At 63.4% G+C, this 54,423-nt stretch carries 58 protein-coding genes and 1 pseudogene (2 of these 59 only partly in view); 22 read left to right on the top strand and 37 right to left on the bottom strand.

Features of this window, described 5'->3' with window-relative positions; genetic code table 11:
- On the bottom strand, positions 1-400 hold the 5' portion of the coding sequence (locus BM279_RS05485; RefSeq protein ID WP_093501720.1) for a cysteine dioxygenase family protein. It extends 203 nt beyond the left edge of the window; the window shows 400 of its 603 coding nt (coding positions 1-400); the start codon lies at positions 398-400; the stop codon falls past the left edge of the window.
- Between the two features lie 390 nt (positions 401-790).
- Between BM279_RS05485 and BM279_RS05480 the strand changes: the two genes are divergently transcribed.
- The 3 genes from BM279_RS05480 (at position 791) to BM279_RS05470 (ending at position 3,839) form a co-directional block, all read left to right on the top strand.
- Positions 791-1,855 (top strand): LLM class flavin-dependent oxidoreductase, encoded by a 1,065-nt coding sequence (locus BM279_RS05480; RefSeq protein WP_093502510.1) that lies wholly within the window; start codon positions 791-793, stop codon positions 1,853-1,855.
- Positions 1,856-1,872: 17 nt separating this feature from the next.
- Positions 1,873-2,817 carry an ABC transporter substrate-binding protein gene (locus tag BM279_RS05475; RefSeq protein ID WP_093501718.1) on the top strand — a complete coding sequence of 315 codons (945 nt, stop codon included), beginning with the start codon at positions 1,873-1,875 and terminating at the stop codon, positions 2,815-2,817.
- A gap of 68 nt (positions 2,818-2,885) precedes the next feature.
- Positions 2,886-3,839 carry an ABC transporter substrate-binding protein gene (locus BM279_RS05470; RefSeq protein WP_093501716.1) on the top strand — a complete coding sequence of 318 codons (954 nt, stop codon included), beginning with the start codon at positions 2,886-2,888 and terminating at the stop codon, positions 3,837-3,839.
- 178 nt (positions 3,840-4,017) lie between these two features.
- Here the strand turns inward: BM279_RS05470 and BM279_RS05465 are convergent, their stop codons facing one another.
- Together BM279_RS05465 and fnr are read right to left on the bottom strand one after the other, a co-directional pair.
- Positions 4,018-4,566: an adenine phosphoribosyltransferase gene (locus BM279_RS05465; RefSeq protein WP_013791969.1), complete on the bottom strand. Its 549-nt coding sequence runs from the start codon at positions 4,564-4,566 to the stop codon at positions 4,018-4,020.
- 26 nt (positions 4,567-4,592) lie between these two features.
- Complete coding sequence (fnr, locus tag BM279_RS05460) at positions 4,593-5,327, bottom strand: fumarate/nitrate reduction transcriptional regulator Fnr (RefSeq protein ID WP_093501714.1); 735 nt, start codon at positions 5,325-5,327, stop codon at positions 4,593-4,595.
- A 143-nt stretch (positions 5,328-5,470) separates the two neighbouring features.
- Between fnr and BM279_RS05455 the strand changes: the two genes are divergently transcribed.
- Entirely contained in the window at positions 5,471-5,950 is a 480-nt protein-coding gene (locus BM279_RS05455; protein ID WP_143103567.1) for a hypothetical protein, read from the top strand.
- 40 nt (positions 5,951-5,990) lie between these two features.
- Here BM279_RS05455 and hemN read toward each other — a convergent pair whose 3' ends face one another.
- The 15 genes and pseudogenes from hemN to ccoN (BM279_RS05380) all read right to left on the bottom strand — a co-directional run bounded on the left by hemN (position 5,991) and on the right by ccoN (BM279_RS05380) (position 20,394).
- The gene (gene hemN / locus BM279_RS05450; protein ID WP_093501709.1) at positions 5,991-7,373 is read right to left on the bottom strand and encodes an oxygen-independent coproporphyrinogen III oxidase; all 1,383 of its coding nucleotides are present in this window, start codon (positions 7,371-7,373) and stop codon (positions 5,991-5,993) included.
- Positions 7,374-7,572: 199 nt separating this feature from the next.
- Positions 7,573-8,256 carry a sulfite exporter TauE/SafE family protein gene (locus BM279_RS05445; RefSeq protein WP_093501707.1) on the bottom strand — a complete coding sequence of 228 codons (684 nt, stop codon included), beginning with the start codon at positions 8,254-8,256 and terminating at the stop codon, positions 7,573-7,575.
- Entirely contained in the window at positions 8,249-8,452 is a 204-nt protein-coding gene (ccoS, locus tag BM279_RS05440) for a cbb3-type cytochrome oxidase assembly protein CcoS (protein ID WP_093501705.1), read from the bottom strand. The genes BM279_RS05445 and ccoS overlap by 8 nt, the downstream gene beginning before the upstream one ends.
- Positions 8,449-10,887 (bottom strand): heavy metal translocating P-type ATPase, encoded by a 2,439-nt coding sequence (locus BM279_RS05435; protein ID WP_093501703.1) that lies wholly within the window; start codon positions 10,885-10,887, stop codon positions 8,449-8,451. The genes ccoS and BM279_RS05435 overlap by 4 nt, the downstream gene beginning before the upstream one ends.
- A complete protein-coding gene (locus tag BM279_RS05430) occupies positions 10,887-11,393 on the bottom strand; it encodes a FixH family protein (RefSeq protein ID WP_093501702.1) in 507 nt (168 codons plus the stop codon). Before BM279_RS05430 ends, BM279_RS05435 begins: the two co-directional genes overlap by 1 nt.
- A gap of 133 nt (positions 11,394-11,526) precedes the next feature.
- A complete protein-coding gene (ccoG, locus tag BM279_RS05425; protein WP_093501699.1) occupies positions 11,527-12,933 on the bottom strand; it encodes a cytochrome c oxidase accessory protein CcoG in 1,407 nt (468 codons plus the stop codon).
- A 181-nt stretch (positions 12,934-13,114) separates the two neighbouring features.
- Positions 13,115-14,062 (bottom strand): cytochrome-c oxidase, cbb3-type subunit III, encoded by a 948-nt coding sequence (gene ccoP, locus BM279_RS05420; RefSeq protein WP_093501697.1) that lies wholly within the window; start codon positions 14,060-14,062, stop codon positions 13,115-13,117.
- A complete protein-coding gene (locus tag BM279_RS05415) occupies positions 14,059-14,262 on the bottom strand; it encodes a cbb3-type cytochrome oxidase subunit 3 (RefSeq protein WP_093501694.1) in 204 nt (67 codons plus the stop codon). Before BM279_RS05415 ends, ccoP (BM279_RS05420) begins: the two co-directional genes overlap by 4 nt.
- A 4-nt stretch (positions 14,263-14,266) precedes the next feature.
- Positions 14,267-14,875, bottom strand: a complete 609-nt coding sequence (gene ccoO, locus BM279_RS05410; protein ID WP_027910389.1) for a cytochrome-c oxidase, cbb3-type subunit II — start codon at positions 14,873-14,875, stop codon at positions 14,267-14,269.
- Complete coding sequence (ccoN, locus tag BM279_RS05405; protein ID WP_093501692.1) at positions 14,872-16,326, bottom strand: cytochrome-c oxidase, cbb3-type subunit I; 1,455 nt, start codon at positions 16,324-16,326, stop codon at positions 14,872-14,874. The genes ccoO (BM279_RS05410) and ccoN (BM279_RS05405) overlap by 4 nt, the downstream gene beginning before the upstream one ends.
- A 291-nt stretch (positions 16,327-16,617) precedes the next feature.
- Positions 16,618-17,066: pseudogene (locus BM279_RS05400) on the bottom strand (REP-associated tyrosine transposase).
- A 164-nt stretch (positions 17,067-17,230) separates the two neighbouring features.
- Positions 17,231-18,160, bottom strand: a complete 930-nt coding sequence (gene ccoP / locus BM279_RS05395; RefSeq protein ID WP_093501690.1) for a cytochrome-c oxidase, cbb3-type subunit III — start codon at positions 18,158-18,160, stop codon at positions 17,231-17,233.
- Positions 18,157-18,342: a CcoQ/FixQ family Cbb3-type cytochrome c oxidase assembly chaperone gene (locus BM279_RS05390; protein WP_013791955.1), complete on the bottom strand. Its 186-nt coding sequence runs from the start codon at positions 18,340-18,342 to the stop codon at positions 18,157-18,159. Before BM279_RS05390 ends, ccoP (BM279_RS05395) begins: the two co-directional genes overlap by 4 nt.
- A 4-nt stretch (positions 18,343-18,346) precedes the next feature.
- The gene (gene ccoO / locus BM279_RS05385) at positions 18,347-18,955 is read right to left on the bottom strand and encodes a cytochrome-c oxidase, cbb3-type subunit II (RefSeq protein WP_093501688.1); all 609 of its coding nucleotides are present in this window, start codon (positions 18,953-18,955) and stop codon (positions 18,347-18,349) included.
- The gene (gene ccoN, locus BM279_RS05380; protein ID WP_093501686.1) at positions 18,955-20,394 is read right to left on the bottom strand and encodes a cytochrome-c oxidase, cbb3-type subunit I; all 1,440 of its coding nucleotides are present in this window, start codon (positions 20,392-20,394) and stop codon (positions 18,955-18,957) included. Before ccoN (BM279_RS05380) ends, ccoO (BM279_RS05385) begins: the two co-directional genes overlap by 1 nt.
- A gap of 98 nt (positions 20,395-20,492) precedes the next feature.
- On the opposite strand from ccoN (BM279_RS05380), the gene BM279_RS05375 reads away from it, so the two are divergent.
- Complete coding sequence (locus BM279_RS05375; RefSeq protein ID WP_093502509.1) at positions 20,493-21,188, top strand: alpha/beta family hydrolase; 696 nt, start codon at positions 20,493-20,495, stop codon at positions 21,186-21,188.
- A 271-nt stretch (positions 21,189-21,459) separates the two neighbouring features.
- Positions 21,460-21,840 (top strand): hypothetical protein, encoded by a 381-nt coding sequence (locus tag BM279_RS05370; RefSeq protein ID WP_093501684.1) that lies wholly within the window; start codon positions 21,460-21,462, stop codon positions 21,838-21,840.
- 28 nt (positions 21,841-21,868) lie between these two features.
- Here BM279_RS05370 and BM279_RS05365 read toward each other — a convergent pair whose 3' ends face one another.
- The 10 genes from BM279_RS05365 to acnA all read right to left on the bottom strand — a co-directional run bounded on the left by BM279_RS05365 (position 21,869) and on the right by acnA (position 30,838).
- On the bottom strand, positions 21,869-22,174 hold the full coding sequence (locus BM279_RS05365; RefSeq protein WP_093501682.1) for a hypothetical protein: 306 nt from the start codon (positions 22,172-22,174) through the stop codon (positions 21,869-21,871).
- A 92-nt stretch (positions 22,175-22,266) separates the two neighbouring features.
- Entirely contained in the window at positions 22,267-22,428 is a 162-nt protein-coding gene (locus BM279_RS05360; RefSeq protein ID WP_075931458.1) for a DUF2986 domain-containing protein, read from the bottom strand.
- A 29-nt stretch (positions 22,429-22,457) separates the two neighbouring features.
- Complete coding sequence (locus BM279_RS05355) at positions 22,458-22,880, bottom strand: GNAT family N-acetyltransferase (RefSeq protein WP_093501680.1); 423 nt, start codon at positions 22,878-22,880, stop codon at positions 22,458-22,460.
- A gap of 86 nt (positions 22,881-22,966) precedes the next feature.
- Positions 22,967-23,299, bottom strand: a complete 333-nt coding sequence (locus BM279_RS05350) for a hypothetical protein (RefSeq protein ID WP_093501678.1) — start codon at positions 23,297-23,299, stop codon at positions 22,967-22,969.
- Positions 23,300-23,336: 37 nt separating this feature from the next.
- Positions 23,337-23,675, bottom strand: a complete 339-nt coding sequence (locus BM279_RS05345) for a DUF6966 domain-containing protein (RefSeq protein WP_093501676.1) — start codon at positions 23,673-23,675, stop codon at positions 23,337-23,339.
- A 42-nt stretch (positions 23,676-23,717) separates the two neighbouring features.
- Positions 23,718-24,212, bottom strand: a complete 495-nt coding sequence (locus tag BM279_RS05340; RefSeq protein WP_093502506.1) for a DinB family protein — start codon at positions 24,210-24,212, stop codon at positions 23,718-23,720.
- A 171-nt stretch (positions 24,213-24,383) separates the two neighbouring features.
- The gene (locus BM279_RS23090) at positions 24,384-24,707 is read right to left on the bottom strand and encodes a hypothetical protein (protein ID WP_143103566.1); all 324 of its coding nucleotides are present in this window, start codon (positions 24,705-24,707) and stop codon (positions 24,384-24,386) included.
- A 96-nt stretch (positions 24,708-24,803) separates the two neighbouring features.
- On the bottom strand, positions 24,804-25,499 hold the full coding sequence (locus tag BM279_RS05335; RefSeq protein WP_244154123.1) for an AbiV family abortive infection protein: 696 nt from the start codon (positions 25,497-25,499) through the stop codon (positions 24,804-24,806).
- Positions 25,500-26,200: 701 nt separating this feature from the next.
- The gene (locus BM279_RS05330; RefSeq protein ID WP_093501672.1) at positions 26,201-27,766 is read right to left on the bottom strand and encodes a methyl-accepting chemotaxis protein; all 1,566 of its coding nucleotides are present in this window, start codon (positions 27,764-27,766) and stop codon (positions 26,201-26,203) included.
- Between the two features lie 333 nt (positions 27,767-28,099).
- A complete protein-coding gene (gene acnA, locus BM279_RS05325; RefSeq protein ID WP_093501670.1) occupies positions 28,100-30,838 on the bottom strand; it encodes an aconitate hydratase AcnA in 2,739 nt (912 codons plus the stop codon).
- Positions 30,839-31,080: 242 nt separating this feature from the next.
- Between acnA and rlmM the strand changes: the two genes are divergently transcribed.
- Both rlmM and tusA read left to right on the top strand, forming a co-directional pair.
- The gene (gene rlmM / locus BM279_RS05320; RefSeq protein ID WP_093501668.1) at positions 31,081-32,136 is read left to right on the top strand and encodes a 23S rRNA (cytidine(2498)-2'-O)-methyltransferase RlmM; all 1,056 of its coding nucleotides are present in this window, start codon (positions 31,081-31,083) and stop codon (positions 32,134-32,136) included.
- 77 nt (positions 32,137-32,213) lie between these two features.
- Positions 32,214-32,456, top strand: coding sequence for a sulfurtransferase TusA (gene tusA / locus BM279_RS05315; RefSeq protein WP_093501666.1), 243 nt, complete (start codon positions 32,214-32,216; stop codon positions 32,454-32,456).
- 248 nt (positions 32,457-32,704) lie between these two features.
- Here the strand turns inward: tusA and BM279_RS05310 are convergent, their stop codons facing one another.
- Positions 32,705-34,162: an MATE family efflux transporter gene (locus tag BM279_RS05310; protein ID WP_425272673.1), complete on the bottom strand. Its 1,458-nt coding sequence runs from the start codon at positions 34,160-34,162 to the stop codon at positions 32,705-32,707.
- A gap of 48 nt (positions 34,163-34,210) precedes the next feature.
- Here BM279_RS05310 and pdxB point away from each other — a divergent pair, with 48 nt between their 5' ends.
- Positions 34,211-35,362 (top strand): 4-phosphoerythronate dehydrogenase PdxB, encoded by a 1,152-nt coding sequence (gene pdxB, locus BM279_RS05305; protein WP_093501662.1) that lies wholly within the window; start codon positions 34,211-34,213, stop codon positions 35,360-35,362.
- Positions 35,363-35,380: 18 nt separating this feature from the next.
- Here pdxB and BM279_RS23330 read toward each other — a convergent pair whose 3' ends face one another.
- Positions 35,381-35,557 carry a PA1571 family protein gene (locus tag BM279_RS23330; protein WP_167363101.1) on the bottom strand — a complete coding sequence of 59 codons (177 nt, stop codon included), beginning with the start codon at positions 35,555-35,557 and terminating at the stop codon, positions 35,381-35,383.
- Between the two features lie 181 nt (positions 35,558-35,738).
- Between BM279_RS23330 and BM279_RS05300 the strand changes: the two genes are divergently transcribed.
- Positions 35,739-36,311, top strand: coding sequence for a DUF1287 domain-containing protein (locus tag BM279_RS05300; protein WP_167363113.1), 573 nt, complete (start codon positions 35,739-35,741; stop codon positions 36,309-36,311).
- A gap of 59 nt (positions 36,312-36,370) precedes the next feature.
- Here BM279_RS05300 and BM279_RS05295 read toward each other — a convergent pair whose 3' ends face one another.
- Both BM279_RS05295 and BM279_RS05290 read right to left on the bottom strand, forming a co-directional pair.
- Positions 36,371-36,658, bottom strand: coding sequence for a DUF3509 domain-containing protein (locus BM279_RS05295; RefSeq protein ID WP_093501658.1), 288 nt, complete (start codon positions 36,656-36,658; stop codon positions 36,371-36,373).
- Between the two features lie 115 nt (positions 36,659-36,773).
- Positions 36,774-36,995 (bottom strand): hypothetical protein, encoded by a 222-nt coding sequence (locus BM279_RS05290; protein ID WP_093501655.1) that lies wholly within the window; start codon positions 36,993-36,995, stop codon positions 36,774-36,776.
- A 585-nt stretch (positions 36,996-37,580) separates the two neighbouring features.
- Here BM279_RS05290 and dnaX point away from each other — a divergent pair.
- From dnaX to BM279_RS05260, 6 genes are all read left to right on the top strand, one after another.
- Positions 37,581-39,728, top strand: coding sequence for a DNA polymerase III subunit gamma/tau (dnaX, locus tag BM279_RS05285; protein ID WP_093501653.1), 2,148 nt, complete (start codon positions 37,581-37,583; stop codon positions 39,726-39,728).
- Between the two features lie 17 nt (positions 39,729-39,745).
- Complete coding sequence (locus BM279_RS05280) at positions 39,746-40,072, top strand: YbaB/EbfC family nucleoid-associated protein (protein WP_042555660.1); 327 nt, start codon at positions 39,746-39,748, stop codon at positions 40,070-40,072.
- Positions 40,073-40,238: 166 nt separating this feature from the next.
- Entirely contained in the window at positions 40,239-40,838 is a 600-nt protein-coding gene (gene recR / locus BM279_RS05275; protein ID WP_027906360.1) for a recombination mediator RecR, read from the top strand.
- 102 nt (positions 40,839-40,940) lie between these two features.
- Complete coding sequence (locus BM279_RS05270; protein ID WP_093501651.1) at positions 40,941-41,447, top strand: sigma-70 family RNA polymerase sigma factor; 507 nt, start codon at positions 40,941-40,943, stop codon at positions 41,445-41,447.
- Between the two features lie 3 nt (positions 41,448-41,450).
- The gene (locus tag BM279_RS05265; RefSeq protein WP_093501649.1) at positions 41,451-42,398 is read left to right on the top strand and encodes a FecR domain-containing protein; all 948 of its coding nucleotides are present in this window, start codon (positions 41,451-41,453) and stop codon (positions 42,396-42,398) included.
- A 115-nt stretch (positions 42,399-42,513) separates the two neighbouring features.
- Positions 42,514-44,976 carry a TonB-dependent siderophore receptor gene (locus tag BM279_RS05260; RefSeq protein ID WP_093501647.1) on the top strand — a complete coding sequence of 821 codons (2,463 nt, stop codon included), beginning with the start codon at positions 42,514-42,516 and terminating at the stop codon, positions 44,974-44,976.
- A gap of 235 nt (positions 44,977-45,211) precedes the next feature.
- On the opposite strand, the gene BM279_RS05255 is transcribed toward BM279_RS05260, so the two are convergent.
- Complete coding sequence (locus BM279_RS05255; protein ID WP_093502504.1) at positions 45,212-46,123, bottom strand: AraC family transcriptional regulator; 912 nt, start codon at positions 46,121-46,123, stop codon at positions 45,212-45,214.
- A gap of 276 nt (positions 46,124-46,399) precedes the next feature.
- Between BM279_RS05255 and BM279_RS05250 the strand changes: the two genes are divergently transcribed.
- Both BM279_RS05250 and BM279_RS05245 read left to right on the top strand, forming a co-directional pair.
- Complete coding sequence (locus BM279_RS05250; protein ID WP_093501645.1) at positions 46,400-47,137, top strand: SDR family oxidoreductase; 738 nt, start codon at positions 46,400-46,402, stop codon at positions 47,135-47,137.
- Between the two features lie 60 nt (positions 47,138-47,197).
- Complete coding sequence (locus tag BM279_RS05245) at positions 47,198-47,473, top strand: putative quinol monooxygenase (RefSeq protein WP_093501643.1); 276 nt, start codon at positions 47,198-47,200, stop codon at positions 47,471-47,473.
- 59 nt (positions 47,474-47,532) lie between these two features.
- Here the strand turns inward: BM279_RS05245 and BM279_RS05240 are convergent, their stop codons facing one another.
- Together BM279_RS05240 and BM279_RS05235 are read right to left on the bottom strand one after the other, a co-directional pair.
- Positions 47,533-47,961, bottom strand: a complete 429-nt coding sequence (locus BM279_RS05240; RefSeq protein ID WP_073264773.1) for an organic hydroperoxide resistance protein — start codon at positions 47,959-47,961, stop codon at positions 47,533-47,535.
- A 189-nt stretch (positions 47,962-48,150) separates the two neighbouring features.
- Complete coding sequence (locus BM279_RS05235) at positions 48,151-48,600, bottom strand: MarR family winged helix-turn-helix transcriptional regulator (RefSeq protein ID WP_093501641.1); 450 nt, start codon at positions 48,598-48,600, stop codon at positions 48,151-48,153.
- Positions 48,601-48,801: 201 nt separating this feature from the next.
- Between BM279_RS05235 and BM279_RS05230 the strand changes: the two genes are divergently transcribed.
- Complete coding sequence (locus BM279_RS05230; RefSeq protein WP_093501639.1) at positions 48,802-49,194, top strand: flagellar basal body L-ring protein FlgH; 393 nt, start codon at positions 48,802-48,804, stop codon at positions 49,192-49,194.
- On the opposite strand, the gene BM279_RS05225 is transcribed toward BM279_RS05230, so the two are convergent.
- Both BM279_RS05225 and BM279_RS05220 read right to left on the bottom strand, forming a co-directional pair.
- Positions 49,191-49,469, bottom strand: a complete 279-nt coding sequence (locus BM279_RS05225) for a YgaP-like transmembrane domain (protein WP_093501637.1) — start codon at positions 49,467-49,469, stop codon at positions 49,191-49,193. The two genes, BM279_RS05230 and BM279_RS05225, sit on opposite strands and share 4 nt — an antisense overlap.
- An 11-nt stretch (positions 49,470-49,480) precedes the next feature.
- Complete coding sequence (locus tag BM279_RS05220; RefSeq protein WP_093501635.1) at positions 49,481-49,858, bottom strand: Rho termination factor N-terminal domain-containing protein; 378 nt, start codon at positions 49,856-49,858, stop codon at positions 49,481-49,483.
- Positions 49,859-50,063: 205 nt separating this feature from the next.
- On the opposite strand from BM279_RS05220, the gene BM279_RS05215 reads away from it, so the two are divergent.
- The 3 genes from BM279_RS05215 to katE form a co-directional block, all read left to right on the top strand.
- Positions 50,064-50,462 (top strand): DUF2513 domain-containing protein, encoded by a 399-nt coding sequence (locus tag BM279_RS05215; RefSeq protein WP_167363100.1) that lies wholly within the window; start codon positions 50,064-50,066, stop codon positions 50,460-50,462.
- A gap of 18 nt (positions 50,463-50,480) precedes the next feature.
- Positions 50,481-52,937 carry a glycogen/starch/alpha-glucan phosphorylase gene (locus BM279_RS05210; protein ID WP_093501631.1) on the top strand — a complete coding sequence of 819 codons (2,457 nt, stop codon included), beginning with the start codon at positions 50,481-50,483 and terminating at the stop codon, positions 52,935-52,937.
- A 247-nt stretch (positions 52,938-53,184) separates the two neighbouring features.
- Positions 53,185-54,423 carry the 5' portion of a catalase HPII gene (gene katE, locus BM279_RS05205; RefSeq protein WP_093501629.1) on the top strand. 900 nt of this gene lie beyond the right edge of the window, so 1,239 of the gene's 2,139 nt are visible here — the first part of the coding sequence; it begins with the start codon at positions 53,185-53,187; its stop codon lies beyond the right edge, outside the window.

The raw sequence follows: 54,423 nt of genomic DNA, 5'->3' as shown, positions 1-54,423 counted from the left end.
ACACGGCTTCCACTTGGCCAGGCTGCAGGTGTACGGCTGGCCCTTCGGGGCGCAGCCCGGCGGCATCGCGAACGAAACCCTGGGACAGCTCCGCGCCACGCAGCATGCCGATCAGGCCCCAGACGCGGTGATCGTGCACCGGCGTGCTCTGGCCAGGCCCCCAGACGAAGCTGACGATGGAAAAGCGCTGGCGCGAATCGGTGTGCAGCAGAAATTGCTGATAGCGCTGCGGGTCGGGCTGTGCGAAGGCGGGCGGTAGCCAGTCGTCATGACGGACCAGCTGTTGCAGCAGCTCGGCGCCGTGCTCGAGTACCACATGTTCTTCGGGTGAGCTGTCGAGCAATTGCGCCAGTGCGTCGATGAACTGGCGCAGGCGTTGCACATTGGGTTGGGCGCTCATGCGGAATATCCGGTGGTTTGCTTAACGCCCTGCTGGGCATCGAGCGCTCACGGTAGCAAACCGGTTGTTCTTATAAAAATTCAATTTATTCATAAGCTAATATGCGAATTAAGAATTTATTGACAGGCTTGATGGCTGCCTCGGCGGCTGGCTAGCGCTCGATAGATACTTTCGCTGAGCGAACCTGCAAGCTAGGATGCGATGAACAATGCCGACTGCTGTTTATGCATATTAGGTTATGCCTAAAATGAATTTCATAACTGAATGCCGCTTGCGTAGCGTTATAAGTATTCGTTAGGCACTGACGCGCTTTTATAAAGAAAATGCTCTGTCGTGCTGGCGCCTGCCCATCTCAATCAGGAGCGCGACATGAGCGTGGAAATCATCGGCATGATTACCGCCACTCCAAGTTCGGAAGTGGACCAACCACTGGGCGACGCGGTGGATGCCGACTTCGTCCGGCGTTTCGCCCAGGCCCATGAGCGCGCGGGCTTCGACCGCGCCCTGGTTGGCTACTTCTCCAATGGTGCTGAAGGTGCGGTGGTCAGCTCGTTCATCGCAGCTGCCACCGAGCGACTGGGTATCCTGCTGGCCTACCGGCCCGGGGTGATCGCGCCGCCGCTCGCGGCCCGCCAGTTGGCGACGCTGGACCAGTTCAGCAACGGCCGCCTGGCGCTCAATGTGATCAGTGGAGGTAGTGATGCCGATCAGCAGCGCGACGGGGACTGGCTCAATCATGACCAGCGTTACGCCCGCACCGACGAATACCTCGATGCCCTCAAGGCAATCTGGACTGCTCAGGGACCGATTGATCATGAAGGGCACTACTACCGCTTCAAGGGGGCGTTGCCCACCGTGCGTACCCGGCAAAAACCGCACATTCCGATCTACTTCAGCGGCTCGTCACCTGCCGCCATTCAGGTAGCGGCGCGGCATGCCGACACTTATATGCTGTGGGGTGAGCCGCTCGCGGATTTCGCCGAGCACGTGCAGCACGTGCGCGCTGCGGCCCAGCGCCAAGGGCGTAGCCCGCGGGTGTCGGTGTCGTTCCGGCCGATCATCGCCGATACCGAGGAGGCCGCCTGGAAACGTGCTGCCGAACTGCTCGAACGCTTTCGCGAGAGCCGCACCCGCCTAGGTCTGCCGATCAATGACCACGCGCCAGCCAATGCCGGTTCGCAGCGCCTGCTGGCGGCGGCGCAGCGCGGTGAGGTGCTTGACGAGCGGCTGTGGACCGGCGTGGCCCGCCTGACTGGCGCACAGTGGAATTCCACCGCGCTGGTCGGCACCGCCGAGCAGGTCGCCGCGTCGCTCGGACGCTACTGGCAGCACGGCGCGTCCACCTTTCTGATTCGCGGTTTCGATCCCCTGGACGACGCCGAACTCTATGGCCGGGGCCTGATCCCGGCGATTCGCGAACATATCGCCACCCTGCAACAGCGCCGGGCTGGCTGACTCTGGAGAGTGCCCCAATGAAACTGCTTTTCCTGTTGCGCCGCAGCTTGGCGGCCATCGCGGTGGCTGCGCCCCTGGCACATGCCGCAGACACTACGGTGCTGCGCGTTGGTGATCAGAACTACTACAACGTGCGCGCCTCGGTGGAAGCGTCCGGCGTGCTGGAGGGCGCACCGTATACCGTGGACTGGAAGCATTTTCAGTCCGCCGCACCGGTCGCCGAGGCGCTCGAAGCTGGCGCCGTCGACCTGGGTTTTCTCGGCGATTCGGGCTTCATCTTCCTGGCGGCCAAAGGCGCGCCGGTCAAGCTGATCGGCGTGTCGCGGCAGAACCCGGACACCATCGCATTGCTGGTGCCCAAGGACTCCTCCGTCAAGACCATCGAAGACCTCAAGGGCAAGAAGGTCGCCTACTGGCCCGGCGCCTGGAGCCAGCAGCTGACCCTGCGTGCGCTGGAAAAAGCCGGTCTGCCGCAGGATTACGTCGAGTTCGTCAAGCTGATGCCCATCGATGCCGCTGCGGCCTTTCCCCAAGGCAGTATCGATGCGTTCCCAGTCTGGGAGCCCTATATCTCCCAGCAAACCCTGTTCTCCGGTGCCAAGCCGATCATCACGGCCAAGGGGCTTATGCCCGGGCTGTCGAGCATTGCTGCCAATGCCGATTCCATCGAGCCCAAACGCGCGGCCATCGCCGACTTCCTCGGCCGCCTGCAGAAAGCCCGCGCCTGGGTCGAAGCCAACAAGGAAGACTACGCCGACCTATGGGCCAAGAAGGCCAACTTGGATCAGGCCGTGTCACGCAACTGGATCGGCCACGCCAACATGACCGTCGGCCCGGTCGACGAGCAGGCTGCGCGCGACTATCAGGAGACCGCCGACTTTCTCGTCGAAACCGGTGCGCTGAAGCAGAAAATCGATACCAGCAGCATCATCGATACCTCCTTCGAAAAAGCCTTCGAATAACCCATTTCAATCGCCATTTCACGAGACCGCGCGCGCGGATCGGTAGCCCACACCACAGGACGCCCCCTATGCGCATCTTTCGCTCTCTGGCGCTGGCCACGGCCACCGCGCTGTTTTCGCTCTCCGCTCTGGCCGAGACCCTGGTCATCGGCGACCAGAGCTACAACACACGTACCGTCATGGAGGCCGCCGGCGTGCTCGATGACGTGCCCTATGAGGTCGACTGGAAGCAGTTCACTGCCGGTTCGCCGGTTGCCGAAGCGCTCAATGTCGGCAGCCTCGACCTGGGTTTTCTCGGCGATGCACCGCCGTTGTTCCTCGGCGCCCTTGGCGCGCCCATCAAGGTGGTGGCGGTAACCAAACAGAATCTGCATGGCGTGGCCATTCTGGTTCGCAAGGACTCGCCGATTCGCAGCCTGGCGGATTTGCGCGGCAAGCGTGCTGCCGTGTGGAAGGGCTCCTGGAGCCAGCAACTGCTATTCACCGCGCTCGACCGTGAAGGCATCGCCCGCGACGATCTGCAGTTGAGCTACCTGAGCGCGCTCGATGCCTCCCATGCACTGGAGGGTGGCTCGGTTGACGTGATCGCCACCTGGGAGCCCTATGTCACCCAGGCCGAGCGCAATGGTGCCCGCGTGCTGGCGACCGCCGAAGGGCTGATCCCCGCGCAGAGTTTTGCTGTGGCGAGCGACAAGGCCCTGGCGAGTAAGCGCGAGATCATCGGCGACTTCCTACAGCGCCTGAAACGCGCCCGTGAATGGGCACTGGCCAACCCGGCCCACACCGACGCCTATGCCAGCGCCTGGGCCAAGCACACCCGCGCCGACGAGTCCGTCGCCCGTGCCTGGTTCGCCCGTGCCCGCACCGACATCGGTCCGATCACGCCAGCCGCTATCGAGCAGGCGCAACAGACCGTCGATTTCTTTGCTGGCCTGGGGCTGGTAAAGGGCTACCCGGCTGAGCGGCTGTTCGATAGTTCTTTCACCTCAACCTTGCAGCCGGCTACTGCCCAGGTGCAATGAGCAAAGGCCCTGACGCTTGATGGGCGCCGGTCGTCTCTGATCCAGACGAGCCTGAGTTGGGTTAGAAGAAACTATTGGCTGAGGGCGCAGAAAAGCGCGTCGGAGGGCAGGGGTGGCAAGCGCCAATCAGCAAAGCGAGCGTTTCGCTTGTCGATGGGCGCATTGCGGGGAACCGGTCTTAACGCTCGTCGAGGGCGAAGGCGGTCAGGGTGAAGGTGGGAATGCCCATGTCCTGCAGTTTGCGTGAGCCGCCGAGCTCCGGCAGGTCGATGATCGCTGCCGCTTCGTACAGCTCGGCGCCCATACGCTTGACCAGTTGCACGGCGGCCAGCAGGGTGCCACCGGTGGCGATCAGGTCATCGACGATCAGCACCTTGTCCCCTTCGCAAAGGCTGTCGGCGTGGGCTTCCAGGAAGGCCTCGCCGTATTCGGTCTGGTAGCCCTGGCTGAGCACGTCGGCTGGCAGTTTGCCCTGCTTGCGAAACAGCACCAGCGGCTTGTTGAGCTCGTAGGAAAGAATCGAACCGATCAGAAAACCCCGTGCATCCATCGCCCCGACGTGAGTGAAGTCCGCTTCGACGTAGCGCTGGATCAGGCTGTCGATGACCATGCGCAGAGCGCGTGGGGACTGGAACAGCGGGGTGATGTCGCGAAATACCACGCCCGGCTTGGGGAAGTCGTTGACCGGGCGGATAAGGGTCTTGATGGTGAATTCATCAAAGATCATGGCAGGGTGAATCCTTAACGGGAGTATCAGCCGTTAAGGTTACCACCTGCCAGAGCGCACAGCTCGATCGGGTCGAGAATATGCACTTCCTTGCCCTCGGCTTCGATCAGGTTGCTCTGCTGGAAGCGCGTGAACACCCGCGATACGGTTTCCACGGCCAGGCCCAGGTGATTGCCGATCTCGTTGCGCGACATCGACAGGCGGAACTGGTTGGCCGAGAAGCCACGGGCGCTGAAACGAGCGGACAGGTTGACCAGAAAGGTGGCGATGCGCTCGTCGGCGGTCTTCTTGGAGAGCAGCAGCATCATCTGCTGGGCGTCACGAATCTCACGGCTCATCACGCGCATCAACTGGCGACGCAACTGGGGCAGACTGACCGACAGCTCGTCGAGGCGCTCGAAGGGGATCTCGCAGACCGAGGTGGTTTCCAGGGCCTGAGCCGATACCGGGTACAGCTCGGTGTCCATGCCGGACAGACCGACCAGTTCGCTGGGCAGGTGGAAGCCGGTGATCTGCTCTTCGCCGGCGTCGCTCAGGCTGAAGGTCTTCAGTGCGCCGGAACGCACGGCGAACACCGAGTTGAACGTGTCGCCCTGGCGGAACAGGAACTCGCCTTTTTTCAGGGGACGGCCGCGTTTGACGATGTCGTCGAGGGCGTCCATGTCCTTCAGATCCAGGGAGAGAGGCAGGCATAGGCTGGCGAGGCTGCAATCCTTGCAGTGTGCCTGATGAGTAGTGCGCAGCTTGATGCTTTCGGACATCGCCCTTATCCCTAGGTAATCACTCAGAAGTTGTAAGGTTAACGCACCAGGGGCATGCGCGGCCACCTGCCGCAGGGTGTTCAAGTGTCGCAGGCACCTGCCGATAGGCTTGTATCGATCAAATGAAGGCAGGGAGCGGTGTGATGCAAGTGGCCACCAGTGGTGCAAGTGAGCGCGGTTACGTTGCGCCGGGTGCTGTGTCTGTAGCAGCGCCTGTCGAGACGGTAGAGCCAAGCGCTACCGCGTCTGCCGAGGAAAAGAGCGCCGAGCCGGGTGTGAAGGTGAGCCTGTCCGCTGTCGGCCTGGCGCGCTCGAAGGAAGCTGAAAACAAGGACGCCGATATCGACGAAAGCAATCTGCCGGACGAGATCAAGCAGTTACTCAAGATGATCCGCGAGCTCAAGGCACAACTGGCCCAGAAGATGGCCGAGCTGCAGGCGCTGATGGCTCAGGGCGATATGGAGGATGACGCGCAACAGGCCAAGGTGCGCGCCTTGCAGACCGAAGTGGGTTCGATCAGCAGTGCCCTGAGCAGCGCCAACGCCCAATTGGTGAAGGTGATGCGCGACCAGAAGCTGACCAGCGAACAGAGTGCCAGCGTGGGCGCGTTGCTGGCCAAGTGATGCAGCCTGGGCTGCAGTGCAGCCCTGCCGGGGGCGCCGCTCAGATCACCCGCGAAAAACGTTGCAGGTTGGTCTCGCCCAGGTAGCGGTCGAATAGCATGCACAGCGAGCGCACCAGCAGCCTTCCCGCCGGCAGCACTTCGATGCTGCCTTCACGCAAATCAATCAGACCGTCGCGGTGCATCTGCTGCAGCGCCGGCCAGGCGTCCGCGAAGTAGCTGGGCATGGTGACGCCGAAACGCTGTTCGATGTCCGCGAACTCCAACTGGAAATGACAGATCAGCTGCTGGATCACAGCGCGGCGAATACGATCGTCGTCGTTGCAGCCCAGGCCGCGCTGGGTCGCCAGCTGGCGATTGTTCAGGCTGCTCTGGTAGGCGGTGATATCCGTGGTGTTCTGGCAATACAGATCACCGATCTGGCTGATCGACGACACGCCCAGGCCGATCAGGTCGCAGTGGCCGTGGGTGGTATAGCCCTGGAAGTTGCGCTGCAGGCTGCCGTCCTCCTGGGCGCTGGCCAGCTCGTCATCGGGCAGGGCGAAATGGTCCATGCCGATATAGCGGTAGCCGGCGCTGGCCAACTGCTCGATGCTGCCCTGCAGCATGGCCAGCTTGGCCGCCGCGCTCGGCAACTGCCCGCTGTCGATGCGCCGCTGCGGCATGAAACGTTCCGGTAGATGGGCGTAGTTGAACAGCGACAGACGATCCGGCTGCAAGGCGATGACCTGCTGCACGGTATGGGCGAAATTCTCCGGCGTCTGCAGCGGCAGGCCGTAGATCAGGTCGATGTTCACCGAGCGAAATTGCAGGGTGCGTGCCGCCTCGATGATGGCGCGGGTCTCTTCCAGGCTCTGCAGGCGGTTGATGGCGCGCTGCACGTTGGGGTCCAGGTCCTGCACGCCGAGGCTGACACGGTTGAAGCCCAGCTCGCGCAGCAGGCCCATGGTCGACCAGTCCGCCTCGCGTGGGTCGATCTCGATGCTGTAGTCGCCGGAATCGTCGTCGAGCAGGGTGAAATGCTCGCGCAGCTTGGCCATCAGCTGGCGCAGTTCGTCATGGCTGAGAAAGGTCGGGGTGCCGCCGCCCAGGTGCAGCTGCTCGATGCGCTGGCGCTTGTTGACATGATGGCCGATCAGCGCCATCTCCCGTTCCAGGGCTTGCAGGTAAGGCTGGGTGCGGCCGCGATCCTTGGTGATGACCTTGTTGCAGGCGCAGTAGTAGCAGATGTTGGCGCAGAACGGCAGGTGCAGGTACAGCGACAGCGGACGCAGGGCGCGGCGACTCTCGCGCAGGGCGTGCAGCAGGTCGAAGGAGCCGACGCCGTCGTGGAACTGCACGGCGGTCGGGTAGGAGGTGTAGCGCGGGCCGGCTTGATCGTAGCGGCGGATCAGGTCGGAATCCCACTGGATGGCGTCGAGCATGGCGAATTCCGCTTCAGCGTTGAATGCTCAGCAGTCTAGGGGGCGTATGGGCGGGGCTTTTTGATCTGAGTCATGGGGTCGCAGCAGTGGTGGGACCGTTGGGCGTGTCAGCTCCGTAGCCTGGGTCGAGCGTAGCGACACCCAGGGCAATCGATTCCCGGGGTTCGCTGCGCTTAACCCGGGCTACCAGAGGCGGTTTTCAATGCCCCATCAGCCAATGCTGATGAGGGCCGGGCAGGGTCCACAGGCCGAACAGGATCACCAGCAGGCCGCCGGCGATGCGCACGCCACGCCGGCGTAGCAGGCTGACCAGGCGCTCGGCCGCGAGCCCGGTGGCCAGCAGCACCGGCAGGGTGCCGAGGCCGAAGGCAAACATCAACGCGGCGCTGCGCAGGGCATCACCCTGGCTCGCCGCCCACAGCAGGGTGCTGTACACCAGGCCGCAGGGCAGCCAGCCCCATAGGCCGCCGAGCACGAGGGCCCGCGGCGCGCTGGTGATCGGCATGCAGCGTCGGGTGATCGGTTGCAGGTGCCGCCAGAGGCCGCGGCCCAGCGCTTCGATACGCGTCAGGCCGCTCCACCAACCGGCCAGGTAGAGGCCCATGGCGATCAGCAGCAGGCCGGCGATGCTGCGCATTACCGTGGCGAGCGGGCTGCTGGCCAGCACCCACCCAGCCAGGCCGAGCAGCAGCCCGGCCGTCGTGTAACTGAGGATGCGCCCGGCGTTGTAGGCGACCAGCAAGCGCAGGCGCTGGTGGCGTCGTTCGGCGGGGATGGCCAGGGTCAACGCCCCCATCAGCCCGCCGCACATGCCCAGGCAATGGCCGCCGCCGAGCAGGCCGAGCATCAGCGCGGAGAGCAGTTGCGGCAGCAGGTCAGTCATGGTTTTTGGCGGCGGGCTCGTGCTTGGCCTGTTTCACCGCCGCCTGGTGGCGCGGGTCATCGTCATCGAAGAGGATGCGGTGCGCCGGGCTGTCGAGGTCGTCGTACTGGCCGCTGTCCACCGCCCAGAAGAACAGCCACACGGCGAAGGCGACCAGCAGCAGGGCGACGGGAATCAGGATGTACAGCGCGGTCATGGTGCTTTCCCCAGGCGCAGTGCGTTGAGTACCACCAGCAACGAGCTGGCCGACATGCCCAGCGCGGCCCAGATCGGCGTGATCCAGCCGAGGGCGGCGAAGGGTAGCACCAGGCCATTGTACAGCCCGGCCCAGGCCAGGTTCTCGATGATGATGATACGGGTGCGGCGCGCCAGGCGGAGGGCATCGACCAGGCTGGTCAGCCGATTGGAGAGCAGCACGGCGTCGGCGCTGGTCTTGGCCAGATCCGAGGCCGAGCCCATAGCCACGCTGATATCGGCGCCGGCGAGCACCGGCACGTCGTTGACGCCATCGCCGAGCATCAGCACGCGGCGGCCTTGCCTCTGCAGATCACGCAGGATGGCCAGTTTGGCGTCCGGGGTCAGCCCGCCGCGGGCCTGGTCGATACCCAACTGGCGGGCCACTTCGCCGACCATGGGCGAGCTGTCGCCGCTGAGCAGCATGATCTGCCAGCCCCGCCCGCGCGCCGCCTCGACCAGGGCCGGTGCATCGTCGCGCAGGCGGTCGTCGAGTACGAACCAGGCCAGCGGCCCCTGTTCGTCACCCAGCAGCAACCATTGGCCCTGTTCGCCGTTGATGGCCGGTGCGGGGCTGGCGCTGAGTTCGCTGACGAACTCGGCCTGGCCGATACGCAGCCGGCGCCCCTCGACCACACCTTCGAGGCCCAGCCCCGGCACGTTCTGCAGCGCTTCCACCGGCGCGGTGGCGTGGCCGAAGGCGCGGGCTATGGGGTGTTCGGACTGGCTTTCCAGCGCCGCGGCCAGGGCCAGGCAGGTGTCGCCATCCAGGTCACCGAGCGGTTGCACGGCGCGCAGGGTCAGGCGGCCTTCGGTGAGGGTGCCGGTCTTGTCAACGATCAGCGTGTCGATCTGCTCCAGGCCTTCGAGCACATGACCGCGGGTCAAGAGCATGCCGAGCCTGTGCAGGGTGCCGGTGGCCGTGGTCAGCGCCGTTGGCGTAGCCAGGGCTAGGGCGCAGGGGCAGGTGGCCACGAGCAGGGCGAGCACCACCCAGAACGCCCGCGACGCATCGAGTTGCCACCAGACAACCCCGACGATGGCCGCCACCACCAGCACGATCAACAGGAACCACTGCGCCACCCGGTCGGCGATCTCGGCCAGACGCGGCTTCTCGCCTTGCGCTCGCTCCAGCAGGCGGACGATGGCCGACAGCCGGGTGGCGTCGCCCAGCGCCTGCACTTCGACGGTCAGCGGGCCCTCGACATTCAGCGTGCCGGCGGTCACGGCATCGCCGACGCTGCGCGATTGCGGCAGATATTCACCGGTGAGCAGGGATTCGTCGACGCTGGACTGCCCGGCCAGCACCTGGCCATCGGCCGGCAGCAGCGCACCCGGCGGCACCAGCACGCGGTCGCCGGGTTGCAGCTCGCTGAGCAGGATGCGCTGGCTGTGGCCCTGCTCATCCAGGCGCAGGCAGGAGGCCGGCAGCAGCTTGACCAGTTGCGCGGTAGCCGCCGCGGTGCGCTCCCGGGCGCGGCGTTCCAGGTAGCGACCGCTGAGCAGGAACAGAGCGAACATGCCCACGGCATCGAAATACAACTCACCATGGCCCATGACCGTGGACCAGATGCCCGCCGCGTAGGCGCCGCCGATGGCCAGCGACACCGAGACGTCCATGCTCAGGTGGCGGGTGCGCAGGTCGCGCAGCGCGCCACGGAAGAATTGACCGCAGCAGTAGAAGACGATGGGCGTGGTGAGAAACAGGCTGACCCAGCGCAGGATGCTGTCCAGCTCGGGGCTCAGGTCGACGTTGAATTCCGGCCAGGTGGCCATGCTGGCCATCATCACCTGCATCCAGAGAAGCCCGGCGACGCCCAGCTGGCGCATCGCGCGGCGATTCTCGCGGGTCAGCTGCTCGGCGGCGGCATCGGCCTGCCAGGGATGGGCTGCGTAGCCGATGCGCCGCACTTCGCCGAGCAGTTCGCTCAAGGGCAGGGCGCTGGCGCTCCAGCGTACCCGCAGGCGATGGTTGGACAGGTTCAGGTGCGCCTCGACCACGCCGGGCAGGACAGCGAGGTACTTTTCGATCAGCCAGCCGCAGGCCGCGCAACTGATGCCCTCGATCAGCAGGCTGGTTTCGCGCCATTCGCCGCTTTGTTCGACGAAGGGCTGCTGCACGTCGCGGCGGTCATACAGGGCCAGCTCGTCGGGCAGTGCCTGGGGCAGTTGCCGGGGATTGTTGGCCGTTTCGCTGCGGTGGCTGTAGTAATGCTCCAGGCCGTTCTGCACGATGGTTTCGGCCACCGCCTGGCAGCCTGGGCAGCACATCTCGCGCGACTGGCCCAGCACTAAAGCTGAAAAGCGGCTGCCCGCCGGCACCGGCAGGCCGCAGTGGTAGCAGGGCGCCGGGCTGCTGCGCTCGAGCGGCGCGCCGGTGGCAAAGGAGGTGTCGATCAGCGTTCATCCCCGAGCTGGATGCGCTTGCCGGTTTCCAGGGTTTCTTCCTCGAACAGGCGCCAGTCCTGGCCGCCTTCCTGGCCGATCAGCTCGACGAAGCGCCGGCCCTGCACGCTGTCCTGCAGGTTGCCGCGGTACAGGCCTTCACCCTGATGTTGCAGCACCACACGGCGGTCGCGCTCCGGCTGGGTCGGCGATACCAGGTTGAGCACCAGTTGCGCGGGCGCGCTGGCGCCGTGCAGTTGCAGCTCGGCAATGCCGCGCTCGTCGTCCAACTCCAGCGTCGCCTGCAGCTTCAGGCGCAGCGCCAGGTTTTCGCGCTCCAGGGACTGGTTGATGCCCTTGCCGACGTCGTAATAATCGTCGGAGATCAATCCCGGCGGATTGCGCGTGGCGACGGTCAGCAGGGTCAGCCCCTGAATCACCGAGTAACCGAGCAGGGCGATCAGGAACCAGGGCCAGAACTGCTTGTACCAGGGGGCGGGTTGGAGGTCTTCGTTCATGGTTGGCCTGCTCTTTCGTTGCGGTATTGGCTTTAGGGCCTGGTCGTTCATACGATTTTGGTGGGCTGCGCCCACCCTACGATTAGATCGTGTCGAGTTCCGTAGGGTGGGTGATAACCCACCAGCCTTTAAGCTACCTCACGCTCGGGCCGATAAAGCGGCTGCTGGCGTCGTTGTGGATGCTGTCGTCGTCGGTGGCACGGATGTGGAAGGTGACCTCGTTGGTGCTCGACGGCAGCTTCTCGGCGTCGATGGACAGCTCCACCGGGATCGCCAGCACTTCGCCGGCCAGGGCGCGGACTTCGCGACGGCCCTCGTAGACCAGGCCGTCCAGGCCGTCGGCGTCGATGCGGTAGACGACGTCCTGCTGAGCCTTGTTCATGATCTTCAGGGTGTAGACGTTCTCGATTCGCCCCAGCTCGTTCTCGCGGTAGAGTACCCGATCCTTGAGCACGTCCAGCTCGACCAGCGAGCGGTTGCTCACTGCCCAGGCGAATACCGCCAGCATGGCCAGAAGGGCGATGGCGTAGCCGATCAGCCGTGGGCGCAGCAGGCGCGTCTTCTGCCCCGAGAGGTTGTGTTCGGTGGTGTAGCTGATCAGCCCGCGCGGGTAGTTCATCTTGTCCATGACGGCGTCGCAGGCGTCGATGCACGCGGCGCAACCGATGCACTCGATCTGCAGGCCGTCACGAATGTCGATGCCGGTCGGGCATACCTGCACGCACAGGGTGCAGTCGATGCAGTCGCCCAGGCCCTGGGCCTTGTGGTCGGCGGTCTTCTTGCGCGGGCCGCGGGTTTCGCCACGGCGCGGGTCGTAGGAGACGATCAGCGTGTCCTGGTCGAACATCACGCTCTGGAAGCGCGCATAGGGGCACATGTGAATGCACACCTGCTCGCGTAGCCAGCCGGCATTGCCATAGGTGGCGAGGGTGAAGAAGGCGATCCAGAACAGCGCCCAGCCGCTGGCATCGAAGGTGACCAGCTCGGCGAGCAGTTCGCGGATCGGCGCGAAGTAGCCGACGAAAGTCAGCGCGGTGACCAGGGAAACGCCCAGCCAGATGCTGTGCTTGGCGAAGCGACGAGCGAACTTGTTGGCACTCATCGGCGCCTTTTCCAGCTTCATGCGCTGGTTGCGGTCGCCCTCGGTGACCTTTTCCGCCCACATGAATATCCAGGTGAACACGCTCTGCGGGCAGGTGTAGCCGCACCACACCCGGCCGGCGAACACGGTGATGAAGAACAGCCCGAAGGCGGCGATGATCAGTAGCGCCGAGAGCAACACGAAATCCTGGGGCCAGTAGGTGGCGCCGAAGATGTGGAACTTGCGTTCCGGCAGGTTCCACCACACTGCCTGGTGGCCGTCCCAGTTCAGCCACACGGTGCCGAAGTAGAGGACGAACAGCAGAGCCCCGCCAGCACGCCGCAGGTTGCGGTAGAAGCCGCTGAACGCGCGGGTGTGGATCTTCTCGCGGCTGGCATAGAGGTCGATGGTCTCGCCGGCGGGCGGCGTGACGTTCTTGACGGGGATCTGTTGGCTCATCGAGGGCTACCACAACGGTTGGTCGGGCCTGTCGCGACCGATACGTGCCGGTCGCGATCGTTCGCTGCGCCGATGGTACGCCGCCAACGCCAGATCGGGCTTGCGGCTACCCGTCGCAGGGTAGGTGCAGGGCCATGCTAGGCGCAGCATGCCGGAGCCGTCCTGACCCAGATCAGTGCACTCAATCTTTCTCCCGGTTTTGCACTTCTGCCGGCGCCTTTTCGCGCTGCGACAGGCTGTACACGTAGGCGGCCAACAGGTGCACCTTGTCGTTGCCGAGAAATTCCGCCTGCGCCGGCATCTTGCCGCTGCGCCCATGGCGAATGGTTTGCTGCACCTGGGCGAAGCTGGAACCGTACAGCCACACCTTGTCCGTGAGGTTCGGTGCGCCGAGCACCTGCAGGCCCTTGCCGTCGGGGCCGTGGCACATGGCGCAATTGGTGGCGTAGAGCTGTCTGCCCGCGTCCAGGTTGACGGCGATGTGCGCCGGGTTTTCCAGGTTCGAGAGGCTGCGCACGTAGCCGGTCACGTCGCGCACGCCGTCGCCGCCAAGAATCTCCTGCCAGGCCGGCATCACGCCCTGGCGGCCCTGCATGATGGAGGTCTTGATGGTTTCCGGGTCGCCGCCGTACAGCCAGTCGTCATCGGTCAGGTTGGGGAAACCGAAGGCGCCTTTGGCATCGGCGCCGTGGCATACGGCGCAGTTGTTGGCGAACAACCGGCCACCGATTTTCAGCGCCTTCTCGTCCCTGGCCAGTTCGCTGATGGGTGTGGCCGCGTAGCCGGCGAACAGCGGGCCGTAGCGTGCGTCGGCGGCGGCCATCTCGCGCTGCCACTGGCCGACCTGGGTCCAGCCTTCGTCATAGCCGGGCAGCAGGCCCTTGAAGTTGCCCAGCCCGGGGTAGAGCAGCAGGTAGCCGAAGGCGAATGCCAGGGTGCCGAGAAACAGCAGGAACCACCAGCGCGGCAGCGGGTTGTCGTATTCCTCGATGCCGTCGAAGTTGTGCCCCGTGGTCTGCTCGCTGTCGCCCGGCCGCTGGCCCTTGCGGGTGGCGATGAGCAGCCAGGCCAGGCCCAGCAGCGTGCCGAGGGTGGCCAGCGCGATGAACAGGCTCCAGAAGGTGCTCAAGGTTTGTCGTCCTCGAGCTTGTGGTTCTGCTGGCTGGCGCTCGGTAGCTGCTCGTCGGCGAAGGGTAGGTTGGCCGCTTCGTCGAAGCTGGACTTGCGCTTGCTGCTGTAGGCCCAGAGCACCACGGCGACGAAGGCGATGAACACCACGGCGGTGCCGATGCCGCGGATGGTGCCGATGTCGGTCAGGAAGGCTGGCATGGCGTCACCGCTTGTTCTGGATCGAGGTGCCGAGCACCTGCAGGTAGGCGATCAGTGCGTCCAGCTCGCTCTTGCCGGCCACCGCCTCGCGGGCCTTGGCGATGTCGTCGTCGCTGTAGGGAATGCCGAAGCCCTGCATGACCTTGAGCTTTTCGGCGCTCAGGGCGCCATCGAGCGTGCGCTCGGCCAGCCAGGGATAGGCGGGCATCTTCGACTCCGGCACCAGGTCGCGCGGGTTGATCAGGTGGGCGCGGTGCCACTCGTCCGAGTAGCGCCCGCCGATCCGCGCCAGGTCCGGGCCGGTGCGTTTGGAGCCCCACAGGAAGGGGTGATCCCAGACGCTTTCGCCGGCCACCGAATAATGGCCGTAGCGCTCGGTTTCGGCGCGGAACGGGCGGATCATCTGCGAATGGCAACCCACGCAGCCTTCGCGAATATAGATGTCGCGGCCCTCGAGCTGCAGCGCGGTGTAGGGCCGCATGCCGGCCACCGGCTCGTTGACCACGTCCTGGAAGAACAGCGGCACGATCTGGGTGAGGCCGCCGATGCTCACGGCGATGACCATCAGCAGGGTCATCAGGCCGAGGTTCTTTTCGATCAGGTCGTGCTTCATCGGCCGGTCTCCCCGTTTTGCGCCAGGGGAATCCGCGCGCTGGCATCGTAGTCGGCCGGTCCCGCGCCGCGAATGGTGCGCCAGGTGTTCCAGGCCATCAGCAGCATGCCGCTGAAGAAGATCGCACCGCCGATCATGCGCACCACGTAGCCCCAGTGGCTGGCCGCCACCGACTCGATGAACGAGTAGGTGAGCGTGCCGTCGTCGTGCACCGCCTTCCACATAAGACCCTGGGTAAGGCCGTTGACCCACATGGGCACGATGTACAGCACGGTACCGATGGTCGCCAGCCAGAAATGCAGGTGGATCGCCGCCAGGCTGTGCATCTGCTCGCGGCCGAATACCCGGGGAATCAGGTGATACAGCGAGCCGAAAGTGATCATCGCCACCCAGCCCAGGGCGCCGGCGTGCACGTGGCCAATGGTCCAGTCGGTGTAGTGCGACAGCGCGTTGACCGTCTTGATGGCCATCATCGGCCCCTCGAAGGTGGACATGCCGTAGAACGCCAGCGAGACGACCAGAAAGCGCAGGATCGGGTCAGTGCGCAACTTATGCCAGGCACCCGACAGGGTCATCATGCCGTTGATCATGCCGCCCCAACTCGGTGCCAGGAGGATGATCGACATCACCATGCCCAGGCTCTGGGCCCAGTCCGGCAGGGCGGTGTAGTGCAGGTGGTGCGGGCCGGCCCAGATGTACAGGGTGATCAGCGCCCAGAAGTGCACGATGGAAAGGCGGTATGAGTAGATCGGCCGGTTGGCCTGCTTGGGCACGAAGTAGTACATCATCCCCAGAAAGCCGGTGGTCAGGAAGAAGCCCACGGCGTTGTGGCCGTACCACCACTGGATCATCGCGTCCGTGGCACCGGCGTACACCGAGTAGGACTTGAACAGGCTGACCGGCACAGCGGCGCTGTTGACCAGGTGCAGCATGCCGGTGACCAGGATGAAGGCGCCGAAGAACCAGTTGGCCACGTAGATATGCCGGGTGCGGCGCTTGAACAGGGTGCCGAAGAACACGCCGATATAGGCGAACCAGACGATGCCCAGGAGGATATCGATCGGCCATTCCAGCTCGGCGTATTCCTTGCTGCTGGTGTAGCCCATTGGCAGGCTGATCACCGCCGCGACGATCACCGCCTGCCAGCCCCAGAAGGTGAAGGCCGCCAGGCGGTCGGACGCCAGCCGCACCTGGCAGGTGCGCTGCACCACGTAATAGCTGGTGGCGAACAGCGCGCACCCGCCGAAAGCGAAGATCACCGCATTGGTGTGCAGCGGGCGCAGGCGGCCGAAGCTGGTCCAGGGCAGGTCGAAATTCAGTTGCGGCCACACCAGTTGCGCGGCGATGAACACCCCCAGCGCCATGCCGACCACGCCCCAGACCACGGTCATCACCGCGAACTGGCGCACCACCTTGTAGTTGTAGGCAGCCGGACTGCTTGCTGGGCTCATGCTGGGTTCCACGCTGGGCTGGGCGCTGCCGCGAGGCGACAGGCATTTCAGGCGGCGCGAGTATCCCCGACCGGCACGGGTGGTGCAATGCGTTGGAAATATGTGGAAAGCGCTCTGTTGTGAGCCTTGCAGTGTTTCGAGGGGCCAGCCTGTTTTGCTGGGAGCCTGCATATGTGGGAGGGGCTTTAGCCCCGAGCTTTTAGTCTGGAACAAAGAACTCGGGGCTAAAGCCTCTCCCACGATTGCGTGCATTGAGATTCTGTAGTCAGGCTGAAGCTATTGAGCAGATCTTCAGAGCCACACCGCATCCCAAAAAGAGTAATCGCCGACACGCGTTACCAAGCCTGCCCGTAAAGGATTGGCAACGATGTATCGGGCAGTTGGCAGTATGTCCTCCTCACGGCGTAGCGCTCTGTCATGGAAACCCTCTTGCCATAGTCTGCCTCGGCGACCGAGCCGGCTGTTCACCTGCAAGCGCTGCGCCCCTTGACGCGACGCATCAATTCGCTGAGCGAGCCTTGTCGCAGTGATACCAGCCAGTGCAGGTGATCGGGCATGACCACCCAGGCGAGCGATTCTGCCAGCCCCAGGTTTTCGGCACGTTGCAGTTCACGAACAAGAAGGCGACCGAGTGCGAAACTGGCAAAGACTGGCTGGCGGTCTTTAACGGTGGCAGTTAGCAGGTAGATTTGATTGGTTTGCGAGATCCGGCCTTTGCGCAAACTGACTGAGTGCGGCATTCCGTTGCCTCCTGAGTAGGTAAAGCAACGGTAGCTGATAGATTGGCGACCTGCGGGAGCGATTTCGTAGGATCGGCTTCAGCCGCGAGCTTTAGCACCCGACCAGGCACTAAAGAGCTCGCGGCTAAAGCCGATCTTCGCCCGGTCGCTCCTACACGTGGGCATCATTCGCCAGGTTGTGGTTTGCGACTCAAACTCAGCACATAAGCCGCCAGCAGATGAACCTTGTCGTTGCCCAGGTAGTGCTCCTGCGCGGGCATCTGGCCGTTGCGGCCGTAGCGGATGGTTTGCTGCAGTTGCGCCAGGCTCGAGCCGTAGATCCAGCCGCCGGGGTGGGTCAGGTCCGGCGCGCCCAGGACCGCCATACCGGTGCCTGCCGGGCCGTGGCAGGCCACGCAGGTGGTGGAGAACAGCTGCTTGCCCTGTTCCAGGTCGATGTTGCTGCCATCGGCCAGCGGCAGGCCAGCCAATTCGTGGCGCACGTAGCCGGCGACGTTGCGCACGCCGTCATCACCGAGCACCTGGCCCCAGGCCGGCATCACGCCGATGCGCCCGTTGAGGATGGTGGTCTTGATGGTTTCGGCGTCGCCGCCCCAGCGCCAGTTTTCGTCGGTCAGGTTGGGAAAGCCCACCGCGCCCTTGGCGTCCGAGCCGTGGCAGATCGAGCAGTAAGTGGCGAACAGCCGGCCGCCCATCTTCAGCGCCTGCTCGTCCTGGGCCACCTGTTCCAGGGGCATGGCCGAGTACTTGGCGAAGATCGGCCCGTACTGGGCGTCGGCCTTGGCCACTTCGCGCTCCCACTGGGCAACCTGGGTCCAGCCGTCTTCATAGCCGGGTAGCAGGCCCTTGAAATTGCCCAGGCCTGGATACAGCGCCAGGTAACCCACGGCGAAGATCAGCGTGCCGAGGAACAGCATGAACCACCAGCGTGGCAGCGGGTTGTCGTACTCCTCGATGCCGTCGAAGGAATGGCCCATGGTCTGGTCGGTGGTGTTCTTGCGTTCCCCTTTGCGTGTGGCGAACAGCAGCCAGAACAATGCGACCAGGCTGCCGAGGGTCAGCAGCGTGATGTACCAGCTCCAGAAAGTGCTCATGGGGTGTCTTTCCTTACTGCTGCTTTGTTGGGTTCATCGGCGAAGGGCAGGTTCGCCGCATCCTCGAAGGCCTTGGCGCGCTTGCCGCTGTAGGCCCACAGCGTCACGCAGGTGAAGGCGATCAGTACCAGGGCGGTACCGATGCCGCGCACCATGCCGATGTCGATCAGGTCGGTAAGCATGGGATCACCTCTTGTTCTTCAGCGCAGTGCCGAGCACTTGCAGGTAGGCGACCAAGGCGTCCATCTCGGTCTTGCCTTTCACCGCAGCGCTGGCGCTGGCGATGTCGTCATCCGTGTAGGGCACGCCGAGAAACTGCATGGCCTTGAGCTTGGTGGGGGTGTCCTTGCCGTCGAGCACGTTCTCGACCAGCCAGGGGTAGGACGGCATCTTCGACTCCGGCACCACGTTGCGCGGGTTGTAGAGGTGCGCGCGGTGCCACTCGTCCGAGTAGCGGCCGCCGACCCGGGCCAGGTCCGGCCCGGTGCGCTTGGAGCCCCACAGGAAGGGGTGGTCCCAGACGCTTTCGCCGGCTACCGAGTAGTGGCCGTAGCGCTCGGTCTCGGCGCGGAACGGGCGGATCATCTGCGAGTGGCAACCCACGCAGCCTTCCTTGATGTACACGTCGCGGCCCTCGAGTTGCAGCGCGGTGTAGGGCTTCATGCCGGCGACCGGCTCGTTGACCACGTCCTGGAAGAACAGCGGGACGATCTGCGTCAGCCCGCCGATGCTGACGGCGAACACCATCAGGAGGGCCATCAGGCCGACGTTCTTTTCGACGATTTCGTGTTTCATCAGTGGGCTCCCTCAACCGAATACAGGGCGGCAGCTTCCAGTTCTTCCGGCTTGCTGGCGCGCACGGTCTGCCAGGTGTTCCAGGCCATCAGCAGCATGCCGGTGAAGAAGATCGCGCCGCCGATCACCCGCACCACGAAGCCGGGGTGGCTGGCTTCCAGCGCCTCGACGAAGGAGTAGGTGAGCGTGCCGTCGCTGTTCACCGCGCGCCACATCAGGCCCTGGGCGATGCCGTTGACCCACATCGAGGCGATGTACAGCACGGTGCCGATGGTGGCGAGCCAGAAGTGCGCGTTGATCAGGCCGATGCTGTGCATCTGCTCGCGGCCGAACACCTTGGGAATCAGGTGATACAGCGAGCCGATCGACACCATGGCGACCCAGCCCAGGGCGCCGGCATGCACGTGGCCGATGGTCCAGTCGGTGTAGTGGGAGAGGGCGTTGACGGTCTTGATGGCCATCATCGGGCCTTCGAAGGTCGACATGCCGTAGAACGCCAGGGAAACCACCAGAAAGCGCAGGATCGGGTCGGTGCGCAACTTATGCCAGGCGCCCGAGAGGGTCATCATGCCGTTGATCATGCCGCCCCAGCTCGGTGCCAGCAGCACCAGGGACATGACCATGCCCAGGCTCTGGGCCCAGTCCGGCAGCGCGGTGTAGTGCAGGTGGTGCGGGCCAGCCCAGATGTACAGGGTGATCAGCGCCCAGAAGTGCACGATCGACAGGCGATAGGAGTACACCGGGCGCCCGGCCTGCTTGGGCACGAAGTAGTACATCATTCCCAGGAAGCCCGCGGTCAGGAAGAAGCCCACCGCGTTGTGGCCGTACCACCACTGGATCATCGCGTCGGTGGCGCCGGAGTACAGCGAGTAGGACTTGGTCAGGGTGACCGGCACTTCCAGGTTGTTGACCACGTGCAGCAACGCCACGGTGAGAATGAACCCACCGAAGAACCAGTTGCCCACATAGATGTGGCTGACGCTGCGCTTGATGATGGTGCCGAAGAACACGATCGCGTAGCTGACCCAGACGATGGTGATCAGGATGTCGATCGGCCATTCCAGCTCGGCGTATTCCTTGGAGCTGGTGTAGCCCAGCGGCAAGGTGATGGCCGCCAGCAGGATCACCAGTTGCCAGCCCCAGAACGTGAAGGCCGCCAGCTTCGGTGCGAACAGCGTGGCCTGGGAGGTGCGCTGTACGGCATAGTAGCTGGTGGCGAACAGGGCGCAGCCGCCGAAGGCGAAGATCACCGCGTTGGTGTGCAGGGGCCGCAGGCGACCGAAACTGGTCCACGGCAGGTCGAAATTGAGCCACGGCCAGGCGAGCTGCGCTGCGATAAGCACGCCGAGCCCCATCCCGACTATGCCCCACACCACCGTCATGATGGCGAATTGGCGAACCACCTTGTAGTTATAGGCGGAACTGGTTGTTGTGTTCATGTCTGGGTTTCCATCCACGGTTATGGGCAGATCATCTGCAGCCCCCGCGCACGGACAAATCCGTACACGAAAAGGGCTTTTTTATGAGCGAGGCAAGCATGCGAGAAGGGCAGCGAAGCGGTATTGACGCCGGTCAACAGGCACAGGAAAGCCCAGCGCCAGCGCTGCTTTGGGATCGGCCGACGGGCGCCAGCCAGGCCACGCTGATCCTCGCCCACGGCGCCGGCGCGCCGATGGACAGCGACTTCATGAACCTGATGGCAGGCAAGCTCGCCGCCCGCGGGCTGACGGTGGTGCGCTTCGAGTTCGACTACATGGCCGCGCGCCGGCAGGACGGCAAGAAACGCCCACCCAACCCCCAGGCAAAACTGCTCGACTGCTGGCGAGCCGTATACGCCGCCGTGCGACACCAGGTCACGGGGCCGTTGGCCATCGGCGGCAAATCCATGGGCGGGCGCATGGCCAGTCTGCTGGCCGACGAGCTGGATGCTGACGGCCTGGTCTGCCTGGGCTACCCCTTCCACGCCATCGGCAAGGCCGACAAACCGCGCACCGCGCACCTGGCCGACCTGAAAACGCCGACCCTCATCGTGCAGGGCGAACGCGACACCATGGGTGACCGCCACACCGTGGCCGGTTACCAACTCTCGGCGGCAATCGAACTGTGCTGGCTGACGGCGGGCGACCACGACCTCAAACCGCTGAAGGTGTCCGGCTACAGCCACGAGCAGCATCTGGATTCGGCGGCGGATGCGGTCGTGGCGTTTCTTAAAATCTGTTCACGATCCTCATGAGCATGAAGCGGCAACTGCGAGGCTGAAGTGGTCGACACTGATCCAGTGTAGGAGCGGGCCATAGGGTTCAGTTTGTAGGGTGGACGACGCCTCACCTACGCGGCCCGACCCGTCCACCGTTCTGCAATCGCAACGGTGGATGAAAAAAGCGCCATCCACCCTACGAGGCTGCGTGAATACACCGAGGCGCGTTGAAACCTCGTCTGCGTCGCAGCCCTGGCGCGCTGCACGGGTTAACATGGACGGCTGTCAGGGTTACCGGAAGGCAGCAATGGATTATCGCGACGTATTGGCGGTGCAGCGGAGTGCCAAGCGTTTCAAGCGTCTGGCGCTGTGGGCGTTTGTGTCGCTGTGCCTCGTTCTGCTGCTGGGCAAGGGCAAGTGGTACCTGGCCGGTGCGCCGGGCAACCCAGCCTCCGTCGACATGATGAAAGACTATGTGCGTGGCGCCGGTGCCGACCCGGATACCTTGATCATCAGCGACCAGCGCGGTACCTGCGGCACCTTCAGCTACATAGCTCGAGATGGCAAACGCACGGCGCCACTGGGCTTCGTCGCTGTTCCAGGCAAAGGTGTGTCGCTGAGCCTGTTCAGCGCCGAATGGGACAAGAGCCCTTGCGCAGGGCCTCGGTCATATACGTTGCATCGCTGAAGCTTTTCGGCAAGCTGGGTGCCTGTTGTCACTGCGACAACCGTTGACCACACTGCAGGCAGTGCGCCGTTGCAGGATCGCAGTGTTCACCTGTGCGGTGGTCAAACTTGTAATGAGGCGACTGACCGCAATTCGAGCAGGCGTAGCGCGACAGCGTCCGATGCTGGTGATGAAGGTTCAGCAACCCCGCGGCAATTGCCACTGCCAGGGCAATCACCAGCGCATCATGGATCCCGAAGATCGCCAGCACGAACAGAGCGATCACCAGTACGGTGAGCAGCGACTCCAGAAAGTCCACATGGCTGCGCAGGCGGTTGTAAGCGTTCTGGCTCATGGCAGGGCGTCCTTGTTAGTGGGTAGCCATTGCCAGTGTGGCTCCAGTTACAACGCCATATGCCTTATGGAAAACAAATGAAGCAGTTTGCGTTACTCGGTGGCGCTGCTCGGGCTTTCGGCAGCCTCGGCTTCCAGCTTCGCCCGGTCGGCCTTACTGATGTATTTGGGCTTGTTGCTCTTGGGTGCCAGCTTGGCATTGGCCTTCTTGGCGTGGGCCTCCAGCAACTGCTTGATCTTCTTGCGGCGATTCATCTGGGTACCTGTGGTAAGTGTCGGGCGCTTCAGCCTGCGGTTTTCTTCAGGGCCATGCCCTGGCTTGCCGGTGCCGTCAGCGCAAAGCCGAACTGCTGATAGAGGCGATACGCCTCGCCGTCGGCGATCAGGCTGACGTACGCGGACTCTGGCACCTCGCGGGCGATAAAGTCGCTGATCGCCGCCATGATCATTTTCCCCAGGCCACGGCCTTGATGCTCCGGCAGCACGGCGATGTCCACCACCTGATAGAACGCGCCGCCATCGCCGATCACCCGACCCATGCCGACCGGCTCGCCGGCGCATAGCACCTGCACGGCGAACAGACTGTTGGGCAGGCCGCGGCTCGCCGCCTCGACGGTCTTGCCGCTCAGCCCGGCGGCAGTGCGCAGATGGCGATAGGTTTCCACCGAAGGAATGGTGTGCACGAGGGAATAGGCGGTTTCGGTCATTCGATGAGTCCTTTGCTGGGCACGATACGCCGGGTGCGGTGAACGGCTGCCAGGTGATTACCGATGAAAAAAGGTGTCGAGGCGAATCAACGCGCGTCTTCGCCGATAAGGGCTGCATGGTAGCGCGCGAGCAACAAGGGTACGGCCGTCTCGCGCCAGAACTTCAGGCTGATATGCCCCGACGACATGCCGCCATGGGCGTGCCGCTCGATGAACACCGACGACTCTTGCGCGTCTGTCGGCAAGCCAACCAGGCGTTCGAAGGTGGCCTCGAGGATTTCGGCCAGTTGCGCCTCGCTTGGCGGAAGCGGCTGCGTGGCCAGCACCTCGCTCATTTCCTGCCACAGATAGGGATCACCCCGGCAGCCCCAACTGATGGGCTCGGTCTGGAAGAGGTCGGATAGGGTGTTGATGGACATCGATTCAGGTGGTCTCTGCTGTGGTCTCTGCGGGAAGTCAGTCTACATCTGTGGCGTTACGCAGCCTTATCGCACGGGCCGCCATATAGACGCGATTAGACGCCTCATCCAGCGACTCCATGCCGGCAATGAAGCGACCATTCTGCCACGGCGCGTAATCGTTGAAGCTACCCATGCCGCCGTAAACGGACATCACCGAACACGCCAAGCCTGTCAGTTCATCCCCATCGTGACTGCTGCCCGCCAGCGCTCGGGCTGTCGCCAGGCACTTGCGGAAATGCGTGCCCCAGTGGCTATCTGGGTCGAGGGCGAGAATCTCGCTGAGCGCCGCAAGGTGAGCGATCAGTTCATTTAGCTGGTTTTGCTGATTGGTCATGGTGCGCCGGGTGGTGAGTCCTGTGTCGAACGGGAATATGCCTCAGGCGTTTCTACGCTCGGGCTCTGCCCCATGAATAAATACCGTGTAGGTATCGGCGGGCCGGTTGCCATCTGCCCGGTCAAGGGCATGACCGATGGCGCCGCGATGATAGGTGCCGTGGTTGACCAGATGAAAGATCGCTTCTTCACGGCTCAGCATGCCCTGCTTGCCATCCACGAACACAAAGCGAATAGGCTCCTGAAGCTGCCCAGGTTTGAGGCCGTCGTGGTACGCGGCCAACCACTGATTGGCCGCCGTCAGCCGGCGATCAAGCTCATCGAGCTGGGGCAGGGTGTCCGTGTTGGTACTGTCATGGGGCACCGGCTCCCCAAGCAGACGCGCACGAAACAACTCCTCAACGCGAACCATATGGTTGAACTGCTGCCGAGCGAAGGCCAGCGCCTCGTGCTGCTTCAACGGATCGAGCTGAGCGACTGCGTCGAGCGTTCGACGGTCTGCCCAGGCTTTGTAATGGAGGGTGTTGTGGAGGAGCATTGAGTTGACCTTGGGCGCTGTTTGAAGGGGAGAGTCTATAAACATCGTCAGGTGTAAATTACATCAGTTTCTATAGTTTCGTAGGGTGGACGACGCTTTATTCGTCCACCAGTTTCAGCGTTCAATGGTGGATGAAAAGAGCGTCATCCACCCTGCGTGCAACTTCTATATCTATTCTTTCGGCCTAGAATAATCGTATTCAAGATCAAATTTACCATCTGGAAACAGCGAGAAGGTTAGCCCCCAGATACGTTGCCCCCCTGTAGCAAGAATATTATCCCTAATAAAAAGTGTAGCCTGACCAATATTAATCGAGGAGTCAGGCCAGCCAAGCGCGTCCCTATCAATATTGCCAGAGCCTTCAAGCCAGTACGTAGCGCTCGCCATCTTGTCATAGATCTCACACTTGCAGCACGCCCGCTCCCATGAACGGCCAGCGGCAAAGTCGACAATCCCGCTAGCCAACTCTCTGTATGCATCTTCAACAGTATTCACATCAAGGTCTCACTGTGCAAAGTCAAAAACGATGGGGTCAGAGTCATTGATTCTGGTATGTTGCTAAATCAATGACTCTGACCCCATCGGCTCTTGTTAGGTTTTTGGGAATGCTACGCCGTTTTCAATAAAATTTTTCATTGAATTGACCCCGCCTTCTTTGAGTCCAGCATCCTGCATTGCTGCATACCATGTTATTAAGGCCTCTTTCATGGCATTAAAGTCAGTTTTCGGAGCTTTGCCAACATGTTCAATCCATAACTCAATTTCTTTTGTAGTAACTCCGCTCTTGCTTGCAAGGAGTTTTGCTGTTTGGACAAGTGATTTGGAGAACTCTTCGTTGACGACAACACTAGGTATTGACCAATTTTTATTTCCTAGGCAATCCGTATAAAAGCCTAATTGCTTTAGCTGATCAAGGATGAAGGGATGCTCTGCATCTTCATCGAAGAGAGGGCGAAGGTCTTCTAGCTTCCTTGCCCCTTTTATTGCAAGCTCAGGAAGTAACCACTGGGCATTTTTACTGGTATGAGAGCGGTAGTTTTTCCAACTTGCTTTGATTTCTTCTGTGGTATTGGCCGTTGAGAGTTGACGTAGGATTGAAACCTTTCCGGACTCCTCAATCGATAGGGCTGCGAGTGATGCCGCAGTTGGAAAGCTTCCTGTCTCCAGCAGCTTCTGGGCATCGTTAGCTAAACGCATGGCGTTTGCGTTGGCTGCGTTCATGCCGGCTGCAATTTCTGATGCAGATAATTTGCCTTTATATGAATCAAGTTTCTTCTGGGTTGGCATAAGGATCTAACGATTAAGCTAAGGGGCGGCGGTACGCCGTCCCAGCGAACGAAGTGAGCGATTTGAGCGACTTGTTAGGCATAAACAACCTCGTTCGACTGATAGCGGCAGGAAGTGCGGTTGGTTCATGGCTGGACAATTAGATCGCCTGCATTGAATCGATGCGTTTTCCCATTGAAGTCAGCCTCCATCCAGTACTGGCGATTCTCGGTCTCGCAATCCTCCATGATTCGGTAGTCCGAACTACCGTCGTCACATTTTTGTGGAGGAAGTGCTCTTACAATCGATTTTGGAAAGATGCCCCATTTCTAACATAGTTCCAGCCGCTTGCATGCGAGGTCAATTTCATTGATTGCTCCGATCAGACGGGAGAGATTTTCATGATCGGTACGAGATACGCCTGTTAGCTCTAAAGAGAGTTTTTCATGAAGGAGGCTGAGGTTCTCAAGAACAATTTTCATAATGGATGTATAAAAGCCTAACTATAAATAGACACCAGCTGGTGCATAACTCCCCGGACGGGCGTGGTGTATAACATTCCAGGGCTTTGGTACTGGGCCTGTCTAGATCAAGGCTTACAGCGAGGCACTGGGGTGTTTGGCATGTTATACACCACGCTCATTGCATCTTGGCAAGTGCACGGAAGTAGCCTTGCCTTCACATGCGCACCCAGGCCCAAAGTGCAGCCCCACCAACCCCACCTACCGATTAAACCGCGCCACCAACGAGTACTGCCCCTGCGCCGTACTGGTCAGTTCCTCACTCAACAACGCCGTGCTCTGCGCTTCACCTGCCGTCTGATCGGAGAGTTGGGCGATGGTGGTGATATTGCGGCTGATTTCGTCGGCCACGGCGCTTTGTTCTTCGGCGGCGGCGGCGATCTGGTCGGCCATTTCGTTGATGTTGGCCACCGCGTCGCTGATGCCGGCCAGGGCCTGGTCGGCCTGTTGCACGCGTTCGACGCCTTCGTCGGCCTGTTTGCGGCCGATGTCCATGGTCAGCACGGCTTCGTCGGCGGTGCGTTGCAGTTTGGCGATCAGAGCGTGGATCTGCCCGGTGGATTCGGCGGTGCGTTGCGCCAGGGAGCGGACTTCGTCGGCGACCACGGCGAAGCCGCGGCCCATTTCGCCGGCACGGGCGGCTTCGATGGCGGCGTTGAGGGCGAGCAGGTTGGTCTGGTCGGCGATACCCTTGATCACGTCGACCACGCCGCCGATTTCGTTGCTGTCCTGGGCAAGTCGGGTGACGGTTTCGCCGGTTTCGCCCACCGACAGGGACAGGCGCTGGATCGCTTCGCGGGTTTCGCTGGCGATGGTGCGGCCTTCCTGAGTCAGCCGGTTGGCTTCCTGGGTGGCGATGGCGGTGCGCGCAACGTTATTGGCCACTTCCAGGGTGGTGGCGGCCATTTCGTTGACGGCGGTGGCGACCTGGTCGGTTTCCTCGCGTTGGCGCTGCAGCCCGGTGGAGCTGTTGTGGGCCAGCACGTCGGCCTGGGCCGCCTGCTTGGCGAGGTTCTCGGCGCTGTCCTGCAGGCGGGTGAGGCAGGTTTTCAGGCGCGCTTCCTGGCTGAGGATGGACAGTTCCAGGCGGCCTTCGACGCCGCGGTTGTCGGTGTACATCTGCGCGATCAGCGGGTCGGAGGTGCTTTGTTCGGCCAGTTGCAGCAGGCGTTTGATACCTCGGCTCTGCCAGGCCAGGCCGAGCAGGCCGAGAGGAATCGATAGCGCAGCGGCAGCGACGAAGCCCCAGGTGCTGTCCAGCCAGGCGCCGACCAGAAAGCCGACCTGGCTGACCAGAATGAACGGCAGCCAATTCTGCAGAACCGGCAGCCAGCGTTCGCGGCTCGGGATCGCTGCCTTACCGGCATTGATGCGCGAGTAGAGCGCCTGGGCACGTTGCACCTGCTCGGCGGTGGGCTTGCTGCGCACCGACTCGTAGCCGGTGACCTTGCCGTCATCCAGCACCGGCACCACGTAGGCGTTGACCCAGTAGTGGTCGCCGTTCTTGCAGCGGTTCTTGACGATGCCCATCCATGGCCGGCCGGCTTTCAGGGTTTCCCACATATGGGCGAACACGGCCGGCGGCACGTCGGGATGGCGCACCAGGTTGTGCGGCGCGCGAATCAGTTCGTCGCGGGAGAAGCCGCTGATCTCGATGAAGGCATCGTTGCAGTAGGTGATCTGGCCCTTGAGGTCGGTGGTCGAGATCAGGCGCTGTTGCGCCGGGAAAGTCCGCTCGTTACCGGTGATGGGCTGGTTGTTACGCATGGCATCTACCCTGATGTCAGTGCGATGCCTGGGAGGAAGTAGGGCAGGCGGGTGAAGGAATACAACTGCCTACAGACTACAACTATGGGCCTGGCCCACATGTGGGCTAAAAAGGCCGATCCTACAGGCAACGCTTTTATGGTTATCGCTTACGCGTGGCAGGCCTGCAGTGTACCCAACTTTCAAGGCGTGGAACGTTTTGACGCCGGTAAAACGACGGTCCATTGGTCGAGGGTGGGCGGGCACGTTCGAGCGAGCAAAAGAAACCCGGGTGTCGCTGGGCTCGACCCGGGTTATGGAAAGTCCCGCGCAGCGACGCTGCGCGGGTGATCGTCAACCGGCGATCAGCTGACGCAGCACGTAGTGCAGGATGCCGCCGGCCTTGAAGTACTCGACCTCGTTGAGGGTGTCGATGCGGCAGAGCAGCTCGACGCTCTCCAGCTTGCCGTCCTCACGGGTGATTTCCAGCGTCAGCGGCATGTGCGGGCGCACCTCGACGCCGTCCAGGCCCTTGATCGCCAGGGTTTCCTTGCCGGTCAGGCCCAGGCTCTTGCGATCCGCGCCGCCGGTGAACTGCAGCGGCAGCACACCCATGCCCACCAGGTTGGAACGGTGGATACGCTCGAAGCTCTCGGCGATCACCGCCTTGACGCCCAGCAGGTTGGTGCCCTTGGCCGCCCAGTCGCGGCTGGAGCCGGTGCCGTATTCCTTGCCGGCGATCACCACCAGCGGTGTGCCTTCCTGCTGGTAGCGCATGGAGGCATCGTAGATCGCCAGCTTCTCGCCGCTCGGCACGTGCAGGGTGATGCCGCCTTCTTCGCCGTCGAGCATCTCGTTGCGGATACGGATGTTGGCGAAGGTGCCGCGCATCATCACTTCATGGTTGCCGCGGCGCGAGCCGTAGGAGTTGAAGTCGCGCGGCTCGACGCCTTGCTCGCGCAGGTAGCGACCGGCTGGGCTGTCGGCTTTGATGTTGCCGGCCGGGGAAATGTGGTCGGTCGTCACCGAATCGCCGAGCAGCGCCAGGATGCGCGCGTTGGCGATATCGGTGATCGCCGGTGGTGCCTGGTCGATGGCCTCGAAGAACGGCGGGTGCTGGATATAGGTGGAGTCGTTCTGCCAGGTGTAGGTGTCGGCTTCGGGCACTTCGATGGCCTGCCACTGCTCGTCTCCTTCGAACACCTCGGCGTATTCCTTGCGGAACATGGCGGTGCTGACCTTCTGTACCGCCTCGGCGATTTCCTTCTGGCTCGGCCAAATGTCGCGCAGGTATACCGGGTTGCCGTCGTGGTCTTCGCCCAGCGACTCTTCGGCGATATTGATTCGCACGCTGCCAGCCAGTGCATAAGCGACCACCAGGGGTGGCGAGGCCAACCAGTTGGTTTTCACCAGCGGGTGCACGCGGCCTTCGAAGTTGCGGTTGCCGGACAGCACCGAGGCGACGGTCAGGTCATGCTCCTGAATGGCTTTCTCGATCGGATCGGGCAGCGGGCCCGAGTTGCCGATGCAGGTGGTGCAGCCGTAGCCGACCAGGTCGAAACCCAGCTTGTCGAGGTATTCGGTCAGCCCGGCGGCGGCGAAGTATTCGGTCACTACCTTGGAGCCGGGCGCCAGCGAACTCTTCACCCAGGGTTTGCGCTTGAGGCCCTTCTCCACGGCCTTCTTGGCCAAGAGGCCGGCGGCCATCATCACGCTCGGGTTGGAGGTGTTGGTGCAGGAGGTGATGGCTGCGATTACCACAGCGCCGTCGCTAAGCGGGTGGCGCTGGCCGTCCATCTCGTAGTGGATCTCGTTCTGCGCGGCGTTGCCGACGGCTACGCCACCGCCGCCTTCGCTTTCCAGGCGACCTTCCTCTTTACGCGGCGGCTTGAGCTGCAGGCCGAGGAAGTCTTCGAAGGCCTGGCCGACCTGGGGCAAGGCGACGCGATCCTGCGGGCGTTTCGGGCCGGCCAGGCTGGCTTCGACCTGGCCCATGTCCAGTTCCAGGGTGTCGGTGAACACCGGCTCGCTGCCGGCCTGGCGCCACATGCCCTGGGCCTTGGAATAGGCCTCGACGAGCTTGACGGTCTCATCTGGGCGGCCGGACAGACGCAGGTAATCCAGGGTGATGTCGTCGACCGGGAAGAAGCCGCAGGTCGCACCGTATTCCGGTGCCATGTTGGCGATGGTGGCGCGGTCGGCCAGCGGTAGTTCAGCCAAGCCGTCGCCGTAGAACTCGACGAATTTGCCGACCACGCCTTTCTTGCGCAGCATCTGGGTGACGGTCAGTACCAGGTCGGTGGCGGTGATGCCTTCCTTGAGCTTGCCGGTGAGCTTGAAGCCGATCACTTCGGGAATCAGCATCGATACCGGTTGGCCGAGCATCGCCGCTTCCGCCTCGATACCGCCCACGCCCCAGCCCAGCACGCCGAGGCCGTTGATCATGGTGGTGTGCGAGTCGGTGCCGACCAGGGTGTCGGGGTAGGCGTAGGTCACGCCGTCTTCTTCCTTGGTCCACACGGTGCGGCCCAGGTATTCCAGGTTCACCTGGTGACAGATGCCGGTGCCCGGCGGCACCACGCTGAAGTTGTCGAAGGCGCTCTGGCCCCAGCGCAGGAACGCATAACGCTCGCCGTTGCGCTGCATCTCGATCTCGACGTTCTCGCCAAAGGCCTCGGGGCTGGCGAATTTGTCGACCATCACCGAGTGGTCGATCACCAGATCCACCGGCGACAGCGGGTTGATCTTCTGTGGGTCGCCGCCGGCCTTGGCCATGGCGTCGCGCATGGCGGCCAGATCCACTACTGCCGGCACGCCGGTGAAGTCCTGCATCAATACGCGGGCAGGGCGGTACTGGATCTCGCGCTCGGAGCTGCGTTTTTCCAGCCAGTCGCTGATGGCTTGCAGGTCGTCCTGAGTGACGGTCTTGTCGTCCTGCCAGCGCAGCAGGTTTTCCAGCAGTACTTTCAGCGACACCGGCAGCTTGTCGATGTTGCCCAGCCGTTTGGCGGCATCCGGCAGGCTGAAGTAATTGTAGGATTTGCCGTCAACGGTCAGCGTGCGGCGGCAGTTCAGGCTATCGATGGAAGGCATCGTGCATCTCCTTATGGCTTGCACGGTACAAGCCAAGCTGGTTTGGCAGAGCTTCTACGACTCTGCGCGAGTGTTCCCTGGGCCGGCTCGTGTGGCGTGCGGTGAGCCGTCGCCTGATCGTGCGCCTGTCGAGAATAGTCCGTCGGCGCAGCCGGCGATGCCGGGATGCTGTTCTCTGGACAGGGAGCAGAGGCCCTGGGTTCCAGTTTTCGCTATCATGCGCGGCCTATGGAGATGCCCTGATGAAGACTTTGTTACTGCACTGCCGCCCCGGTTTCGAGAACGAGGTGTGTTCCGAGATTTCCGAGCATGCGGCGCGTCTTGATGTGCCCGGTTACGCCAAGGCCAAGCCGAATACCGCCTGCGCCGAATTCATCTGCAGCGACGAGTCGGGCGCCGAGCGGTTGATGGCGGGTTTGCGTTTCAGCCAGTTGATCTTCATCCGCCAGTGGGCGCGCGGCAGCTTCATCGAGCTGCCCGAGAAAGACCGCATCAGCGTGCTGCTCGAGCACCTGGCACCGCTGCCGACCTTTGGCAGCCTGTGGCTGGAGGTGTTCGACACCAACGATGGCAAGGAACTGTCCGGCTTCTGCAAGAAGTTCGAAGGCCCGCTGCGCAAGGCCCTGATGGCTGCCGGCCGGTTGGCAGAGAACGCCCGTGCGCCGCGCCTGTTGCTGACCTTCAAAAGCGGCCGCGAAGTATTCGTCGGCATGGCCGAGACGAACAATTCGGCGATCTGGCCCATGGGTATTCCGCGCCTCAAGTTCCCCCGTGAGGCGCCAAGCCGCTCGACCCTGAAACTCGAAGAAGCGTGGCACACCTTCATTCCCCGTGATCAATGGGACGAGCGCCTGTCGGACGAGATGACCGGTGTCGACCTCGGCGCTGCGCCAGGTGGCTGGACCTATCAGCTGGTACGCCGCGGCATGCTGGTAACCGCCATCGACAACGGCCCGATGGCCGAGAGCCTGATGGACACCGGTCTTGTCAAACACCTGATGGTCGACGGCTTCACCTGGAAGCCCAAGCAGCCGGTGGACTGGATGGTCTGCGACATCGTCGAGAAGCCCGCGCGCAGCGCCGCGCTGCTGGAAACCTGGATCGGTGAGGGACATTGCCGCGAGGCGGTGGTCAATCTCAAGTTGCCGATGAAGCAGCGCTATGCCGAGGTGCAGCGTTTGCTCGAACGCATCGCCGAAGGTCTGGCCGCGCGCAAGGTCAAGGCGAGCATCGCCTGCAAGCAGCTGTATCACGACCGCGAGGAAGTGACCTGCCACCTGCGCCGGTTGAGCAAATAGAGCGAATTTTAACGGTGAGCTGCCCGCGCCGGCAGCCACTTCCCGAATGCAGCAAGAATGATCAAGCGGAGCCCGTGATGCTCGATGCAACCCCTGATGACACCCTCGACGCCACCGGCCTGTTCTGCCCCGAACCGGTGATGATGCTGCACAACAAGGTGCGCGACCTGCCGGCCGGCGGCCTGCTCAAGGTCATCGCCACCGACCCCTCGACCCAGCGCGACATTCCCAAGTTCTGCGTGTTTCTCGGCCACGAGCTGGTGGAGCAGGCGCAGGATGCCGAGACTTATCTGTACTGGATTCGCAAGAAGATCGATTGAGCAGTTCGCAAATAGCAGTCATCGACACCCTACCTGTGGGAGCGGGCCATGCCCGCGATTCGATTAGATGGGACGCGACGAAGTCCGGCTTGATCGGGTGACCTGAGCTATAGGGCGACCTGCTTTTGAGGAAACCAGAGCTGGCGCGTAGCCCACACCTGCCATTCGCGGGCATGGCCCGCTCCCACAAGGGATCGCTGTCTATTGCTTACTAATGTGAGCGCAGCGATACCCAGAAAATCACTGCATTAAGCCGAAGTAGCTGCAACCGGCTGCAGCCGAATCCTCCGCCTGGCGCTTGTTTTCAGCCGCAAGGTGAGCATCAACGCGGCGCAGGTCAGGCCGACGATCAGTCCTTCCCAGAGTCCTGCCGGGCCGCTGGCTGGGCCGAACAGGTCGGTCAGGCCGAGCACATAGCCGACCGGCAGGCCGATACCCCAATAGGCGAACAGCGTCATGATCATGGTCGCCCGGGTGTCCTGATAGCCACGCAATGCACCTGCGGCCGTGACCTGGATGGCGTCGGAGAACTGGAACAGCGCGGCATAGACGATCAGGCTCGCCGCCAGGGCGATGACCTCGGGTGCCGGCGTGTAGATCGCGGCAATGTCCTCGCGCAGCAACAACATGCAGCTCGCCGATACACAGGCGTACGCAAGGGCGGTGACCATGCTCACGCCGGCGGCGAAGCGTGCGTCACGCGGGGCGCCGCGGCCCAGTGCCTGGCCGATGCGAACGGTGGCGGCCATGCCGATGGAGTAGGGGATCATGAACACCAGCGACGCGAAGTTCAGGGCGATCTGGTGGCCGGCCACCACGGTAGCGCCCAGGCTGCCGATCAGCAGCGCGATCACCGAAAAGATGCTGGCCTCGGCAAATACCGAAATGCCAATGGGCATGCCGATACCCAGCAAGCGCTTGATCGGCGCCCAGCGTGGTGGCTCGAAGCGGCGCAGTGGCGTGGTTTGCCGATAGGCCGAGGCGCGCCGAACCCAGACGATCATCGCCAGCAGCATGAAGGCCATCACGCCTGCCGTCGCCCAGCCGCAGCCCACGCTGCCAAGCGGCGGGATGCCGAGCTTGCCGTAGATCAGCACGTAATTGAGGGGGATGTTCAGCAGCAGGCCGAGCAGGCCGATCACCATGCTCGGTCGTGTGCGACCCATGCCGTCGCTGTAACAGCGCAACACGTGATACAGCGCCACGCAGGGGAAACCGAAGGCCACGCCGTGCAGGTAGCCCATGGCGGGCTCGATCAGGTCTTCATCGACTTTCATCACGCACAGGGCGAACTCCGCGTTCCACAACAAAACGCCCGCCATACTGCCGACCGCCAGCGCCAACCAGAGCGCCTGGCGTACCAGTGGGCCGATTTCGTCGAGCTGCCCGGCACCGAAACGCTGCGCCACCTTCGGCGTGGTGGCCAGCAGGATGCCGGTCATCAGCAGGAACACCGGCACCCAGATCGAGTTGCCCAGAGCCACGGCGGCCAGGTCGCGGGCACTGAAACGCCCGGACATCACGGTATCGACGAAGCCGATCGAGGTGTAGGCCAGTTGCGCGACGATGATCGGCAGGGCAAGAGCGAGCAGCGTGCGCAGTTCGGTGCGCACCCGCTGCAGGCGGGAGTGGGCAGGCATGACGAGGTTCACAGGGCAGAGAAAACCGCGCAGTTTACCCGCTGACGGATCGGTCAGGAAAGGCAGAGTGCCGCACTTGCGAGTAGAATGCCCGCCGGTTTGTGGAGAACTGCCATGCGCATCGTTGCTGACGAAAACATTCCCCTGCTCGACGAGTTCTTTGCCGGTTTCGGTGAGATTCAGCGGCTGCCTGGCCGCGCCATCGACCGCGCGGCGGTGGCCAACGCCGATGTGCTGCTGGTGCGCTCGGTAACCTGCGTCGACCGCGCGATGCTGCAGGGCAGCCCGGTGCGCTTCGTCGGCACCTGCACCATCGGCACCGATCACCTGGATCTCGATTACTTCAGCGAAGCTGGCATCGCCTGGAGCAGCGCGCCGGGCTGCAACGCCCGTGGGGTGGTCGACTACGTGCTGGGCAGCCTATTGGTGCTCGGCGAACGCCTGGGTGCCGAACTGGCGCAGCGCACCTATGGTGTGGTCGGCGCCGGGCAGGTGGGTGAGCGGCTGATCAAGGTGCTGCGCGGCCTTGGCTGGCGTGTGCTGGTCTGTGATCCGCCACGGCAGCGCGCGGAGGGCGGCGACTATGTGAGCCTTCAACAGATCATCGAGCAGTGCGACGTGATCAGCCTGCACACCCCGCTGACGCGCGATGGTGAGTTCGCCACCCGCCATCTGCTGGACGCCGAGCTGCTGGAACAACTGCGCCCGGGCACTTGGTTGCTCAACGCCAGCCGTGGTGAGGTGCTCGATACCGCGGCGCTTTGTGCGTTGCTGCAGCGCGGCGCCGATCTGCATGTGGTGCTGGACGTCTGGGAGGGCGAGCCGCTGGTCGATCTCGAACTGGCTGCACTGTGTCATATCGCCACGCCGCACATCGCCGGCTACAGCCTGGAGGGCAAGCTGCGCGGCACCGCGCAGATCTACCAGGCGTTCTGCCGCGCCCAGGGCATCGAGGCGATGATTTCTCTGGAGTCATTGACGCCGCGACGCTGGCTGCAGCGCCTGAGCATCGCCGCCGGCAGTGATCCGGCCTGGGCGCTGGCCACCGTATGCCGGGCGATCTACGACCCACGTCGTGACGATGCCGATTTGCGCCGCAGCCTGGTGGTGGACGAGCAGGCGCGCAAGGCCGGCTTCGACCTGCTGCGCAAGCGCTATCCGGTGAGGCGTGAAATAGAAGGGTTGGACGTACAGCTGGAGGGCCCGGACGAGCCGCTGAGCGCGCTGATCAGCGCGCTGGGTGCTCGCGTGATCAGCTTGAAGTGACGATGCGCAGGTGAACGGTCAGTGAGGCGAGTCTTTGCGTTCGGCGGCCGTGCCCTTGTCGAGCTCGTTGCAGGCCTGCTGGATCATGCTTTCAGTAATCGGAATCTCACGACCGTTGGGGTCGATCAGCGCGCCGTGGGCGAGCTCACATGACGTATCGGACTGCGGTGACTGCTGCTTGTCGGTGCTGCTCATGGTGGTCTCCTCATCAGGTGGTATGCGCATTGTCCAAGGCATCCATGCTTGACGACGTTATCTAGTGATGGGGGCATCCCAATAAGGCTTCAACCGTGCCCAGCCATACTGTCGCAAAAAATTACCGGATAAAGAAGAGAGCGTGTCGAACGGTTTCGCGATTATAAGGAGGCAGGAAGTGCTGAGAATCGGATTGTTGCTGCTGGGCTGCCTGCTGAGCCTGCAGGTAGCGGCCATCGAGCCGGCAGCGCTGGTGAGCGGTGCGCGCGAGCAGGTGGGTGTGACGTTGTCCTACGATCCAACCTACCGGCGCATCGCCTACCCCGGCGGCGACGTGCCGATACAGACCGGCGTGTGCACCGATGTGGTGATCCGCGCCCTGCGCCTGCAGGGCTTGGATTTGCAGAAGGCGGTACACGAGGACATGGCGGCGAATTTTTCGGCGTACCCCAAGCAGTGGGGGCTGAAGCGCCCGGATCGCAACATCGACCATCGCCGCGTACCTAATCTGATGATCTGGTTCAAACGTCAGGGCATGGCGCTGCAGATAGGTCGCGAAGCCGGTGATTACCGAGCCGGCGATATCGTCACCTGGAATCTGGGCCGCGGCCAGCCCCACATCGGCATCGTGTCCGACCGGCTGTCCTCGGCGGGCGAGCCACTGATCCTGCACAATATCGGCGCCGGAACGCGGGAGGAGGCCATCCTGTTTCGCTTTCCCATCACAGGGCATTACCGCTTCACGCCAAGCTAACCACAGAAACGACGAAGCCCCGCGCCTTGTGGGCAGCGGGGCTTCGGCTGGGACGGCGATCAGGCGTGGTGGTAGCTGATGATGCTGTCCTGCTCCTTGAGCACTTTGCGCATCTCGGCCGGGATGTTGCCGGCTCTGACGGCCAACTCCAGGCGGATATCTTCGAGGCTTTGATTGAAAGCGTTCGAGTCATTGATCTGCAGTTTCTGCAAGACCCGGCTGTAGGCGGTGGTTTCCGCTTCATCGATCAGGGAGAGAACGACGCTACCGTCCGGGCGAGGCCGACTGAAGGTGGCACGTAGTGGGGCGAATAGCTTCTCGACAAGCTGTCGATGACCATTTTCCATTGACGAACTCCAGTTTTACGTAGGAACCCCTATGAGTGGCTGGAAATCATTTAGTTCGACGATGGGTGCGTTTTCGCTCACTTATGTTCGAAAATTTTCGCTTTTATCTCGGTGATCAGCGACGCAGTGCCTGGCGCGTACGCTCGATCACGCCTGGCAGCGTGTCGGCGCCGTACTGGCCGGGGTAGAGGCGCTGGGTATGCTGAGCCACACCGGTGTGGTCAACCACGGTGAAGCTGAAGCTGCCCTTGCGCGGCGCCAGAATATGGCAGGCCAACGGGGCGAATGCGTTGGACAGGGTATGGATAGCGTTCTGGATTTGTTGAGTTGTATTCATATTCGGGTGTTCCTGTACTGCAGGCGCATGATCGCGCCATAAAAATAGGGCTCCGGTCATTGGCTCATGCCAACGGGATTGGTTATCGGAGCGAGCTGCGCGCTTTTAAGTTCAACCTATCTAGGGTGAACCAGCGGGCCATTTGGGAACCTGAGCGAGGCCGCCACTGCGAGGCGAAGACAGGCGAGAAAGCGCCGTTCACGAGCTGTAAACGAGCATTTCGACGAGCCTGGTTTCAACGCGACAATGGCAATGCAGAGGGTTCTCTAGCGGCTTGCTGTAGCGGGTCTGTACTTCGGAAGACTGGCGAGGTCAGCGCATGAGCGAGACGGCCAGATCAGTCAGCGGAGGGGGTCATGGCAGAGATGCGTGCATCGATTGGATGCCGATTGCCAGGAAACCATCAGGAAGGCCCAGAGGCCGGATGACTTGCAGCGTGGTACGAACGGGGCGGACTATACGCGGCTGTATAAAAATTAGCCAGCCCTGATTTGATCTTTTTCTGTGCGCTGATCGGCGTCGCACTGATAGGCCGACTTGAGCTAGCATTAGCGCTCTTTTGCTTTCCTCTGGCGACGGTTTTCAATGAGTTATCAGGTTCTTGCACGCAAATGGCGCCCGCGGTCGTTTCGCGAGATGGTCGGGCAGACCCATGTGCTGAAAGCGCTGATCAACGCACTCGACAGCCAGCGTCTGCACCATGCCTATCTGTTCACCGGCACCCGCGGGGTCGGCAAGACCACCATCGCGCGCATCATCGCCAAGTGCCTGAACTGTGAAACCGGTATCAGCTCCACGCCCTGCGGCACCTGTTCGGTGTGCCGGGAGATCGACGAGGGGCGTTTCGTCGACCTCATCGAAGTGGACGCCGCCAGCCGCACCAAGGTGGAAGACACCCGCGAGCTGCTCGACAACGTGCAGTACTCGCCCAGCCGTGGGCGCTTCAAGGTCTACCTGATCGACGAAGTGCACATGCTGTCCACCAGCTCCTTCAACGCGCTGCTCAAGACGCTCGAAGAGCCGCCGCCCCACGTCAAGTTCCTGCTTGCCACCACCGACCCGCAGAAGCTGCCGGTCACCGTGCTGTCGCGCTGCCTGCAGTTCTCCCTGAAGAACATGCCGCCCGAGCGCGTGGTCGAGCATCTGACTCACGTACTCGGCGCCGAGAACATCCCTTTCGAGGACGATGCCCTATGGCTGCTCGGCCGCGCCGCCGACGGTTCGATGCGCGATGCCATGAGCCTCACCGACCAGGCTATCGCCTTTGGTGAGGGCAAGGTTCTGGCGGCAGACGTGCGCTCCATGCTCGGCACCCTCGACCATGGCCAGGTGTATGGCGTGCTGCATGCGCTGATCGAAGGCGACGCTCGCGGCCTGATCGAAGCGGTGCGCCAGCTCGCCGAGCAGGGCCCGGACTGGAGCGGCGTGCTGGCCGAGATGCTCAACGTGCTGCACCGTGTGGCCATTGCCCAGGCGCTGCCCGATGCGGTGGACAACGGCCAGGGCGACCGCGAGCGCGTGCTGGGCCTGGCCCAGGCCCTGCCCGCCGAAGACGTGCAGTTCTATTACCAGATGGGCCTGATCGGCCGTCGCGACCTGCCCTTGGCGCCGGATCCGCGCAGCGGTTTCGAGATGGTGCTGTTGCGCATGCTGGCCTTCAGGCCGGCGGGCGAGGGCGATGCCCCGAAGGTGGCGCTAAAGCCACTGGGGATCAGCCAGGCCAAGGTTGATCCCCAGGTAACCCCGGTGGCCGACGCAGCGCCTGCTGCGTCGCCGGCCGTTGTCAGCGCTGCGCCTCAGGCACCCGCCGCGCCAAGCCAGCCCGCGGTGCCCAGCCAGCCCGCGGTGCCCAGCCAGCCGGCGCCAGCCGCCGTCGAGCCGCCTGCTGCGCAGCCTGCACCTGCGGTCGTCGCACCCGCAGTGGCTGCACCTGTTGCCGCCGCACCGATTGTCACGCCGCCATGGGAAGAGATGCCGGCCGCAGTCGAGCCCGAGGCCCCCGTAGCGCCGGTCAGCGAAGCGCCAGCACCAGAACATGCACCTGCGCCGTCCCCCGAACCGGTCGCCGCAGCACGCGCGCCGCAACAGCCTGCCGCCTTAGCCGAGCCGCAGCCCGAACCTGCCGCCGAGCTGCCCGTTCCGGAACTGGCCGACGTGCCGGTGATCGACACCAGCGACCTCAATCCGCCGGACAGCGATGACGAGCCGCCACCCGGCGACTACGACTACGTGGCGATGGACGTCGACAACCTGGATTACGATTTCGCCGATGCGCTCGGCGATGATCAGCCACAGGCCGAGCCTGAACCGGAGCCGGCCGCGATGCCGGCCACGGGCCTGGCCGCCGAGTGGCTGGAGATTTTCCCCAAGCTCGGCCTGAGCGGCATGACCGGCAGCATCGCCGCCAACTGCACGTTGATTGCCGCCGAAGGCGACAAGTGGCTCTTGCACCTGGACCCCGGCCACAGTGCACTGTTCAACGCGACCCAGCAGCGCCGCCTGAACGATGCCCTCAACGCCTACCATGGCCGCGAGATGCAGCTGAGCATCGAACTGATCAAGCCCGAGCAGGAAACCCCGGCCCAGGCCGCCGCCCGCAAGCGCGCCAATCGCCAGCGTGAAGCCGAGGCGTCGATCCAGAACGATCCGCTGGTGCAGCAAATTATTTCCCAGTTCGCCGCCTCCGTGCGCGCGGGCAGTATCGAACCCGTCGATAACGTCGTTAATCCCTGACTACCGAGGACAACATCATGATGAAAGGTGGCATGGCCGGCCTGATGAAGCAGGCGCAGCAGATGCAGGAAAAGATGCAGAAGATGCAGGAAGAGTTGGCCAACGCCGAGGTCACCGGGCAATCCGGTGCCGGTCTGGTCAGCGTGGTGATGACCGGTCGCCACGACGTCAAGCGCGTCAGCCTCGACGACAGCCTGATGCAGGAAGACAAGGAAATCCTCGAAGACCTGATCGCCGCCGCCGTCAATGACGCCGTACGCAAGATCGAAGCCAACAGCCAGGACAAGATGTCCGGCATGACCTCTGGCATGCAATTGCCGCCCGGCTTCAAAATGCCGTTCTAAGGCCGCTTCCATGTGGGAGTGGGCCATGCCCGCGATATGGGTATGGCCCGCCCTGTAGGATGCGTCGGGCCGCGTAGGATGGGTGAAACCCATCAATCGTCGATGGGTTTCACCCATCCTACGGCCTGTTAAATCTTCACGCCTTACCCTCTTCGAGCACTGCCCCATGAGCTTCAGCCCCCTGATCCGCCAACTGATCGAATCGCTGCGCATCCTGCCCGGTGTCGGCCAGAAGACCGCCCAGCGCATGGCGCTGCAACTGCTCGAGCGCGACCGCAATGGTGCTCAGCGGCTGGCCCAGGCACTGAGCCAGGCGATGGAGGGCGTGGGGTACTGCAAGTCGTGCCGCAGCCTTAGCGAGAGCGAGCTTTGCCAGATTTGTGAAGACCCGCGCCGCGACGACAGCCTGCTCTGCGTGGTGGAGGGGCCGATGGACGTGTATGCCGTCGAGCACACCGGCTTTCGCGGGCGTTACTTCGTGCTCAAGGGCCACCTGTCGCCCCTCGACGGCCTGGGGCCGGAGGCCATCGGCATTCCCGAACTGCTGGCGCGTATCGAGGCGGGGCAGTTCAGTGAAGTGATCCTGGCCACCAACCCGACGGTGGAAGGCGAAGCGACCGCGCATTACATCGCCCAACTCCTGGCCGGCAAAGGCATGGTCGCCTCGCGCATCGCCCACGGCATGCCGCTGGGTGGCGAGCTGGAGCTGGTCGATGGCGGCACGCTGGCTCACGCTCTGGCAGGGCGCCGGCCAATCAACCTCTGATTGATAGCAGGGCGCCCTCTGGCTGAGTTAAGAATACCTGTAATTTGTTTCTGAGAAGCATTACCATTCGTGCCTTATCTCCGCACGGTGATGGTGTGCTCGATGTCGTTCGTTTCCCCCCAGCAGTCCTTGCAGCAGCTGTATCTCGAGCACAGCGGCTGGCTGAACGGCTGGCTGCGCAAGCGCATGGGCTGCGCGGAAAACGCCGCGGATCTGGCCCAGGACACCTTCGTGCGCCTGCTCGCCAAGCACCGCGAAGTGCCGTCGCTGCGTGAGCCGCGGGCTTATCTGTCGACCATCGCCCATTCGCTGCTGGTCAACCACTGGCGTCGCCAGGCGATCGAGCGCGCCTACCTCGAAGCCCTGGCGATGCAGCCGGAACCGCACGCACCGTCGCCGGAAACCACCGAGCTGATCATCGAAACCCTGCTGGCCATCGATGCCATGTTGCTGCGCCTGCCTGCGAAGGTGCGCGAGGCGTTCCTGCTTTCCCAGCTCGACGGGCTGACCTACGCCGCCATCGCCACGCGCCTGCAGGTGTCCGAGCGCATGGTCAAGAAGTACATGGCCCAGGCCATGCTGCAGTGCCTGCTGTTGGCCGAGGGTTGAGCCGTGGCGCCTGATCACGCTGCCTTGCAGCAGGCTGCCGAGTGGTTCGCGGTGCTGGCCGATCCGCCAGTCAGCGCCCAGCAGCAGCGTGTCTGGCAGCAATGGCTGGCGGCTCGCCCCGAACATGCGGCGGCCTGGCAGCGGGTCGAGGCGATCAGCAGCCAGTTCGCCAGGCTGCCTGCCGACACCCGCCGGCGCGCCGCGGCTCAGGCCCTGCGCAGCCCTGCACGCAGCCGGCGGCAGGTGCTCGGACTGTTCGCCGTGCTGGGTGGCGCAGGATTGTTGGCGGCTGCCGGGCAGGGCCGGCCTTGGCGCACCTGGCTGGCCAGCGAGCGTACCGGCACCGGGGAAATCCGGGATCTGCGCCTGGCCGATGGCAGTCACCTCTGGCTGGGCAGTCGCACCGCCGTGGACATCGATTACAGCGCCTCGACCCGCTTGTTGCGACTGCTGCAGGGCGAGGTGCTGCTCGACACCGCTAAGGACCCGCGCCCGCTGCTGCTCGATACCCGGCACGGGCGGCTGCAGGCTCTCGGCACCCGGTTCAGCGTGCGCGAAGGCGAGGGTTTCACCCTGCTCAGCGTGTTCGCCGGGGCCGTGCGTATCGAGCCGTCGCCCGCACGCGCCGCCCAGGTATTGCAGGCCGGCCAGCAGGTGCGCTTCAGCGCCAGCGACATTTCGGCCAGCGAGCCCGCGGACCCGGCGCGCCAGGCCTGGAGCCGCGGCGTGTTGCTGGCCAATGACCGGCGCCTGGACGATTTCATTGCCGAACTGGCCGACTACGTGCCCGGTTACCTGGGCTGCGACCCGCGGGTGGCCGATCTGCGCCTGGTCGGCGCCTATCCGCTGGGCGACACCGGGCGCATTCTCGACGCCCTGGCCGGCAGCCTGCCGATCCGCGTCAATCGGCGGTTGCCCTGGTGGGTAACGGTAGAGCCGCTGACCGGCTGATGGCCTGCCAGTGAAATTATTTTTGCGAATGCGGTTCCCCTTTTTCGATCTCGCCTGGCCTCAGTACATCCGGCCCTTGCGCACCCTGCGCGGGCGATGTCTCGAGGACTGCTGCATGTCGTCACCGCTCTGCTTTTCGCCCCTTGCTCTGCGCCGTTCGATCCGCCTGGCTACCCTGGCCCTGACGGCCTGTTCGCCGCTGTTCGTGCAGGCCCAGGCCATTGATGCCGGCAGCCATCAGCAGGTGACGCGCAGCTACCAGATTCCGGCTGGGCCGCTGTCGGCGGCGCTGAGCCGTTTCGCGGCGGAGGCGGGCGTGCTGCTGTCGGTCGATGCGCGGCTGACTGCCGGCAAGCAGAGCCCGGGCCTGCAGGGCGAGGCGGGTGTCGACGAGGGCTTCGTGCGGCTGCTGCAGGGCAGCGGCCTGCAGGTCGTCGCCGATGGTAGCGGCGGCTACTCCCTGGAAGCCGCGGCGCCAACCGGCAGCGCTTCGCTGGAGCTGGAGAGCACCGATGTGCGCGCCTTCGCGCTGGGTAATGCGCTGGGCAGCATGGATGGCTACAACGCCACCCACAGCAGCGTATCGACCAAGACCAGTAAGGCGCTGGCACAAACCGCGCAGAGCGTATCGGTGGTCACCCGCGAGCAGATCGAGCGCCAGGGCGCGCTCACCGCTGCCGATGCCATGCGCTACAGCCCGGGCGTGCTGACCAACCCCTATGGCAACACCCACCGTTACGACTACCTGGCGATTCGCGGCATCAACGACGGCTCGGTGGACAACATCACCATCGATGGCCTCAAGTCCATGGGGGATCCGGGCTCCTACAGCAGCCTGCAGATCGACCCGTACTTCATCGAGCGCATCGACATTCTCAAGGGGCCTTCTTCGGTGCTCTACGGGCGCAGCAACCCGGGCGGCTTGGCGGCCATCAGCACCAAGCGACCGGATTTCACCCAGTCCGGCCGGGTCGACCTGTCCTATGGCAACAACGCCCGCAAGTCTCTGGGCTTCGACGTCACCGGGCCCTTGAGCGAGAACGTCGCCTACCGGGTGGTCGGCCTCGCCAAGGACGCCGATGCCCAGGCCGATCACGTCACCGAGACGCGCTATGCGCTGATGCCCAGCCTGGCGTTGAACCTCAGTGACGACACCTTCATGACGCTCTACGCCTATCTGCAGGACGACCCCAACGGCGGCTATCACGGCAGCCTGCCGGCCTCCGGTACCGTGCACAAACGTGATGGGCGGCGTATCTCGAGCAGCTTCTTCGAGGGCGACCCGGCGCTCGACGAGTTCACCCGCACCCAGCAGATGCTCGGTTATGAACTCGAGCATCGCTTCAACGACACCTGGAGCGCGCGGCAGAACTTCCGCTATCTGGATGCCCGGGTGTCGAACAGCCAGGTCTGGGGTTCCGGTTACGTCAGTGGCAACCAGCTGCGCCGCGGCTACAGTGGCGGCCAGGAGCAGCTGCACGCCTGGATCGTCGACAACATGCTGCAGGCCGATTTCGCCACCGGCGCAGCCCAGCACACCCTGGTGCTGGGCCTGGATTATCAGTACTCGAAGAACAAGATCGCCGCCCAGAGCGATACCGCAGGCGCACCCATCGACGTGTTCGACCCGGTGCAGGATTACGGTGACCTGACGGCCCTGCGTTCGATCAACGATGCCCTGCGGCGGCAGAAGCAGACCGGCCTGTACCTGCAGGACCTGGTCGAGATCGACAACTGGAACCTGTCCTTCGGCCTGCGCCAGGACTGGTACGACGTATCCATCGATGACGAGATCAGCGGCAAGGACGATAACCAGGGGGAGAAGCTCAGCGGCCACGTCGGCGTGCTCTACGCATTCGATAACGGCCTCTCGCCCTATGTCAGTTATTCGACCTCGTTCAACCCGACCTCCAATTACTCCAGCGGTGCGCAGATCCTCGACCCGACCACCGGCGAGCAGTGGGAAGCCGGCCTCAAGTTTCAGCCGCCGGGGACGGACGATCTGTACACCCTGTCGTTCTTCAACCTGGAAATGGAGAACCTGTACGCCAAGGAAAACAGCCTGGTCACCGACAGCTTCTACAAGGGCGTGGGCGGCATCCGGTCACGTGGCGTCGAGCTGGAGGCGCGCTTCAAGCCGGTCGACAACCTGCAACTGATCGCCAGCTACACCTACGCGGACGTTTCTTACAGCAAATCCTACTTCGTCAACGATGGTGCCGCCGTGGTGGACGCCAAGGGCAATACGCCGCCGCAGACGCCCGAGCGAATGGCCAGCCTGTGGGCCGACTACCGCTTCAGCGATGGCGCACTGGCCGGGCTGACCGTCGGTGCCGGTGCGCGCTATGTCGGCCACAGCGAGGGCAGCGAGCTGAACGATTTCAACGTGCCGTCCTATACGCTGTTCGATGCGTCGGTGGGTTACGATCTGAGCCAGGTCGGCTTGAAGGGAACATCGCTGCAGCTCACCGCCAGCAACCTCACCGACGAGTACTACGTGGCGTCCTGCTACTCGGCTGTGGCGTGTTATCTGGGCGAGGAGCGGACAGTGACGGCGACCGTCACTCAGCGTTTCTGAGAGACGGCTTCGTCGCTGCGTTCGGATTCATCGAGGCGGACTGGAAAAGTGGCGGGAGCGGCCAGTTGTTCCCTCAGGACGGCGTGGTGATCATCTGTGGGAGCGGGCCATGCCCGCGAAAAATCACTGGCATGGGCCGTTCCCACAGGTGAAGGCCGTAGGATGGGTGAAACCCATCGCGATTTGATGGGTTTCACCCATCCTACGGTCACCGACCGCTTTTGCCTTCCAGCGCTCAACCCGCGTTGCGCAGGCGGTGCATGTCGCGCAGCGGCGGGGCGCCGAACAGGCGGCTGTACTCCCGGCTGAATTGCGAGGGGCTCTCGTAGCCGACGCGAAAGCTCGCCGATGCCGCTTCCAAACCTTCGCTGAACATCAGCCGGCGCGCCTCCTGCAGGCGCAGCTGCTTCTGGTACTGCAACGGGCTCAGGGCGGTGACGGCCTTGAAGCGGTGGTGCAGGGTGGAGGCGCTGAGGTTGACCTCGCGGGCCAGTTCTTCGATGCGCAGCGGCTTGTCGTAATGGCGGTTGATCCATTCGATGGCGCGGGCGATACGATGGCTCTGGCTGTCGGCCATGACGATTTCGCGCAGGCGCTGGCCCTGGGGGCTGCGCAGCAGGCGATAGAAAATCTCGCGCAGCGCAAGCGGCGCCAGCATGGCTGCGTCGCGGGGCGTGTCGAGCAGGCGCAGAAGGCGAATCACCGCATCGAGCATCGATGCGTCGAGGCGATCGACGAACAACGCGCGGCTCGGGCCGGGCGCCGGCAGGCCGATCGGCCCGGCGGCGGAGAGCAGTTCGCTGATCACCGCCGGGTCGATGTCCAGGCGCACGCTCAGGTAGGGCTGCTCGGGGGTCGCTTCGATCACCTGGCCGGTGACCGGCAGGGTGACCGAGGCCACCAGGTAATTGAGCGGGTCGTAGTAATACTGCTCGGCACCCAGGCGAATTTCCTTGCGGCCCTGGGCGATGATGCACAGGCACGGCCGGTACAGCGTCGGCATGGGCAGGCTGGGCGCCGTGGTGTAGGCCAGCCCCAGGCCGTCGATGAGGGTATCGTGCATGCCCTCGGTCGGGGTGTTCTGCTGAATCAGGTGGGCCAGTTCGCGTTGGCGAAGGGCCAGGTCATCAGGCTGGTCTGTTTGCATCATGAACTCACTCGCGAATTTGTGCGAAGCCTATCCGGGAATTGCCCAGACGTCCTGCGCGGCCATCGATCTTCGGAGTATTGGGCAAGCGTTGCGCAGCATTAGGCAATCACCTGCGCTGCATGCCCCACAATGGGCCGCCTCTGGCAGATTCTTTACGCAGATCCGCACGATCAGGCAAGAATGTTCCAGTATCCGGCTAACGTGAAAGGGACCTCGGCTCCTACTCTGGATCCATCGCGGCACGGTTTGCCGCACTGACCAGAGGATCGCACCATGAACAATATCCAAGAAAAAGTCGTACTCATCACCGGCGCCAGCAGTGGCATTGGCGAAGGTTGTGCGCGCTTGCTGGCCGAGAAGGGCGCGCGGGTCGTGCTCGGCGCCCGCCGGGTCGAGCGCCTCGAGCAATTGGTGGAGGAGATTCGCGCTTCCGGCGGTCAGGCCATCGCCCGTCGCCTGGACGTGACCGATGCGGCCGACGTGCAGGCCTTCGTCGATGCCGCCATGGCCGAGTACGGCCGCGTCGACGTGCTGCTCAACAATGCCGGGGTGATGCCGCTGTCGATGATCGAGGCGCTGAAGCTGGACGAGTGGAATCGCATGATCGACGTCAACATCCGCGGCGTGCTGCACGGCATCGCTGCAGCCTTGCCGGTCATGCAGGCCCAGCGTAGCGGGCAGATCATCAATGTGGCGTCGATCGGCGCCTACCGGGTCTCGCCGACCGCGGCGGTGTACTGCGCCACCAAGTACGCGGTGCGGGCGATCAGCGACGGCCTGCGTCAGGAGGTCGGTGGCGACATCCGCGTCACCCTGGTGTCGCCCGGCGTGGTGGAATCGGAACTGGCCGACAGCATCTCCGATGAAGGCGCCCGCGACGCCATGCGCGAATTTCGCAAGGTGGCCATCAGCCCGTCGGCCATCGCCAGGGCCGTGGCCTATGCCATCGAGCAACCGGCGGACGTCGACGTCAGCGAACTGGTGGTGCGCCCGACGGCAAGCATCCACTGACAGGGCAGATGCCACGGCGGATCCGCCGTGGCATCGCCAACTGGATCTAGGGAGAAAAACATGACCCTGCAAACCCACATCACCGTGCTCGAAGCCGCTCCTGGTCGTTGTGAGGAACTGGGTGGCTACCTGCGTGATCTGCTGGAGCCGACACGCCGTCTGGACGGTTGCCTGGCGTTTGAACTACAACGTGATCGCCAGCGCTGGCAATTGCACAGCCGCTGGCGCAGCAGTACCGACCTCGAGCGCTACTTCGCCCAGCCGCTGCTGCAGGAAGTAATCAACAGCGCATGGAAGAGCGGGGCGATCCAGCACCTGAAAAGCCGTGCCGCCTGAGGCCAGAAACGCGAACGCCCCGGTCCATGCCGGGGCGTTCGCGTTGGTGCGGCGGGCGCTTATTCGACCAGCGTCAGGGTCACGTCGATGTTGCCCTGGGTCGCGTTGGAATACGGGCAGACGATGTGCGCCTTGTCGATCAGCGCCTTGGCCTCTTCACGATCCAGGCCCGGCAGGGTGATCTTCAATTCCACTTCGATGGCGAAGCCGGTGGGCACCGCGCCGATGCCGACGATGCCTTCGATCCAGCTGTCCGGCGAAACCTTGTGCTTGTCGCGAGCCGCGACGAACTTGATCGCGCCCAGGAAGCAGGCCGAGTAGCCGGCAGCGAACAGCTGCTCGGGGTTGGTGCCCTGGCCGCCAGCGCCGCCCAGCTCCTTCGGTGTGGTCAGCGCGACGTCGAGCACGCCGTCGGAGGAAATGGCACGGCCTTCACGGCCACCAGTGGCTTCGGCGTAGGCGCGGTAGGCAACGGTTTCGATAGACATGGTGAAATCCTCGTATTTGATTTGTGCGGTGTTTGTTGGTGCGCAATTTAACTACTCGATGTGAACTCTAGTTGTTGTTTAGTTTGCGCGCAAGGTATTTTCGAGAAATCGCAAGATTGGCGAACCTGAATCGTCTCGACGATGCTCAGTGTAGATCCGGGCTACTACCTGTCGATTGCACGCCTGTGCTCAGAGGCTGTCCTGCAGTTGCTTGCGCAGGGCTGTCAGTTCCGCGGTGAGGCTGGCCAGGCGATCTGCCGTCTGGGCGCTGGCGTCGAGGATGCAGCCGGGAATCTGTCGGGCCTCGGCGTGCAGGGCGCGGCCCTTGTCGGTGAGGTGCAGATGCACCACGCGCTCGTCGGTGCTGCTGCGCTTGCGGTCGATCAGGCCCTCGGCTTCCAGGCGCTTGAGCAGCGGGGTCAGCGAGCCCGGGTCGGTGAGCAGGCGTGCGCTGATCTCGCTCACGGTGATGCCGTCGCCTTCCCACAACACCAACATCGCCAGGTACTGCGGATAGGTCAGGCCGAGCTTCTTGAGCAGCGGCTTGTAGACCTTGGTCATCATCAGCGAGGTCGAATGCAGGGCGAAGCACACCTGGTTGTCGAGCAGCAGATCGGCGCAGGTGTCGTCGGTGGTCATGGAAGCTCCGGAATGAGGGCAGGCAAGGGCGCAATTTAGCGCGCCGGTTCGGTCGATGCCAGCCAAAGCGGCACGCTTCGGAATCGCCGGTCGCCACGAGTCCAACTGTCACGCCGGCCCTAACCGGCGTGACGCACCGATCTGGCATACAATGCGGCGCCGCTGCTACATATAGCCCGGCATCGACTTGGGAGTGAGCAGATGAAGAGCCTGATGGCGGGTTTCGCGGTGCTGTTGTTGCTGACCGGTTGCACCACGCCCGGCAAGCCGCCGGCGTTGCAGGTGCCGGTGACCGGCAAGATCAACCCAACCCGGGTGCAGGTCACGCCGAGCGAAGCGGATATCGAGTCGGCCAAGGCCAGTCTGTTCACGGCCATCGATGCCGATGGCGTCGAATTCGACACCCTGTTCGGTACGGCGGCCAATGCGGCCGGCGATGACCTGGCGGTGTGCGGCTTCGCCAAGCGCGATGATCAGGAAGGCGCGCTGTATTTCGCCTACTACAACGGCGAGTTGCTTCTCTGGGATGAAGCCGCACCCCACGGCACCAGCACCGAAAACCAGTTTCTGGCGATGATCTGCTCCTACCGCTAGTCGATTACTGTTCCAACAGGCGCTGCGGCGGCAGCAGGCGTTTCAGCGCTGCGGCCTTGCCACGCGCCGCCACGCGCCGCCATGCGCCGTTTGGCCGGGCAGATGCCGGTCACCCCGCGAAAGATGCCCAGTGCGCCGGCCGCGATGTCGGTCAGCCCTAACAGGCCACCGATGGCCAGCCCCTTGCGAATCAACAGTGCACCGCCGGCGATGGAGATCACCCGTTCCATGGGCGCCAGGTTGGTCGCGCTGCGTTTGTTGTCATGTGCAGGCATGGGGGCTCCTATCAAGAGGCTTTCTTCAGGGCGCTGAGCAGTTCGGCTTTGCGCATGGTCGAGCGACCGCTGATCTGTCGGGCGCGAGCCAGGTGCAGCAGTTCCTGCTTGCTCTGTTCGTCCAGGGGGCGGTTGGGATGCACCTCGCCGCGTCGGCTAGCGGCTGCCTGGCGGGCGGAATCCTGGCGGGCGCTGGCCTTCTGCCCTGCGCTGGTCTGGCGCCCCGAGCCGCCCGCGCGCTCGCCGCCGCCGGACTGCTTGTTGACGGTCGCCCAGGCCCTGGCCCGTGCCTCGTCTTCGGGGATGCCGCGCTCCTCGTAGCTGGATTCGATGGCCGCCGCCTTGCGTTTCTGGGCCTCGGTGTACTTGTCTTTGCTTCCACGTGGCATCTCGGTCTCCTCCAAAGCGGGGTCATACCTGTGTGGCAGGCCAGCATAGCGTCGGGTTCAGGGCGCTGGATGAGTGGTCGTCGGCATTTGGGCAGAGCAATGGAACTCTCTTCTGGATACCGGACTCATTGCTAAGTGCTTTTGGGGCCGGGTGCGCTCTGGCATGCGCCCGCCAGCCGCTGAACCTTATTTGAGGAGATCCTTGATGAAACGTGATTGGGAACTGATCCGTGAACTGCTGTTGCAGATCGAAGCACTGGAAACCGGACACCACTTTTACCCGCAGCAAGTCGGCGAGCACACTGCCGAATCGGTCAGCTACCATATTCATCTGATGTGCCAGGCCAACCTGATCGAGTGCTCCCAGCACCATCCGTGGAACGGCGCGCCGGTCTCCATCGCCAACGGCCTGACCCTGACCGGCCATGATCTGCTCGACGGCATCCGCGAAGATTCGCTCTGGGAAGCCAAGAAGGCCTTTCTGCAGGCCCGCGCCGGCGGCATCACCTATGAAGGCCTGAAGAACGCGCCGACCGCCGACTCCATGTTGTTCGCCGCCAGCCGCGGCGCCGAAGAGGGTCATAACGGCCACGTCTACAACTGATTCAGGGAGCGAACCCGCATGGCCGAGGAAACAGTGAAAGCAACAGACACCGTCGATACTTTCAAACAACTGATCCTGGCCAAGCTCAGGTATTCGGTGGGCAAGGATCCAGGTAACGCCTTCGCCCACGACTGGTTCGAAGCGGTCGCCCTGGCCGCTCGCGACCATCTGATCGACCACTGGGAAGATGCTTCCCTGCAGGTCGATCGTCAGGAGCAGAAGCGCGTCTACTACCTCTCGCTGGAGTTCCTGATCGGTCGCCTGCTGGTCGACAACCTCAGCAATCTCGGCCTGCTGGATACCGCCCGCGAAGCGCTGGCGCAGCTGGATGTGGACTTCGAGCAGATTCGCAATCTGGAGCCCGATGCTGCCCTCGGCAACGGTGGTCTGGGCCGCCTGGCCGCCTGCTTCATGGAAAGCATGGCGACCCTGAATATCGCCGCCCACGGTTATGGCATCCGCTATGAGCACGGCCTGTTCCGCCAGGTGGTGGTCGACGGCTGGCAGCAGGAGCACACCGAAACCTGGCTGGATTTCGGCAACCCATGGGAGTTCGAGCGCCCGGAAGTCAGCTACAGCGTCGGCTTCGGCGGCAGCGTGGTGAACCTGGCTGACTCCGGCGACATCTCGCGCCACGAGTGGCACCCCAACGAGCAGGTGCGCGCCATTGCCTACGACACCCCGGTGGTCGGCTGGCGCCATTCCAGCGTCAACACCCTGCGCCTGTGGCGGGCCCGCGCCGAGGAAGATCTGCAGCTGGAGCGCTTCAACGCCGGCGATCACTTCGGCGCGGTGGCCGATGTGGTCAAGGCCGAGAGTATCTCCCGCGTGCTCTATCCGGCCGACAGCACCGAAGCCGGCCAGGAATTGCGTCTGCGCCAGGAATTCTTCTTCGTGTCCGCCTCGCTGCAGGACCTGATCGCCCGGCACCTGGAGCTGAACCTCGACATTCATTCGCTGCCCGACCGCGTCGCCATCCAGCTCAACGATACTCACCCGGCTATCGCCGTGGCCGAGCTGATGCGCCTGCTGGTCGACGTGTACCGCCTGGAGTGGTTCGAGGCCTGGAAGCTGACTACCGCGACCCTGTCCTATACCAACCACACCCTGCTGCCCGAGGCGCTGGAGTCCTGGCCGGTATCGCTGATGGAGCGCCTTCTGCCGCGGCACATGCAGATCATCTACCTGATCAACGCGTACCACATCGATTCGCTGCGCGCGAAGGACATCCACGATTTCGACCTGCTGCGCTCCATCTCGCTGATCGACGAGGACCATGGTCGCCGCGTGCGCATGGGTAACCTGGCATTCCTGGGTTCGCATAGCATCAACGGCGTGTCGGCGCTGCACACCAACCTGATGCGCAAGAGCGTGTTCAGCGACTTCCATCGTCTGTACCCGGAGCGCATCAATAACAAGACCAACGGCGTGACCTTCCGCCGCTGGTTGTTCCAGGCCAACCCGCAGCTGACCGAGCTGCTGGTCGGCGCGCTGGGCGAGGGCGTGCTCGACACGCCGGAAACCACCCTGCGCTCGCTCGAACCGTTCGCTGCCAAATCGTCGTTCCGCAAGCAGTTCGCCGCTCAGCGCCAGCACGCCAAGAAGGCCCTGGCGGAACTGGTGCGCGAACGCATGGGCATCAGCCTGGACACCCAGGCGATCTTCGACGTGCAGGTCAAGCGCATCCACGAATACAAGCGCCAACTGCTCAACCTGCTGCACACCGTGGCGCTGTACCAGGCGATGCGCAACGACCCGGCCACCGACTGGGCGCCGCGGGTGAAGATCTTTGCCGGCAAGGCTGCAGCCAGCTACCACCAGGCCAAGCTGATCATCAAGCTGGCCAACGACATCAGCCGCACCGTCAATGCCGACCCGACCCTGCGCGGACTGCTCAAGGTGGTGTTCATCCCCAACTACAATGTCAGCTTGGCCGAGGTGATCATCCCGGCAGCGGATCTCTCTGAGCAGATTTCCACGGCCGGCCTGGAGGCCTCCGGTACCAGCAACATGAAGTTCGCCCTCAACGGTGCGCTGACCATCGGCACCCTGGATGGCGCTAACGTGGAGATGTCCGAGCAGATCGGCCGCGAGAACATGTTCATCTTCGGCATGACCGCCCAGCAGGTCGCCGCGCGTTCGCGGCGTGACCTGAACATGAGCGCCGAGGTGGCGGCTTCCGAGCGCCTGGCCGGTGCACTGGAGGCGATCCGCTCCGGGGTGTTCTCGCCGGACGATCCGGGCCGCTACACCGGGCTGATCGACGGCCTGCTGGCCCACGACCGCTTCCTGGTCTGCGCCGACTTCCAGGCCTACTGGGAAGCGCAGCGCAAGGTCGACATCCTCTGGCGCACCCCGGATCGCTGGTGGCAGGCGGCGGTACTCAATACCGCGCGCACCGGCTGGTTCTCCTCGGATCGCACCATCCGCGAATACGCCAAGGAAATCTGGAACGTGTCCGGCATCGACAGCTGATCGCTGCGCCATAACGACAAGCCCGGCATGCCTTGCGCATGCCGGGCTTTTTCATGCCGAGGCCAGGCTTTAGTGCCGTCCGTCCTGTTGCAGGGCATCGCCTCGCCAAATAACCCGAACGTCCCCAGCCAAATGGCCTCACATTCGTGAGGCGTCCATACGTCCATACCGTGCCTGCCTGAGCGCGGAGGACGCTGTTGCCCCCGATCGATTCGGCGGGCGATACCCATGTGAGGAGAGATGACTGATGAAGTCCAAAGACAAGGGCCGTACCAGCGAGTTGGCGGGAACCGACACCGTCGACCGCGGCAACAGCAACAAGAAGATCGAACAACTCGAACGTTTCCGTGAAGACGCCACCGGCCAGGCCCTGACCAACGACCACGGCACGCGCATCGCCGACAACCAGAACAGCCTGCGCGCCGGCGAGCGCGGCCCATCGCTGCTCGAAGACGTGTTCCTGCGCGAGAAGCTCACCCACTTCGATCACGAGCGTATCCCCGAGCGCGTGGTGCATGCCCGCGGCGCAGCAGCCCATGGCTATTTCCAGGTCTACGAAGACCTGAGCGAGCTGACCAAGGCGGATTTCCTCACCGACCCGAGCAAGAAGACGCCGGTGTTTGTGCGCTTCTCCACCGTGCAGGGCCCGCGCGGCTCGGCCGACACCGTGCGCGACGTGCGCGGTTTCGCCACCAAGTTCTATACCGACGAAGGCAACTTCGACCTGATCGGCAACAACATGCCGGTGTTCTTCATCCAGGACGCCATCAAGTTTCCCGACTTCGTGCATGCGGTGAAGCCTGAGCCACACAACGAGATCCCCACCGGCGCATCCGCCCACGACACTTTCTGGGACTTCGTGTCGCTGACCCCTGAGTCGGCCCACATGGTGCTCTGGACCATGTCCGACCGCGCCATCCCGGTGGGCTTTCGCGGCATGCAGGGCTTTGGCGTGCACACCTATCGACTTGTCAACGCCGAAGGCCGCGCGCATTTCGTGAAATTCCACTGGCGCCCGGTGGCCGGCGTGTTCTCCCTGGTCTGGGACGAGGCGCAGAAGCTCGCCGGCAAGGATCCGGATTTCCATCGTCGTACCCTGTGGGACGACATCGAAAACGGCGACCCGCTGGAGTGGGAACTGGGCCTGCAGGTGATTCCCGAGGAGGACGAGCACAAGTTCGACTTCGACCTGCTCGATGCCACCAAGCTGGTGCCCGAAGAGCAGGTGCCAGTGCGCGTGGTCGGCAAAATGGTGCTGAACCGCAACCCGGACAACTTCTTTGCCGAGACCGAGCAGGTGGCTTTTCAGATGGCCAACATCGTGCCCGGTATCGACTTCACCAACGACCCGCTGCTGCAGGGCCGGCTGTTCTCCTACACCGACACCCAGCTGCTGCGCCTGGGTGGCCCCAACTTCAACGAGATTCCGATCAACCGTCCGGTCTGCCCGTTCCACAACAACAACCGCGACTCCTTCCACCGCCAG

The organism is Phytopseudomonas straminea (assembly GCF_900112645.1).
GTDB classification, from domain to species: Bacteria; Pseudomonadota; Gammaproteobacteria; order Pseudomonadales; family Pseudomonadaceae; genus Aquipseudomonas; species Aquipseudomonas straminea.
Note: the sequence above shows the minus strand (reverse complement) of the source record. Positions and strands in the feature narration are given on the sequence as shown.

Excerpts from the sequence above, each read along its gene's own strand:
- BM279_RS05270 (WP_093501651.1), top strand. The coding sequence starts at position 40,941 with ATGTCGTTCGTTTCCCCCCAGCAGTCCTTGCAGCAGCTGTATCTCGAG.
- ccoN (WP_093501692.1), bottom strand. The coding sequence starts at position 16,326 with ATGAGCCCAGCAAGCAGTCCGGCTGCCTACAACTACAAGGTGGTGCGC.
- BM279_RS05480 (WP_093502510.1), top strand. The coding sequence starts at position 791 with ATGATTACCGCCACTCCAAGTTCGGAAGTGGACCAACCACTGGGCGAC.
- BM279_RS05260 (WP_093501647.1), top strand. The coding sequence starts at position 42,514 with ATGTCGTCACCGCTCTGCTTTTCGCCCCTTGCTCTGCGCCGTTCGATC.
- BM279_RS05240 (WP_073264773.1), bottom strand. The coding sequence starts at position 47,961 with ATGTCTATCGAAACCGTTGCCTACCGCGCCTACGCCGAAGCCACTGGT.
- fnr (WP_093501714.1), bottom strand. The coding sequence starts at position 5,327 with ATGTCCGAAAGCATCAAGCTGCGCACTACTCATCAGGCACACTGCAAG.
- BM279_RS05350 (WP_093501678.1), bottom strand. The coding sequence starts at position 23,299 with ATGTCCATCAACACCCTATCCGACCTCTTCCAGACCGAGCCCATCAGT.
- BM279_RS05215 (WP_167363100.1), top strand. The coding sequence starts at position 50,064 with ATGAAACGTGATTGGGAACTGATCCGTGAACTGCTGTTGCAGATCGAA.
- BM279_RS05340 (WP_093502506.1), bottom strand. The coding sequence starts at position 24,212 with ATGCTCCTCCACAACACCCTCCATTACAAAGCCTGGGCAGACCGTCGA.
- BM279_RS05295 (WP_093501658.1), bottom strand. The coding sequence starts at position 36,658 with ATGGAAAATGGTCATCGACAGCTTGTCGAGAAGCTATTCGCCCCACTA.
- ccoP (WP_093501690.1), bottom strand. The coding sequence starts at position 18,160 with ATGAGCACTTTCTGGAGCTGGTACATCACGCTGCTGACCCTCGGCAGC.
- BM279_RS05430 (WP_093501702.1), bottom strand. The coding sequence starts at position 11,393 with ATGAACGAAGACCTCCAACCCGCCCCCTGGTACAAGCAGTTCTGGCCC.
- BM279_RS05465 (WP_013791969.1), bottom strand. The coding sequence starts at position 4,566 with ATGATCTTTGATGAATTCACCATCAAGACCCTTATCCGCCCGGTCAAC.
- ccoS (WP_093501705.1), bottom strand. The coding sequence starts at position 8,452 with ATGACCGCGCTGTACATCCTGATTCCCGTCGCCCTGCTGCTGGTCGCC.
- ccoN (WP_093501686.1), bottom strand. The coding sequence starts at position 20,394 with ATGAACACAACAACCAGTTCCGCCTATAACTACAAGGTGGTTCGCCAA.
- BM279_RS05245 (WP_093501643.1), top strand. The coding sequence starts at position 47,198 with ATGACCCTGCAAACCCACATCACCGTGCTCGAAGCCGCTCCTGGTCGT.
- BM279_RS05360 (WP_075931458.1), bottom strand. The coding sequence starts at position 22,428 with ATGAATCGCCGCAAGAAGATCAAGCAGTTGCTGGAGGCCCACGCCAAG.
- BM279_RS05210 (WP_093501631.1), top strand. The coding sequence starts at position 50,481 with ATGGCCGAGGAAACAGTGAAAGCAACAGACACCGTCGATACTTTCAAA.
- dnaX (WP_093501653.1), top strand. The coding sequence starts at position 37,581 with ATGAGTTATCAGGTTCTTGCACGCAAATGGCGCCCGCGGTCGTTTCGC.
- ccoO (WP_093501688.1), bottom strand. The coding sequence starts at position 18,955 with ATGAAACACGAAATCGTCGAAAAGAACGTCGGCCTGATGGCCCTCCTG.
- BM279_RS05370 (WP_093501684.1), top strand. The coding sequence starts at position 21,460 with ATGGATTATCGCGACGTATTGGCGGTGCAGCGGAGTGCCAAGCGTTTC.
- hemN (WP_093501709.1), bottom strand. The coding sequence starts at position 7,373 with ATGCTCGACGCCATCCAGTGGGATTCCGACCTGATCCGCCGCTACGAT.
- BM279_RS05345 (WP_093501676.1), bottom strand. The coding sequence starts at position 23,675 with ATGACCAATCAGCAAAACCAGCTAAATGAACTGATCGCTCACCTTGCG.
- BM279_RS05255 (WP_093502504.1), bottom strand. The coding sequence starts at position 46,123 with ATGCAAACAGACCAGCCTGATGACCTGGCCCTTCGCCAACGCGAACTG.
- BM279_RS23330 (WP_167363101.1), bottom strand. The coding sequence starts at position 35,557 with ATGAGCAGCACCGACAAGCAGCAGTCACCGCAGTCCGATACGTCATGT.
- rlmM (WP_093501668.1), top strand. The coding sequence starts at position 31,081 with ATGAAGACTTTGTTACTGCACTGCCGCCCCGGTTTCGAGAACGAGGTG.
- pdxB (WP_093501662.1), top strand. The coding sequence starts at position 34,211 with ATGCGCATCGTTGCTGACGAAAACATTCCCCTGCTCGACGAGTTCTTT.
- BM279_RS05470 (WP_093501716.1), top strand. The coding sequence starts at position 2,886 with ATGCGCATCTTTCGCTCTCTGGCGCTGGCCACGGCCACCGCGCTGTTT.
- ccoG (WP_093501699.1), bottom strand. The coding sequence starts at position 12,933 with ATGAGCCAACAGATCCCCGTCAAGAACGTCACGCCGCCCGCCGGCGAG.
- BM279_RS05235 (WP_093501641.1), bottom strand. The coding sequence starts at position 48,600 with ATGACCACCGACGACACCTGCGCCGATCTGCTGCTCGACAACCAGGTG.
- BM279_RS05280 (WP_042555660.1), top strand. The coding sequence starts at position 39,746 with ATGATGAAAGGTGGCATGGCCGGCCTGATGAAGCAGGCGCAGCAGATG.
- BM279_RS05335 (WP_244154123.1), bottom strand. The coding sequence starts at position 25,499 with ATGCCAACCCAGAAGAAACTTGATTCATATAAAGGCAAATTATCTGCA.
- BM279_RS05375 (WP_093502509.1), top strand. The coding sequence starts at position 20,493 with ATGCGAGAAGGGCAGCGAAGCGGTATTGACGCCGGTCAACAGGCACAG.
- BM279_RS05475 (WP_093501718.1), top strand. The coding sequence starts at position 1,873 with ATGAAACTGCTTTTCCTGTTGCGCCGCAGCTTGGCGGCCATCGCGGTG.
- BM279_RS05230 (WP_093501639.1), top strand. The coding sequence starts at position 48,802 with ATGAAGAGCCTGATGGCGGGTTTCGCGGTGCTGTTGTTGCTGACCGGT.
- BM279_RS05455 (WP_143103567.1), top strand. The coding sequence starts at position 5,471 with ATGCAAGTGGCCACCAGTGGTGCAAGTGAGCGCGGTTACGTTGCGCCG.
- BM279_RS05355 (WP_093501680.1), bottom strand. The coding sequence starts at position 22,880 with ATGACCGAAACCGCCTATTCCCTCGTGCACACCATTCCTTCGGTGGAA.
- BM279_RS05220 (WP_093501635.1), bottom strand. The coding sequence starts at position 49,858 with ATGCCACGTGGAAGCAAAGACAAGTACACCGAGGCCCAGAAACGCAAG.
- recR (WP_027906360.1), top strand. The coding sequence starts at position 40,239 with ATGAGCTTCAGCCCCCTGATCCGCCAACTGATCGAATCGCTGCGCATC.
- acnA (WP_093501670.1), bottom strand. The coding sequence starts at position 30,838 with ATGCCTTCCATCGATAGCCTGAACTGCCGCCGCACGCTGACCGTTGAC.
- ccoO (WP_027910389.1), bottom strand. The coding sequence starts at position 14,875 with ATGAAGCACGACCTGATCGAAAAGAACCTCGGCCTGATGACCCTGCTG.
- BM279_RS05415 (WP_093501694.1), bottom strand. The coding sequence starts at position 14,262 with ATGCCAGCCTTCCTGACCGACATCGGCACCATCCGCGGCATCGGCACC.
- BM279_RS05225 (WP_093501637.1), bottom strand. The coding sequence starts at position 49,469 with ATGCCTGCACATGACAACAAACGCAGCGCGACCAACCTGGCGCCCATG.
- BM279_RS05365 (WP_093501682.1), bottom strand. The coding sequence starts at position 22,174 with ATGAGCCAGAACGCTTACAACCGCCTGCGCAGCCATGTGGACTTTCTG.
- tusA (WP_093501666.1), top strand. The coding sequence starts at position 32,214 with ATGCTCGATGCAACCCCTGATGACACCCTCGACGCCACCGGCCTGTTC.
- BM279_RS05250 (WP_093501645.1), top strand. The coding sequence starts at position 46,400 with ATGAACAATATCCAAGAAAAAGTCGTACTCATCACCGGCGCCAGCAGT.
- BM279_RS05445 (WP_093501707.1), bottom strand. The coding sequence starts at position 8,256 with ATGACTGACCTGCTGCCGCAACTGCTCTCCGCGCTGATGCTCGGCCTG.
- BM279_RS05290 (WP_093501655.1), bottom strand. The coding sequence starts at position 36,995 with ATGAATACAACTCAACAAATCCAGAACGCTATCCATACCCTGTCCAAC.
- BM279_RS05330 (WP_093501672.1), bottom strand. The coding sequence starts at position 27,766 with ATGCGTAACAACCAGCCCATCACCGGTAACGAGCGGACTTTCCCGGCG.
- BM279_RS05390 (WP_013791955.1), bottom strand. The coding sequence starts at position 18,342 with ATGCTTACCGACCTGATCGACATCGGCATGGTGCGCGGCATCGGTACC.